This is a genomic window from Dictyobacter arantiisoli (genome assembly GCF_008326305.1).
GTDB classification, from domain to species: Bacteria; Chloroflexota; Ktedonobacteria; order Ktedonobacterales; family Ktedonobacteraceae; genus Dictyobacter; species Dictyobacter arantiisoli.
Genome location: NZ_BIXY01000020.1, coordinates 1 through 57671 on the forward strand (window position 1 = coordinate 1; position 57671 = coordinate 57671).

46 protein-coding genes and 2 tRNA genes (1 of these 48 running past the window's edge) are annotated in these 57671 nt (G+C 47.4%); 17 read left to right on the plus strand and 31 right to left on the minus strand.

Annotation, left to right across the window (positions count from 1 at the left end; all coding sequences use genetic code 11):
- Positions 1-107 precede the first annotated feature (107 nt).
- Together F1593_RS08840 and F1593_RS08845 are read right to left on the minus strand one after the other, a co-directional pair.
- Positions 108-473 carry a hypothetical protein gene (locus F1593_RS08840; RefSeq protein ID WP_149401196.1) on the minus strand — a complete coding sequence of 122 codons (366 nt, stop codon included), beginning with the start codon at positions 471-473 and terminating at the stop codon, positions 108-110.
- 386 nt (positions 474-859) lie between these two features.
- On the minus strand, positions 860-1990 hold the full coding sequence (locus F1593_RS08845) for a sodium:solute symporter family transporter (RefSeq protein ID WP_149401197.1): 1131 nt from the start codon (positions 1988-1990) through the stop codon (positions 860-862).
- Positions 1991-2314: 324 nt separating this feature from the next.
- On the opposite strand from F1593_RS08845, the gene F1593_RS08850 reads away from it, so the two are divergent.
- From F1593_RS08850 to F1593_RS08865, 4 genes are all read left to right on the plus strand, one after another.
- On the plus strand, positions 2315-3811 hold the full coding sequence (locus tag F1593_RS08850; RefSeq protein ID WP_149401198.1) for a thioredoxin-like domain-containing protein: 1497 nt from the start codon (positions 2315-2317) through the stop codon (positions 3809-3811).
- Positions 3812-3874: 63 nt separating this feature from the next.
- A complete protein-coding gene (locus F1593_RS08855) occupies positions 3875-4339 on the plus strand; it encodes an NUDIX domain-containing protein (RefSeq protein ID WP_235932527.1) in 465 nt (154 codons plus the stop codon).
- Between the two features lie 163 nt (positions 4340-4502).
- Positions 4503-6080, plus strand: coding sequence for an L-glutamate gamma-semialdehyde dehydrogenase (gene pruA, locus F1593_RS08860; RefSeq protein ID WP_149401200.1), 1578 nt, complete (start codon positions 4503-4505; stop codon positions 6078-6080).
- A 16-nt stretch (positions 6081-6096) separates the two neighbouring features.
- Positions 6097-7032 (plus strand): MBL fold metallo-hydrolase, encoded by a 936-nt coding sequence (locus F1593_RS08865; protein ID WP_172631972.1) that lies wholly within the window; start codon positions 6097-6099, stop codon positions 7030-7032.
- Between the two features lie 294 nt (positions 7033-7326).
- Here F1593_RS08865 and F1593_RS08870 read toward each other — a convergent pair whose 3' ends face one another.
- The 9 genes from F1593_RS08870 to F1593_RS08910 all read right to left on the minus strand — a co-directional run bounded on the left by F1593_RS08870 (position 7327) and on the right by F1593_RS08910 (position 18181).
- The gene (locus tag F1593_RS08870; protein ID WP_149401202.1) at positions 7327-7920 is read right to left on the minus strand and encodes an acyltransferase; all 594 of its coding nucleotides are present in this window, start codon (positions 7918-7920) and stop codon (positions 7327-7329) included.
- The gene (locus tag F1593_RS08875) at positions 7920-8996 is read right to left on the minus strand and encodes a polysaccharide deacetylase family protein (RefSeq protein ID WP_149401203.1); all 1077 of its coding nucleotides are present in this window, start codon (positions 8994-8996) and stop codon (positions 7920-7922) included. The genes F1593_RS08870 and F1593_RS08875 overlap by 1 nt, the downstream gene beginning before the upstream one ends.
- Positions 8997-9236: 240 nt before the next feature.
- Complete coding sequence (locus F1593_RS08880) at positions 9237-10463, minus strand: FAD-dependent oxidoreductase (protein WP_149401204.1); 1227 nt, start codon at positions 10461-10463, stop codon at positions 9237-9239.
- On the minus strand, positions 10460-11782 hold the full coding sequence (locus tag F1593_RS08885) for a carboxylate--amine ligase (protein WP_149401205.1): 1323 nt from the start codon (positions 11780-11782) through the stop codon (positions 10460-10462). The genes F1593_RS08880 and F1593_RS08885 overlap by 4 nt, the downstream gene beginning before the upstream one ends.
- Complete coding sequence (locus F1593_RS08890; RefSeq protein WP_149401206.1) at positions 11760-12800, minus strand: polysaccharide deacetylase family protein; 1041 nt, start codon at positions 12798-12800, stop codon at positions 11760-11762. Before F1593_RS08890 ends, F1593_RS08885 begins: the two co-directional genes overlap by 23 nt.
- 58 nt (positions 12801-12858) lie before the next feature.
- Positions 12859-14091, minus strand: a complete 1233-nt coding sequence (locus F1593_RS08895; protein WP_172631973.1) for an NAD(P)-binding domain-containing protein — start codon at positions 14089-14091, stop codon at positions 12859-12861.
- Entirely contained in the window at positions 14091-15404 is a 1314-nt protein-coding gene (locus F1593_RS08900) for a carboxylate--amine ligase (RefSeq protein WP_149401208.1), read from the minus strand. The genes F1593_RS08895 and F1593_RS08900 overlap by 1 nt, the downstream gene beginning before the upstream one ends.
- A 38-nt stretch (positions 15405-15442) precedes the next feature.
- Complete coding sequence (locus F1593_RS08905; RefSeq protein ID WP_149401209.1) at positions 15443-16486, minus strand: polysaccharide deacetylase family protein; 1044 nt, start codon at positions 16484-16486, stop codon at positions 15443-15445.
- Positions 16487-16525: 39 nt separating this feature from the next.
- On the minus strand, positions 16526-18181 hold the full coding sequence (locus F1593_RS08910) for a N,N-dimethylformamidase beta subunit family domain-containing protein (protein WP_149401210.1): 1656 nt from the start codon (positions 18179-18181) through the stop codon (positions 16526-16528).
- 661 nt (positions 18182-18842) lie between these two features.
- Here F1593_RS08910 and F1593_RS08915 point away from each other — a divergent pair.
- The 10 genes from F1593_RS08915 to F1593_RS08960 all read left to right on the plus strand — a co-directional run bounded on the left by F1593_RS08915 (position 18843) and on the right by F1593_RS08960 (position 34853).
- Complete coding sequence (locus F1593_RS08915) at positions 18843-20279, plus strand: tyrosine-protein kinase domain-containing protein (RefSeq protein WP_149401211.1); 1437 nt, start codon at positions 18843-18845, stop codon at positions 20277-20279.
- 104 nt (positions 20280-20383) lie between these two features.
- The gene (locus F1593_RS08920) at positions 20384-21685 is read left to right on the plus strand and encodes a nucleotide sugar dehydrogenase (RefSeq protein WP_149401212.1); all 1302 of its coding nucleotides are present in this window, start codon (positions 20384-20386) and stop codon (positions 21683-21685) included.
- Between the two features lie 119 nt (positions 21686-21804).
- A complete protein-coding gene (locus tag F1593_RS08925) occupies positions 21805-24705 on the plus strand; it encodes a lipid II flippase MurJ (protein ID WP_216368819.1) in 2901 nt (966 codons plus the stop codon).
- 52 nt (positions 24706-24757) lie between these two features.
- Entirely contained in the window at positions 24758-26080 is a 1323-nt protein-coding gene (locus tag F1593_RS08930) for a glycosyltransferase family 4 protein (protein ID WP_172631975.1), read from the plus strand.
- A gap of 1 nt (position 26081) precedes the next feature.
- Complete coding sequence (locus F1593_RS08935) at positions 26082-27413, plus strand: glycosyltransferase family 4 protein (protein WP_149401215.1); 1332 nt, start codon at positions 26082-26084, stop codon at positions 27411-27413.
- A gap of 15 nt (positions 27414-27428) precedes the next feature.
- Positions 27429-29375 carry an asparagine synthase (glutamine-hydrolyzing) gene (gene asnB / locus F1593_RS08940; protein ID WP_149401216.1) on the plus strand — a complete coding sequence of 649 codons (1947 nt, stop codon included), beginning with the start codon at positions 27429-27431 and terminating at the stop codon, positions 29373-29375.
- 38 nt (positions 29376-29413) lie between these two features.
- Entirely contained in the window at positions 29414-31354 is a 1941-nt protein-coding gene (gene asnB / locus F1593_RS08945) for an asparagine synthase (glutamine-hydrolyzing) (protein ID WP_149401217.1), read from the plus strand.
- A 24-nt stretch (positions 31355-31378) separates the two neighbouring features.
- Positions 31379-32452 (plus strand): glycosyltransferase, encoded by a 1074-nt coding sequence (locus F1593_RS08950; RefSeq protein ID WP_172631976.1) that lies wholly within the window; start codon positions 31379-31381, stop codon positions 32450-32452.
- The gene (locus F1593_RS08955) at positions 32439-33815 is read left to right on the plus strand and encodes a glycosyltransferase family 4 protein (RefSeq protein ID WP_149401219.1); all 1377 of its coding nucleotides are present in this window, start codon (positions 32439-32441) and stop codon (positions 33813-33815) included. The genes F1593_RS08950 and F1593_RS08955 overlap by 14 nt, the downstream gene beginning before the upstream one ends.
- Before the next feature lie 72 nt (positions 33816-33887).
- Positions 33888-34853 carry an SDR family oxidoreductase gene (locus F1593_RS08960; RefSeq protein ID WP_216368820.1) on the plus strand — a complete coding sequence of 322 codons (966 nt, stop codon included), beginning with the start codon at positions 33888-33890 and terminating at the stop codon, positions 34851-34853.
- Between the two features lie 104 nt (positions 34854-34957).
- Here the strand turns inward: F1593_RS08960 and F1593_RS08965 are convergent, their stop codons facing one another.
- Positions 34958-35962: a Gfo/Idh/MocA family protein gene (locus F1593_RS08965; protein ID WP_149401220.1), complete on the minus strand. Its 1005-nt coding sequence runs from the start codon at positions 35960-35962 to the stop codon at positions 34958-34960.
- Positions 35963-36027: 65 nt separating this feature from the next.
- Positions 36028-37158 (minus strand): DegT/DnrJ/EryC1/StrS family aminotransferase, encoded by a 1131-nt coding sequence (locus F1593_RS08970; protein WP_216368821.1) that lies wholly within the window; start codon positions 37156-37158, stop codon positions 36028-36030.
- A 450-nt stretch (positions 37159-37608) separates the two neighbouring features.
- Between F1593_RS08970 and F1593_RS08975 the strand changes: the two genes are divergently transcribed.
- A complete protein-coding gene (locus F1593_RS08975; RefSeq protein WP_149401221.1) occupies positions 37609-38283 on the plus strand; it encodes a sugar transferase in 675 nt (224 codons plus the stop codon).
- 190 nt (positions 38284-38473) lie between these two features.
- Here F1593_RS08975 and F1593_RS08980 read toward each other — a convergent pair whose 3' ends face one another.
- The 11 genes from F1593_RS08980 to F1593_RS28930 form a co-directional block, all read right to left on the minus strand.
- Complete coding sequence (locus F1593_RS08980; protein WP_149401222.1) at positions 38474-38881, minus strand: GspE/PulE/PilB domain-containing protein; 408 nt, start codon at positions 38879-38881, stop codon at positions 38474-38476.
- A 247-nt stretch (positions 38882-39128) separates the two neighbouring features.
- Positions 39129-39857, minus strand: coding sequence for a response regulator transcription factor (locus tag F1593_RS08985; RefSeq protein WP_149401223.1), 729 nt, complete (start codon positions 39855-39857; stop codon positions 39129-39131).
- Positions 39858-40740: 883 nt separating this feature from the next.
- On the minus strand, positions 40741-41184 hold the full coding sequence (locus F1593_RS08990; protein ID WP_149401224.1) for a divergent PAP2 family protein: 444 nt from the start codon (positions 41182-41184) through the stop codon (positions 40741-40743).
- Positions 41185-41206: 22 nt separating this feature from the next.
- A complete protein-coding gene (xseB, locus tag F1593_RS08995) occupies positions 41207-41431 on the minus strand; it encodes an exodeoxyribonuclease VII small subunit (protein WP_149401225.1) in 225 nt (74 codons plus the stop codon).
- Between the two features lie 15 nt (positions 41432-41446).
- Positions 41447-42670 carry an exodeoxyribonuclease VII large subunit gene (gene xseA / locus F1593_RS09000; protein WP_149401226.1) on the minus strand — a complete coding sequence of 408 codons (1224 nt, stop codon included), beginning with the start codon at positions 42668-42670 and terminating at the stop codon, positions 41447-41449.
- A 5-nt stretch (positions 42671-42675) separates the two neighbouring features.
- Positions 42676-43215 (minus strand): acetyl-CoA carboxylase biotin carboxyl carrier protein, encoded by a 540-nt coding sequence (locus tag F1593_RS09005; protein WP_149401227.1) that lies wholly within the window; start codon positions 43213-43215, stop codon positions 42676-42678.
- Between the two features lie 98 nt (positions 43216-43313).
- Positions 43314-43871, minus strand: coding sequence for an elongation factor P (gene efp, locus F1593_RS09010; RefSeq protein ID WP_149401228.1), 558 nt, complete (start codon positions 43869-43871; stop codon positions 43314-43316).
- Positions 43872-43885: 14 nt separating this feature from the next.
- On the minus strand, positions 43886-44986 hold the full coding sequence (locus F1593_RS09015; protein WP_149401229.1) for a M24 family metallopeptidase: 1101 nt from the start codon (positions 44984-44986) through the stop codon (positions 43886-43888).
- Positions 44987-44998: 12 nt separating this feature from the next.
- A complete protein-coding gene (aroQ, locus tag F1593_RS09020; protein ID WP_149401230.1) occupies positions 44999-45442 on the minus strand; it encodes a type II 3-dehydroquinate dehydratase in 444 nt (147 codons plus the stop codon).
- Between the two features lie 6 nt (positions 45443-45448).
- Positions 45449-47107: a 3-dehydroquinate synthase gene (gene aroB, locus F1593_RS09025; RefSeq protein WP_149401231.1), complete on the minus strand. Its 1659-nt coding sequence runs from the start codon at positions 47105-47107 to the stop codon at positions 45449-45451.
- 27 nt (positions 47108-47134) lie between these two features.
- Positions 47135-49693, minus strand: coding sequence for a CHAP domain-containing protein (locus tag F1593_RS28930; protein WP_216368822.1), 2559 nt, complete (start codon positions 49691-49693; stop codon positions 47135-47137).
- A 617-nt stretch (positions 49694-50310) separates the two neighbouring features.
- Here F1593_RS28930 and F1593_RS09035 point away from each other — a divergent pair.
- Together F1593_RS09035 and F1593_RS09040 are read left to right on the plus strand one after the other, a co-directional pair.
- Positions 50311-50384, plus strand: a tRNA-Val gene (locus tag F1593_RS09035).
- Positions 50385-50432: 48 nt separating this feature from the next.
- Positions 50433-50506: transfer RNA gene (locus tag F1593_RS09040), tRNA-Val, on the plus strand.
- A gap of 193 nt (positions 50507-50699) precedes the next feature.
- On the opposite strand, the gene ispG is transcribed toward F1593_RS09040, so the two are convergent.
- From ispG to pyrH, 7 genes are all read right to left on the minus strand, one after another.
- Positions 50700-51938, minus strand: a complete 1239-nt coding sequence (gene ispG / locus F1593_RS09045) for a flavodoxin-dependent (E)-4-hydroxy-3-methylbut-2-enyl-diphosphate synthase (protein WP_149401233.1) — start codon at positions 51936-51938, stop codon at positions 50700-50702.
- Positions 51939-51957: 19 nt separating this feature from the next.
- Positions 51958-53163, minus strand: a complete 1206-nt coding sequence (locus tag F1593_RS09050; RefSeq protein ID WP_149401234.1) for a M50 family metallopeptidase — start codon at positions 53161-53163, stop codon at positions 51958-51960.
- A gap of 73 nt (positions 53164-53236) precedes the next feature.
- Positions 53237-54412 carry a 1-deoxy-D-xylulose-5-phosphate reductoisomerase gene (locus F1593_RS09055; RefSeq protein WP_149401235.1) on the minus strand — a complete coding sequence of 392 codons (1176 nt, stop codon included), beginning with the start codon at positions 54410-54412 and terminating at the stop codon, positions 53237-53239.
- A gap of 161 nt (positions 54413-54573) precedes the next feature.
- Positions 54574-55479, minus strand: a complete 906-nt coding sequence (locus F1593_RS09060) for a phosphatidate cytidylyltransferase (RefSeq protein ID WP_149401236.1) — start codon at positions 55477-55479, stop codon at positions 54574-54576.
- A gap of 285 nt (positions 55480-55764) precedes the next feature.
- Positions 55765-56544 carry a polyprenyl diphosphate synthase gene (uppS, locus tag F1593_RS09065; RefSeq protein WP_149401259.1) on the minus strand — a complete coding sequence of 260 codons (780 nt, stop codon included), beginning with the start codon at positions 56542-56544 and terminating at the stop codon, positions 55765-55767.
- A gap of 11 nt (positions 56545-56555) precedes the next feature.
- Positions 56556-57113: a ribosome recycling factor gene (gene frr / locus F1593_RS09070; protein ID WP_149401237.1), complete on the minus strand. Its 558-nt coding sequence runs from the start codon at positions 57111-57113 to the stop codon at positions 56556-56558.
- An 83-nt stretch (positions 57114-57196) separates the two neighbouring features.
- Positions 57197-57671, minus strand: partial view of a UMP kinase gene (gene pyrH / locus F1593_RS09075; RefSeq protein ID WP_149401238.1) — the 3' portion only. It continues 260 nt past the right edge of the window; only the last 475 of its 735 coding nucleotides appear in the window; its start codon lies off the right edge, out of view; the stop codon is at positions 57197-57199.

A 57671-nucleotide genomic window follows, 5' to 3' on the forward strand; every position in this document is an offset into this window, starting at 1 on the left:
TTTTTGCCTTTAAATCTGAGCTGTATCGTTTCCGTGGTCCTGCCATCATCTTTCTCCTTTTGCACTCGTTCTGATACAGCTATTTTATCTTATTGACCTGTCCAGGATTACGGGACCATTATATAGATATGGTTAGCTGTTGATGGCTTGGGAAGATAATAAGAGTATGGAATACCCAATTGAGATAAACCACGTCTGCTTAACCATACATAGCTAGAATGCTCTTTTAATACTTTCCTGGGTGTCTCGATCAACGCAAGTTGTAACCAGCGGTCAATTGCATTACGAGTTGCTGAGATACTTAACGTTCCTTCTGTCTTCGTTGCTTGTTTCGCGTTTCTACCTAATAATTTTTGAAGTTGATCAAAAGATATACAAAATTGCTCTGATATCCACGTTAAGGTAAAAATATCACGCTCGGTGATTTGCAGTACTCCGGCGTCCCTACGGCGCTTTTTCTCCGTCACCTCCATGTATAACTCCTGCATGTATAAATGTTTGTTAATGGCTTAAATTATTGTATAACAAATAGGGCTGTGGGTTCAATATGAAAGGGTAGCATAAAGGGTAGTATAAAGGGTGATAGCTTAAAATAAATACGTTTGCATCTCCCGGTCTTCATGTGAGTAATAATTTAATACTAACCTGGGCCTTCTCTTGTTTGCTAGTTGAGAGTGACTAGAACTATCAAATAGGCTCTATTGCGTGGTGTTGATGTGATTGGGCTAAAAGCAGTGGTATTATGTTGGTCTGTATATTTGATGGTGGCAAAAAAAGTAGTTGAGAGGTAGTTAAGATAGTCTGAGGGCACAAAATAAGGCCGTTTAGAGGTAGAAATTGTGTTCTGAATTACTACCCTTTATACGGCCTTGTTGCTGGCTTTTTGTACTAGTAAATCCATTCCAAAAATGCTACATTGTGTCCTACCTCTGATAAACGAAGCTAACAAAGCTGTGAGACCCAGACCCAGGAGGCCGTTCGGGAAGTAATGGGCCATCGCAAAAGGAATAGCCATGTTATAAGAGTTCTCGAAACCACCACCGTGTCCCAGGCCAGGCATGACAGAGATGAAGACCAGGCCAGGAATAATCGCAAGGAAAGGGAAGAACAACTTCGGAAAGGCTGCAATCAGCGGCGTGCGCTCTGCCGCAGCCTCATCTTCAGCTGCCAGCGCTCGTTGCACTACCAGAAAGTCAGTACACCAGTATCCAAAGCTCAGCACAAATCCAAGCCCCAGAATAATACCAATAAAGTTTACTCCGAAAGGGTTATTATTGGTGGCCGTATTAGCCCAGAGATGGAAAAATTGGGGATTGGCAATTCTTGCCTTCAAGCCATCCCAACCACCGACACTGGTCAAGCCAATAATCGTGAGCGGTAAGAGACCAGCCACAATCAAGAAAAACTGCAACGTTTCATTGATGATAGAAGAAGTCAAACCACCAAGCAGGATGTAGACCATAATGAACAGGGCCGCTAACCAGATACAGGTATTGAGGGACCAACCCAACAATACATTGAAGACCAGTGCAGCGGCATACATATTGATACCACTCGTCAACAGCGTCAACACGGCAAATGAAAGGGCATTGAAGCCTCGCGTGGCCTCGTTATACCGCATTTTCAAGAAGCCGGGCACTGAATGAGCCTTACTGCCATAATAGAAGGGCATCATAAAAATTGCCACAAAAATCATGGCTGGAATGGCACCAATCCAATAAAAATGCGCCTGCATGAATCCGTATTGAGCAGCATTTGCGCCCATACCAAGAATCTCAAGCGCACCCAGATTAGCACCCACAAACGCCAACCCAGTTACCCAACTGGGAAGCGAACGGCCAGAAAGCAAGAAGTCCGATGAGGATTTCATACGCCGTCTGAGTGTAAATCCAATCCCCAGTGTTACTACAAAATAGATGCCAATGATCAAGTAGTCTATCCAGTTCGCATTAGCTGTCACGCGAACTGCAGCAGCGGCATCGATAATCATAAACACATCTCCCTTGACATGGATACAATAGGTAAGAGAGCAGCACACTAATAGTAAAACCTATTAAAAACGTGAGGACAATTACCTATGTAGAGAAAGAATAAGTAAAGAAGATAGAGATAAAATAATTATCTCAAATGGTAATAAAACTACTCTCTAATCACGAAGTAAGGAAGAATTTAGCTTCACTTGTAGAGCTCAATAGAGTGGGAGAATTGGGGAACAAACCGGGCATAAAGCCTTGTTTAGGAAAGCAGAGTGATCATTACAATCCCCAGCATCGGGCAGTAGAGCTTAATCAACGAGAAGAAAGAGAAAAAATTTATGGCAAAGCCTCAGTTTCGAGGTGAAGTACGTGCGCCAGATTTTCCAGTTGGGCTGGATTGGCTCAACAGCGATCATCCTTTGCATATCAAGGAATTGCGCGGACAACTGGTTATCCTACATTTTTGGACCTTCTGCTGTATTAATTGCATGCACGCTCTGGCTCAACTACGTGTCATCGCAGAGGCTTTTCCAGATACATTGACCATTATTAGCGTACACTCACCTAAATTTCCTCGTGAACAATTTACCAATAGTATCCGCGATGCTGTCCTGCGCTATGGCATTGATCATCCAGTTGTTAATGATCGGAACATGCATCTCTGGCAGCAATATGCTGTACGCGCATGGCCGACACTCATGTTTATCGATCCAGAAAATCGCGTCATTGGACGACATGAGGGAGAGATTGTACCAGAGGCGGCGATCGAACAAATTCGTCCCATGCTTGAAGAATTTGAAGAGCGCGGATTATTGACGCATCAACCGCTGTACTTCACTCATGAGGTTGCCTCACAATCCTATCTGGCCTTTCCTGGTAAACTCTGCCTGGATGAATCAGCAGATCGTCTGATTATCAGTGATAGTGGTCATCATCGCCTCATTGAAACCAGCCTCAGTGGTCAGGTGCGTCGAGTGATTGGCACAGGATTAGAGGGCCACGCCGATGGAGCCATTGATGCTGCGAGCTTTCGCCGTCCGCAAGGAGTAACGCTGGCGGATAACGTACTCTACGTGGCAGATACTGAAAATCATTTGATCCGTCGTGTGGATCTCGATACAGAAAGAGTTGATACAATCGCTGGTACAGGTGATCAGGCTGGCCTTGTTGAGACGCCGACCAGCGGTCCCGCACACGCTGTAGCCCTGGATTCTCCCTGGGATGTACAATATAGAGATAAGGCGCTGTACATCGCCATGGCGGGCACTCATCAAATCATGCGCTTCCACCTGGAACGCGAGGAGATCGAGATATTCGCCGGCAAAGGACCTGAAGGCATTGGAGATGGTCCTTCTAAGGAGGCTTTTTTCGCCCAGCCAAATGGTCTGGCCTTAAGCACACAAAACCTTTATGTCGCTGATAGCGAAACCAGTGCGATCCGCAGCGTCAATCTGGATGCAACGCGACAGGTACAGACCCTTGTTGGTGAGGGACTCTTTGTATTTGGTGATCAGGATGGTACTGGTGAACAAGTACGCTTACAACATGTGCAGGGTATCTGTTTTTCTGCTGGCAAGCTTTATCTTACTGATACCTATAATAATCGCATTAAAGTACTCGATCCACATACCCGTCAGGTGACAACCTTAGCTGGTACGGGCGAAGCAGGTCTCAGCGATGGGACATTTCAAGGCGCACTCTTTAATGAACCCGCTGGTATTGCCAGTGCCGCTGGAAAACTCTACGTTGCGGATACCAATAATAATGTGGTACGTATACTAGATCTGCGCACCAGTATGGTAACAACACTAAATATAGAAGCACCTCTTAAGTAAACAAAACACGGAAATGTTCGCTGTGGAAGGTTTTAACAATATAATATGAGGAGGGTAGATAGCGTGAAGATTCTTCAAGGAGAGCGCATTGGAGCACAAGGAGTACTCAGTGTAAGCAGTTCAGCTGTCATCTATGATCCCAGTGGACAAAAAGTGCTCTTAACACGCCGGAGCGATAATGGCCGCTGGTGCCTACCGGGAGGACAGATGGAAGTTGGCGAAAGTATCGAGGAATGCTGTGTACGTGAGATTAAAGAGGAGACAGGCCTCGATATTGTCATCACCAGGCTGGTGGGTATCTACAGTTCCCCGCATATGTTGCTCGTCTATGCGGATGGCAATCGCTATCAGATTGTTAACCTTTGTTTTGAAGCGACAGCCCTCAATCAAACCCTGAGCTTAAGCGATGAGACGACTGAGGTTGGCTATTTCAGTCGTTCCGAAATGGCTAATCTAGACATTATGCCACACCATCTACAACGCATGCTAGACGCATTTGCTCAACAAATACTACCGAGACTCCAGTGATATAATTGATAGTAGAAATGCCTCACAAGCATAGTGTGGTTCCAAGATGTCTGACTCAGACAATGCTTTCATCCAACTCGCTTTATGAGATACAATGGATGGTATGATCATTTACTCACCCGAGTACACTTACTTTGAACACAGTTAGCGAAGGAGCTTTTATATGACTATAACTTTTGAAGATGCCCTATCGCATGCACAAAAACCATTTATAAATGAAGCATTGACTGATTTTTCAAAGGAAGAACTAAGATATGCCCAGGCAATGGCGCTTGAGCAGGTGAAAAATGAACTTGGTCAAACCTATCCACTGATTATTGGTGGCAAAAAAATTGTGAATGAACGGACCTTTACGTCCTTCAATCCAGGTCAACCTGATCAGGTCATTGGAAAGTTCTCATCTGCAAACAGCGCCCAGACTCAAGAGGCTATCCAGTCCGCTAAAACAGCCTTTGAAACATGGAAACGCGTACCAGCTACGGAGCGCGCAGGATATCTCTTCGCGGCAGCAGCCCTGATGCGTCAACGCCGCTTCACAATGAATGCCTGGATGATTTATGAGGTTGGCAAAAGCTGGCCGGAAGCTGATGGAGATACCGCCGAGGCCATTGACTTTCTTGAGTTCTATGGCCGTGAAATCTTACGTCTGGCGGATGAACAGCCAATCACCCATATTGATAGTGAAGACAACGAACTTGTCTATATTCCATTGGGTGTCGCGGCTGTCATTCCTCCCTGGAACTTTCCCTGTGCCATCATGGCAGGTATGACCAGTGCCGCCTTTGGAGCTGGCAATACTGTTGTGCTCAAACCAGCCAGTACTGCACCGACTATCGCCTATCAATTTATACGCATCCTGGAAGAGGTTGGCTTACCTGCAGGAGTTGTCAACTATATCACGGGATCAGGTGCCGCAATTGGTGATACTCTGGTAGACAGCCCAGATGTACGGTTCATCTCATTTACAGGATCGCGGGAAGTCGGTTTGCATATCTATGCGCACGCCGCACACACCCAAGCAGGACAGCGCTGGCTCAAACGTACAATCCTTGAAATGGGTGGCAAAGACGCAATCATCGTGGACGACACCGCTGATGTAGAAGCGGCAACCGCAAGCATCGTCTCATCAGCCTTTGGTTTCCAGGGACAAAAATGCTCAGCAGGGTCACGAGCCATTATCCTCGCCTCCGTTTACGATGAGGTAGTAAAAAGAGTAGTTGAAAAAACACGTAAACTCACTATAGGGGATGTCACGCAACCAGAGACCTATCTGGGAGCAGTAATTGACCAGCAGGCACATAAAAAGATTATGGAATACATTGAGATTGGCAAAGGCGAAGGAAAACTCGTTCTCGGTGGGCAATCTCATGGTCCAGGCTATTTTATTGAGCCAACCATTTTTATAGATGTTGATTCCCATGCTCGCATTGCGCAAGAAGAGATCTTTGGACCTGTACTCACCATCATTAAAGCAAAAGATTTTGATGATGCTCTCACGATTGCCAATGACACTGAATTTGGCCTGACTGGCTCACTTTACTCGACTGACGCACAACATATTGACCGTGCGAAAGAAGAGTATCATGTTGGCAATCTCTACTTCAATCGTAAGTGTACAGGAGCACTGGTAGGTGTCCATCCGTTTGGAGGTTTCAATATGTCTGGCACTGATTCTAAAGCTGGTGGACACGACTATCTTCTCCTCTTCACCCAGGCCAAAGCCATATCTGCGAGCAAATAAAGTGAAGGAGCAACTCTTGGCGACCATTACCAAACTGAGCCCGGGTCTCTGGCATATTTCATTGCCATTTCAAGGAGAACATGATGTCATTGGAGCATACGTACTGGCAGGCAAAGATGAGGTTGCACTCATTGATCCTGGTCCAGCCACGACAATTGATGCCCTGATCGCCTCATTAGAAGAGATCGAGATTAATCCACAGAAAGTAACTCATATTCTGCTGACACATATCCATCTGGATCATGCGGGTGGAGTGGGAAGCCTACTCCATCATATGCCAGATGCACGGGTTCTTGTTCATAGCAAGGGAGCCCCTCACATTGAAGATCCAGCGAAACTGATCACAAGCGCAACACGCATCTATAAGGATCAGATGGAAGAGCTCTGGGGAAAAATCGAGCCGGTTCCTGTAGAGCATATTCAGATACTCGAAGGTGGTGATACACTCAATATCGCTGGTCGTCGCCTGGAAGTTCACTATACGCCAGGGCATGCCAGCCACCATATCGTCTTCTTTGATGTTCATTCAGGAGAATTATTCGCAGGCGATGTCGCAGGGGTACGTTTGCCGCAGGTTGATTATGTACGTCCACCGACGCCACCACCAGATTTGGATATTGAAGCCTGGTCAAGTAGTATTGATCTGCTTAAAAAACTTCATCCAGACGTTTTGTATCTGGCCCACTTTGGACCAATTCACGGCGTCATTCCCTATCTGGAAAGGTTACGAGCTCAAATTTTTGCCTGGGGAGATATCGTCCTGCAAGCTTTACAGGAGAAAAAGACGGAATCTGAAATAGTCCAGCTCTTGATTACAAAAACAAAACCAGAACTACAGCGTAAAGGTGCCAAGGCGGATCTTATGAAACGCTATGATCTGGCCACAAACTATGAGATGACGGCTCAAGGTTACATCCGCTACTGGAAAAAAGTACATCCAGATCAAGTTTAAAGCGTACTAACTTGCGATGCCAGTTATCTATCATTTTGCCCGTTACATAAGGCATTTAATTTCCATGCCTTTTGCGGTCTTTGCTCATAAGTTTTCGCACCTGCGGTGCTCAAAACAGTTTTTAGTGTGTGGTGCAGGACAAGGTGCTGTGCACCTTGTCCTGCACCACACACTAAAAAGGAGTGGGTGCTGACGCGCCCACCTGTGGGTGAACCACCAAAGACCGATGATGGGAATCAAACACTTTGATAAAAGATTTTTTTACGCATAATATAATAACGTTTGTTGTAACTGCTACCTTTCAAAGGTGCAATATGTCTGACAGGTTTCGCACCAACCAGTATGCTGCCCATCTTGCTCCTGCACGGCCGTTAAACGTCGCGCACATCGACAGATATATCCATGAAAACGCGCGGGATTCCCAAATACCAGCGCATGAGAGGGAACATCATGTGTCACGACAGAACCAGCCCCAATCAAGGCAAATGAGCCAATGGTTACACCACAGACAATCACCGAAGCAGCCCCAATCGACGCTCCATAGCAAACGATGGTAGGCGTAACCTCCCAATCAGTAGCGCCCTTCAATTGTCCAGCAGGTGTAATAGCCCGAGGGAACATATCATTGGTGAAACAGACATGAGGACCAATAAATACACCATCCTCCACGGTTACTCCCTCAAAGATCGAGGCATGATTCTGGATTTTTACCCGCGATCCAATTGAAACATGAGATTCGATATAGACACCTTTGCCAATATTGCATTGCTCACCAATAGTAGCAAAGGTGCGTACATGTGCCTGACGCCAGATGCGTGTTCCAGATCCGACATGTGCGCCAGCTTCAACCTCGGCCTGAGGGTGAACATAAAACAATTGCTCTTGCATTATAAACCTTTTTTATAGCTAGCATTAGTGAAATTCTTACGAATAAAAGGGAACCAACGCATGTGCGCGATAAATCCCCATAGTCCTGCTGATGCCACCGCAACAATCAACCAGTGTTGATCTACATCGGCTTCAATACGCTTCAAACGATAGGGATCAGTTGCTGGTGTATTGAAGCCATAAGTCGTCGTGAGAGCCCAATCATAACCGGCCTCCTGAACAGCCTGCACAACGGCAGTTCCAATATGCTGCTCCTGACCAACAGGGTAGGCAAAAGAACGGATTGGGTGACCGAGTTTCTGTTCAAGCACCTGCCGACACTCGGTTACTTCACGCTTGATCTCAGAGGCATCCGAGAGATAGGACAAAATGGGATGGTGCATGGTATGTGCCCCAAAGGAGATCCAACCACTTTGCTCCATCGCTCGTGCCTGGTCCCAATTGATTGGCAAATGTTCCCGATCCTGTTCACTTTGGGTAGAGGATGACGATAATTTAAGCAATTCGCGAGCAGTTGTAAGAAATGTTTCACGCTCAGCAACCGACGTTGCATGGCGGGTCCGCTCATCAATAAATTGGGCCATTGCTACACGTCCATCCTCATGCTGTAGCTGAAAGGTTTGCTTCTCCAATAACACCTCAGGCACCGCTGTATGACGTGCCATATACTTACCTTCAAACCACCAGAAACGTTGACCTGAATTGATATAACCGGGGATCAAGTAAATTGACAGAGGCACACAATAATCGTGTGCTAATTGCATTCCATAGCTAAAATTATCAGTATATCCATCATCCAGCGTCACAACGAGAGGGGTACGCCGATCTTTTTTGCCCTGACACATAGATAACATAACAGATCCACTATAAAGTTCAGCAAGGGCTGCCTCGACTGGCATTATCCGATAATGTTTACGTAAGTACAGCAGATGTTGTAAAAAAGCGCCACCAGTAGCAGTATGATAGTTCACAATGATTACACGTTTCCCGGCATGTCTTGTCCACCAGCGAGCCAGAGCGACCAGGCCACTATAATAGAAACAACCAGCGAGATAAATCAATAACCGTCTACGCATTCAATCATGCCCCCCATTACTCCAAACACTGCATCCCATAGCCAGCGTTCCAGATAATCCTTATCTCAAGCTACATATTGTATGATCTATCATTTGAAAAATGAGAATCTAGACGACATTCATCGTTCCACACTCGACCAGCATTGATCATCCACCTCCCATATTGCTGGAATGGATGATCAAGCGGAAGCACGAAAAAACTGTGCATTTCATGTAAGGCATATTTGATACGCCAGCAGCCTAAAAGGAACGAACAACCTGTTTTGCAATAGCATTGGCTGCGCGTCGTGCTGCCGCCCCGGCGCCAACCACGAAACGATAGAATGGACCAAAGCTACGTGCGGAGGAAAAACCCAGGAAGTAGAGACCTGGAATATTGGTTTCAAACCAGTTGCTCAAGACAGGCGAGCCTCGATGTGTGCGCAAGGCATCTTTCAAATCCTGATCGAGCATAGGAAGTTCCTTCACATCAGGACGATAACCAGTACCAAGAATGACATGATCAAACGACAGAATCTCGCCAGTTGTGAGTGTAATCCGGGCCTGTTCATCGACTGCTGCTATTTTTTCAATCCGGGCATTTTCTTTGATGGTTACCTTATCAATGAGGCGTGTTTTCAACCAGACTGATCCAGCAGGTCCATGTGTGGTATCCAATACATGATCGCGACGGCTACGTGGCGCATGCTGGAACACATAAGGATATTTTTCAAGCAGGAAATTCATCCAACCATTCCCCATACCTGCCTGGGGTGCACGTGCCGCTCGAATCAAAGCAGGAATTTTCATATTCTCAACTGGTAACCAGCGTATAGAGCGACGGCATAAGACAGTCACATCAGCCCCTTGCTCATGGAGCAGGGCCGCAGATTCTAATGCTCCTTGTCCAGCGCCAATCACGGCTACTTTTTTCTGCTTAAAGGCCGTAAAACTGGCGTAATCAGATGAATGTGAAACCAGTGCTTTCGGCATATGCGCATATTCTGCCGGTGAATAGAGATAATAATGCAAGCCAGGAGCCATCACAACAGACTTACTCAAGACAACGCGCCCATCTGCTAATGTCACCCGAAACTGTTCATTGGTGCGTTCGATATTGCTAATATAGGTTTCGTCGAGATCAGGGACAGCATGTTCCTGAAACCAGAGCCCATAATCAATAAATGTTTCCCGTGGCAAAGGATTGGATGGCTGAATGCTTTTCTCGGTGAAATAGCGTGCCATAGTGTATTTGTTTTGCGGATCAGACAAATTAGTTGCCCACCAATAAGAGCGTAAGAGCATTCCATCAGGCATATGATTACGCCAGAAATAGATTGGCTTCCCAAATGTCGCAACTTTTAAGCCATGGCCCAATAAATGTGCTGATACCGAAAGCCCATATGGCCCCGCCCCTAATACAACGACATCATATTGCGCCGAGGGAGTGGATTCTTGAGACTTTTTTGCATTTAAAGAGACATTCATTCTTTCGTCCTCCTAAAAGATCGTTGCCCAACCTGTTTTTTGGCGCGCGAGAGGAAATCCTTCGAGGCGATCCAGGCGGGGGAAAGATCCTGCCAATCAACATAATCATAGCCAGTTGGAATAAAAAAACTGGTGCCAAAATTGAGGAGCGTCTGTACTGGAGAAGTAACACCCGGTCGTCCACGCGCCTCTAGCGCCTCTACAGTAGAGACAATATCTCCTCCAAGGTAGCGCATCCAACGTCCTATTTGATATCCTTTAATGGGCTGCAAACGTTCGCCGCTAGCCCATTGATAGAGGAGATAAGGAAAATCAATGCCCGCTCGTACTGCAACCTCAACAGAGGCAGACAGACGAGGATTGATTTCCATCAGATAAGGCTTACCCCTCGCATCACGACGGAACTCAACTTCAGAATATCCTTCCAGATCGATTTCACGTACCAACAATTCCGCTTGAGATCCAATATCTTCTGGCATTGCAATGCTCTGCCGCAGCACAGAAGTACCTCCAAGGGGGGGTTGCGTTCGTTTAGCCCATTGAGCAAAGCGAGCAGCGATATCCCCACGGGCATACAGAAGACTCACTGCTTCACGTCGACCCGCCAAAAATTGTTGAAACAAGGTCGTGCCACCAGAACAGGTTAATTTTTCAACTGCCCGACGAGCTTCATCCGGGGTCGTCACAAGTTCACACAGTAAACGTAGCCCTTGTTGTTCTCCCCACAGCCAGGTCTCAATAGGCTTGATAACAGCTGGCAAACCAATCTCATGGATTGCCTCGCTTACCTCATCAATTCCAGATACGACAACACCCTCTGGCACGCCAATGCCCAGTCGGCGTGCGACCTCAAGCGTCTGGCCCTTATTCGTTGCCGCCTCCAGGGCGGATTCTTTGGCCAGAGCCAGCCGTGTATGGCGCTCAATAGCAGTGCGGTACTCGCGTAGTACAGCCAGAGTGCCATCGGAAGAGGCGAAAACGACACCTGCACCAGTATGCGTCAGTAACTGCTGCAGATAGGTTGTATAAGCTTCAGTATGCCGATCATAAACCGGAGCTCGATATGAGTGCGCGCACCATCGTGAAGCAAAAGTTGGGACATACTTTGCATCACGTGTTTCCAGAGCGGCAACATGCAGACCACGCCGCCCCAGCGAACGGATCGTCACCAGAGATTGCCGCAAATTCGCATCCAGAATCAAAGCATCATAGGTAGCTGGATGTTCTTGCCGAGCCATATCAGTAATCTCTGAGGAGGCAACGACAGGTTCAATGGACTTCTCCAGATCAGAAGTATTACTTTTTAAAGAATCTTGCATACTTTTTCCTCACCCGAGATACCACACCCAGTAAACCAACGAGTTCGGCAGCCATGACTATCCAATGCACATCGATATTTCCTGGCATTCGAGCCAACCACAAAGGATCGGCCTGGCTTGCATTTATATCTTCAATCGTTGTCACTGCCCAGCGATAGCCTGCGGTCTGCACTGCCAGCAGACCCTGTTTCCCGATATGTTGAAATTTCCCTATGGGATATGCGAAGGAACGGACAGGATGCCCCAGTTGCTCTTCCAGCATTGCGCGCGAAGCCTGGACTTCATACAACACCTCTGCTGGATCAGACAGATAACTAAGAATGGGATGATTGACCGTATGAGCCCCGAATGAAATCCATCCCGTCGCTTCCATCTCACGAATTTGAGCCCAGGTAAGTGGAAGCAATGGATCAACAGCCTGACCCGCAATATCAGCCTCACGCACAGGCAACTTCACACCGAGTTGCAACTGTATATCAACGAGTAGCGCTTCCCTTTCTGCGACAGAAGTTGTGTGGCGGATGCGTTTATCAATCATCTCACTCAAGGCCAGGCGCTGCGTGGGAAGCTGATATGTTTTATTTTCAAAGGAGATATCTTTATCTGGCAGTTGCTGTACCAATTGCGCGCTGGCCAACCACCAGAAATACTGTCCACTGGTGATATAGCCAGGAATCACAAAAATGGTTACCGGAATGCGATAGCGCTGTGCTAATCGAAATCCCTCAGTATAGTTATCCTGATAGCCATCATCGAATGTCAGTACCAGCGGCAAACGTCGATGTTCATGTTCCCGTACAGGCTCTTGAGAATACAATTCTGTCAGAGCCTCTTCGAGATGCATGATGCGATAATGCCGCTTAAGATACCTCAACTGGGAAGCTAGATTGCCTCCGGCATTATGATAGTTGAGGATTAAAAGCCTGGGATCAGAGCGCTCTTTGAACCAGAGCGCGAGTCTGGTAATACCCGTACAGTAAAAAAAGAGTGCAGCTATTATACGCAAACGTTCGTACATAAATCCCCCCCCATAAAATCCCCCATCTATTCCTCACAATCAAAAAGCATAGCTACCACTACTTTCGACGCGCAGCAAAGCGTGCTGTTGCACTGGCAACCCGTCGGCCAGAAGCATGCGCACCAACCACAAAACGATACAAGGGGCCAAAAGAACGAACGGCACTTAAACCCACAAAGTATAAACCCGGCACACTACTTTCGAACCAGGGATTTAAGATTGGAATATCCTGATCGGATTTGATCTGTTTGGATAGCGCGGGACTAAGCATGGAGAGCTGAGACAGATGCACCTCATAGCCAGTTCCAAGTAAAACGTGATCCACATGAAGTTTCTGGCCGTCGGAGAGAGTTACATCGATACCATCGTCCTGCGTTTTCATCTCAGTAATCGAGGTTTTCTCATGTATGTTCACTTTCCCAATAACCCGATCACGCAACCAGGCGGCAGCAGCAGCCTGATAATTGGAGCGGATATAGCGATCTTTCCTGACCTGAGGGAAACGGTGAAACAGATAGGGCAAATATTCCAATGCCCAGTTGGTCCATCCAGGAGCAATGCCAGCATTTGGCTCAGCAATCTTCTCGCGCCACGAACGCTCTGCTGAACGATCTCGCTCCAACCAATTGATTTTATGTCGTGCCACCAGATGCACATCCTCAACCCCACCATCTTCTAACAACAAGGCCGCATATTCAACCGCGCTTTGCCCTCCACCTACGACCAGTAGATGCTTCCCCTGGAACTGGCTATAATCGCTATGATCAAAGGCATGCGAGACCAGTTCCTTGGGAAAGAGGCGAAATTCCTCTGGGCGACGCGTATAATAGTAAACGCCGATAGCCATGACCACAGCCGTCGCCTGGACAATGCGACCATCTTCTAATGTCAGCACAAATTGACCATCTTGCCGATCAACTGAGGCAACATATGTTTCATCCACCTCGGGTACGGCATTTTTTTGAAACCACATGGCGTAATCCAGGAAAACGCTCATCGGAACAGGATAGGGCTTTTCCAACTTATTCAGTTGAAAATAGCGCTCAAAACTATATTTTTTCCGAGGATCTGAAAGATTGGTTGCCCACCAATGCGAGCGCAGGTACATACCAACAGGCATATGGTTGCGCCATAGTTCCATGGGCTTGCCGAAAACCCCGACCTTTAATCCTTTCCCGATCAAATGAGCGGCGGTAGTCAGGCCATAAGGGCCAGCCCCCACAACAACTACATCATATTTTGTTACCAAAGGAGATTGTTGAGATGTTTGTAGATCAGATACGATGCTCACTATAGGCTCCTTTTTGCATGAGATAATCTCTTGCGAACGGCTCCTTCTACCCACTTACGCGTAAATTCCGCAGTCGCTTTTATAGCAGGAGCAAGATCATGCCAGTCAATATAGTCATAACTCATGGGTTGAAAAAATGAGAGGGTAAAACCAAGCACAGCTTGTACTGGCGGCGTTACACCAGGGCGACCACGTCGTTGTAGAGCTTCAATAGTCGTCATAATGTCACCGCTCAAATAGCGCATCCATGTGCCAGTACGGTAAGATGAGATTTTATTGATAGATGTGCCAGTAGACCACTGGTAGAGCAAATACGGGAAATCCACGCCCGCACGAACCGCGATCTCGACTGACGCTGAGAGACGTGGATTAATCTCCATCAGATAAGGAACACCAACATGATCACGCCGGAATTCCACTTCAGAATACCCTTCCAGATCGATTTCGCGGATCAATCGCTCGGCCTGATTGTTAGTATCCAGTGGGAGAGCAATACTCTGTCGTAAGACTGAGGTGCCTCCTAACTGAGGCTCGGTACGCTTGGCCCATTGGGCGAAACGTGCATATATTTCATGGTTGGCGTAAAACAAACTGATCGCTTCACGCCGACCGGTCAGGAATTGTTGAAAGAGCGTTGTACCACCCAGACGAGTTAAATCCTCGACGGCAATGCGGGCCTCCTCATGAGTGGTAACCAGACGAGATGCGAAGCGCGCTCCCTCTATCTGGCCTTCACTCCATAACCAGGATTCAACAGGTTTCACTACGGCTGGTAAGCCGATTTCCTTAAGAGCCGCAGCTACATCATTAACCGCACTGACCGTGACACTACGAGGAATACTCAAACCCAATTGTCTGGCAACCTGCAAGGTCAATTCTTTATTGATAGCTATTTCCAGGGCCGGGTCCTGCGCCAGGGCAATGGTAGCGTGTTTGCTTAGACGTGTACGGTACTGCCGTAACAAGGCAACGGTACTATCAGAAGATGCCAACAAGACACGGGCACCAGTACGTTCTAACCATTGCTCAAGCACCTCAAGATAAGCGGGAGTACCGGAGGGGGCTGAGCAGATAATGCCCTGATGGCACCAGTGTGAAGAGAAAGCAGGAACTGCTTGCCCGGCCTCAAATGCTGCGACCGAGAGCCCCTGTCTCCCCAGTGAACGAATTGATACCAGAGATTGGCGTAATCCCGCATCCAATACCAATACATCATATCTAGAAGCCTTTTTTTCTGAATTTCCAGGTATTCGTTTAGAAACCTCTATTTGGACTTTCTCAGGCAAAATGATATAGGATGAACTATTTACCACACGACACCTCAACAAACGATGTATTCACATTTACACTTTTATATATCTGCACCCTCATTGATAAATGGTTTCCAGAGAGGAGCCAGTAAACTCCAGATGCCCGAGGTCTCCGCCGCAATTAAAAGCCAGTGACGCCGTACATCGACCAGCACACGCTCAAGGCGATAGGGATCGCTTTGAGGTGTTGCTATCCCTTTCGTAGTTGTCACAGCCCAGGTATACATTGCCTCCCGCACAGCTTTCAAGGCTTCCTCACCAATATGTTCAGTACGCCCAATTGGATATGCAAATGTGCGAATAGTATTACCCAGACGTGCTTCCAATATTTCACGTGACCGGGCCACTTCATAATGAACCTCTGAGGGATCAGATAGGTAGGATAATACAGGATGATGCATCGTGTGTGCTCCAAAACAAACCAAACCACTCTGCTGCATTTTCAACACCTCACACCACGTCAATGGAATATTATCATCTTTTAAATCTGATCTGCAATAGTCTTGCTCAGATATGGCTAGTGCCTGCCTGATTTGCGACAAAAACTGGTCACGCCCTGCCACAGAACTGGCTGTTCGTAAACGCATATCAATCAAAGCTGATAATTGCTGTTGCGCTTCGACTGTTCGCAGATGATAGATATGTCCTTCAAAAAGAATTTCTTCTACCGTTGTTTGCGCGACTAAACGTTTCCCTTCCCCCCACCAAAAAAAATCGCCGCTATCAAGATAGCCTGGAATCAGAAAAATGGTAATCGGAACCTGCAACTCAACCGCCGCTTTAAATGCATGGGTATAATTATCGTGGTATCCATCATCAAAAGTTAGTACCAGTGGCGTACGCAGCAACGATTTTTTATTGCCCTGGGAAACATGATAGAGTTCCTCCAATGCCTCATCTAAATGCAAGATACGATAATGGCGCTGGAGATAACGCATATGCTGAAGTATAGAGCCCGCGCTGGCGCGATGATAATTAAGAATAAGCAAATGTGGTCCCTGACGGCGCATTCGCCAGCGACAAAAAGCAACCAATCCACTATAGTAGAAACATGAGGCTAAAATAAGCCTTGCAACCCTGCGCATAAAATCCTTTCTTCCACAAATAATTGGATTAGCCTTCGATCAAAAACCATTCGGATTATGCTTGACGACCAACGCACCCATAACGTTCTTCATTAATGCTTGCATACCAGGGATAGCAGTATCTTTAAAACCACAATTGATATCCGGGTGTAATCGATATTTATCCAACGATACTTCCCAGTAGAGAGAGCCTGTCGCGAAGACCATTGCTCCAGATGGGGCAATATAATAAGCGGAATTACTTACATCTGCCAGTTTTGTTTCACTGCTTACAGTCGCAGAAGCGCTGATAATCTGTAAATTCTTAGGTGTGGTGCTACTATACGAAGGATTGCCTGGTGTGCCATTAGGATTCAGTTGCGCTCGATCCCACTCATATCCCACCAGACCACAGCCATATGCCTGCCCTGGCTGCAAATTTGTGCCTTTCAATAAAGGCAAATTTCCCGCCTGAGGCGCAACAGTCCAGGAAAATCCGTTCTGATCATGGTTGAGGTTTGAAAACATGATACCCACAAGCGCGTTTTCGGGGCGTCCCACCACGGGATCGCGCCAGAAACTCGTGACGACCGAATTGTCCACGTTATACATGGGATCACGCCCCAGATCATTGTTTGCAGTCTCCACTTTATAACAAACAACCGTGCGGTTTGGTACACCGGCACTATCAGGTTCAAAGCGCATCTGCCAGTAGAGCGCATTCGCTCCCATAAAGGCCAGTCCCACTCCCTTATTACGTGCGTCCTCCACCTCACTACGCATCGTCTTAGTCCAATACTCATCATGTCCTAGAGAAATATAAGCTTTATGTGTATTCAGAAGATGTGGAGTTACCTGCACGTCAATATCACTCGCATAAGAGACATCATAACCCTGTCGCTCCATCCAACGTACCGTCTGTGCAATAAAGACGAGAACCTGGCTGGAACCATTTTCGATAGCATAGGGCTTATCGAAAGACACCTTGGTAGCCATTTTCGCGACAGCAGTGCCTTGAAAAAGCTGATCAGCATCATAGAGACTGGAGCCTCCCCAATTATTATAGGACTCATATGTCGTATCAGGAGTAACCGCAAGGTAAGCAGAATGGAGAGAACCAAGCACATCAAAGGGCACATAGGACTGCTTTGCATTGATATCTGTGAACTTCGCCAGATAAACGCCAGAAGTCCAGCCCAGGGGAATTTTTAATGTATACGAAGCTTTCCAATGGGTTTCAATCAAGCCAGTATCTTTAGCAATAGTGCAAGAAGAACAATTCACCAATTGATTTGAGGCAGCATCAAAATACCCCTGGGCCTGCCCGGGCAGATCCAGCACAGAATCCATCAAACGACCACCTAGCCCGTTGTACCATCCCATACGAAATATATCTATTCGATAACGCATCTGAGGCACTTGAGTGCTGACATATAATACGATAGATTTTCCGGGGCGCACAGAGGTTGCCCCTGCATAGGCTTGAATCTGCGTGGTTGATTCATCTCCCGCAGGAATTTGCCATGATGTTGTCCCATTGTGCGCATTCTCACGAACAATCTCGTTACCGGTTACAGAGCTGCTCGCATTATCCTGAAACACGGATAATTGATCATTCGATCGAGCTAACAGAGATGGTGCGAGGAAATAAAAGCAGATCAATGCCCCTGCAATGATAAAAATTGTCACAATAGTAACAACTGACTTCCCTCTCATGCAGAGACCTCCACAGCTTGTTTACTCACAATACCCATATTTCTTCATAGTATTCAGCACAGACAATAGAACATATTCGAACAGAATAGATGACCAATCTGGTAAATAGCAACCTGAAGAATCTTATCCCTACAAAAATACCATAGCTGCTATGTTGAAGAGATGCTCACATTGGTTGAGAATGGGTGATCAAATACCATAACTGTAGAGAAATTTATGTATAAGAAATGCTTAATATTCTTTGCTAGCGATAAAGATACTTATGTTTCTAGGAATGTTTTCTTCTTCTTGACAGTATTTCATCTTTATAAGCTATATTACACAAAGAATGCATAGCGAGCAATGAAGGGAGATTTAGTAGACCTGGGACTCTCAAAAAACCACAAGGGTTACTATCTCAACAAAGGGGTACACATCTAAACAGTATCTCAACATCTCCGGCAACCAGATTACTAATGCGTTGACAGTACCTTCTAGAAGAGAAGAAAAATAGGTATTGGCGCTGTTACTATAATTCAGGGGAACTTATGGTTATTGTTTTACAACAGCACGTTATAACAGTTTGATTGTTTGTCCAGCGATTTATGCAAATACAACATTTTATAGAAGGCAGGCATTGCCAATGTTAACAGTGGAAAAACCTGGTAAGGATGGTATCTAAATGCAGAGTACGCTCAGTCGCTATATACTACTCATAAAACGTTGGGCATGGGTGCTAATACTTGGCATTGTGGTGTGCGGTGGTACAACCTATCTGGTTACCAAACTGCTGATGCAACCGGTTTATGAAGCACAAACACAAATTTTAATTACGCTCGCCGGCAGCTCACAAAATGATAGCACCACAGCGGCGATTGCTCAGCAACCTACGTATAACCAACTCATCACCAACCCCAATGTCCTTGCCCCGGTTGCCGCCAGGCATGGAATGACCCAAGCACAACTGAGCGCAATGGTAAAAACAGCGTCCGGAACAAATACGCCTATCATTGGAGTGCTGGTAGATAACAGTGATCCACAGGTTGCCGCACAACTCTCACATGAGATCGCTCAAAGCTTTACAAACTATGCCAATACCAACCTCGGCAGTCAGGCCAACTTCAACATCATTGATCCAGTTGTTCCCAAAACGCCAGCGCAGCCACGTCCAACCCAGGATGCCCTTATTGGTGCCATGATTGGGCTGGGCTTAGGGCTGGCAATCATCATCATATTTGAATGGATCGACGATCGCCTGACGGCTCCTGAGGAAGTAAATAAGCTCCTTGGTATTGATGCTCTCACGATCATTCCAGAGCTATCACGCAAACAGCGGTCAAAAAATGCTGAAGATACCCCCGAGCTGGCTGAAGGCTGCCGTATTCTGTGTGCAAATCTCAGTATGGCTCAGATGATTCGTCCATTTAAATTAGTCATGATAACAAGTGCATTAGCAGGCGAAGGGAAAAGCACGATTGCAGCAAACATGGCATCCTTCCTCGCCATGTCTGGGAAACGCGTGCTGCTGGTTGATGCTGATTTGCGTCATCCTGTACTGGATCAACACTTCCAGGTCAAAAATCAAAAAGGTCTCTCCAATGCCTTCCTGGAGATGTGGTCACAGGTTGAAGGTGAATTAGATGGTCAACCAACTGAAATTCCCACCCTGCGTATATTAACAGCAGGTGTACTCCCATCTAATCCATCAGAGCTATTACAATCTCAATTGGCCAGCCAACTCTTCAATCATTTCCGTAACATATCCAGGTTTGATTATGTCATTTTCGACTCGCCTCCTTTATTGCCAATTGCAGATGCACAAATCTTAGCGGCATATATGCAGGTTACCATTCTTGTAGTGGATGCCTCCAAAACAGCGCGGAAAGCCATCATTCGTGCGAAGCAGGCACTCAACCGTACAGGCACGCGTATCCTTGGGGTCGCGCTGAATAAGAGTCACTGGCCAGAATTTGGCGAGGTCCACGATTATCTGAATAATATCCAGACGCGTCCCCGAGCAGATTTAACCATGGGTATACCACCAAATACCCCATCGATTAATCACTCAATAGACGCAACGAATACCGCCATTCTCCCTTCAACCAAGGCGAAACACTGACCGGCCAACACATCATGGTCACGCTTTTCGCTGTGGGTACAAGGAGGAGATTTCGTGTTGCATGCATACATTGCTGGTAGCAAGCATACAGAAAGCAAGGATGAATGAAAAACCAACTGCTAGAGAAGATTTCTTCTCGTTCATTGCGTGTTGCAATTATTGGGCTGGGGTATGTGGGACTGCCGTTAGCGACCACCTTTGCTGAGGCGGGCTTTCCTGTCACGGGCATTGATATTGACAAGACAAAAGTGGATCTTGCTAATGAAGGACAGAGCTATATTGCCGATATTGAAAGCAGTACATTACAACGCTTGCGAGCAACCGAGAAGCTAACCTGTACGACCGATTTCACGGTATTAGATGAGATTGATGCCGTTAGTATATGTGTGCCCACACCTTTACGAAAAACACGTGAACCAGATGTCTCTTATATTCTTTCTGCCACACAATATGTACGTGAGCATCTTCATGCAGGGCAGCTGATCATACTTGAAAGTACCACCTATCCAGGGACAACTGATGAAGTGTTACTCCCTGAGCTGGAATCCACAGGCTTAAAAGCGGGGGTTGACTTTTTTCTGGCCTTCTCCCCCGAACGCATTGATCCAGGCAATCCACATTTTGGTACCCAGAATACCCCCAAGATCGTTGGTGGCATTACGCCCCTCTGCACCGAACTGGCACAGGCATATTATGGAGCAGCCATCGAGACAATTGTCCCGGTGTCTTCGGCACGCGTGGCGGAAATGACCAAGTTATTAGAAAATACTTTCCGCGCAGTCAACATCGGCATGGTCAATGAAATCGCCATCATGTGTGAAAAACTCGGCGTGAGCTCCTGGGAAGTTATCGATGCCGCTGCCACTAAGCCCTTTGGCTTTATGCGCTTCCAACCGGGCCCCGGGCTGGGAGGACATTGTATTCCTGTTGATCCGCACTATCTCTCGTGGAAATTGAAAACCCTCGATTACACAGCGCGTTTTATTGAACTGGCTGCCGAAGTGAACAGCAGTATGCCTCATTATGTCGTTGATAAGATTACACATGCGCTCAATGAGCAACGGCGCAGCCTGAATGGTGCAACCATCCTTGTACTGGGCATCACCTATAAACGGGACATCAATGATGTGCGTGAATCGCCCGCGCTCGATATTATTCAAGATTTGCTCAACCGTAAAGCGGTTGTTCTCTATAATGATGATCATGTGCCTACATTAAAACTAAAAGAGCGCACACTCCATTCACAACCTCTCAGCAATGGCCTGCTACAGGCCGCCGATTGTACCGTACTGGTCACCGACCATAGTTATTATGATATTCCTTTTATCGTCCAGGAAGCACGTGCTATCGTGGATACCCGCAATATGACCAGGGGATTTACAGACAGCAAGATATCTAAGTTATAGCTCTGCACTTTTTACGCGCATGTTCGATTATACCGCTGATCTCATATAAATGCGATAGAACGATTGGTAAATAAAACATGTCTCAATCTTTGGATAACGGCAGAAGTGACAGCCGACCATTGACTACAACAAGCGCCCGGCTCATTGCCGTTAAAATAAAATCAGCCAATAAAAATATCTTTCGGGCTTTACTCAGCCTTGCCTCGGCCAATTTACTGATTCGCGTGATCGGCCTTTTGAATCAAATCATAGTAAGTGCACGGTTTGGACAAGATATGCATATGGATGCTTACTATGTTGCATCACTGATTCCAACCACGGTCGCGCCCATGCTAGCCAGCGCAATGGAGGCTTCAGTCATACCAGTCTATGCACATCTTCGGCAAAAAGGAACAAACGAGCAAGCCTCCAGACTCTTCAGCACTCTCCTCAATCTTCTGATCATTCTCAGTATATTGCTCACGGCGGCGATGCTGCTCTTTCAGGTTCCACTACTAAGCATCCTGGCGCCGGGAATCCGCGTATCAGCACCAGCAACCTTTACGATTGCTCGGAGCCTTGCTCCTTTTATCTTCCCCATCCTGGGTTTAATGGTACTGAACAGTTTCATGGAATGCCTGCTTAATGCCGACGGAAAATTTGGCTGGCCAGCTTATGCGGGTATGTTAGTTCCCCTGACGACTGCTACCTGTGTACTGGTCGGGGGGAATTCCATCGGTGTGCTGATGCTCTGTATTGGTTCAGTGATTGGACAACTCCTGCAATTGGGTGTCATTATTTATCGCGCACATAAAGCCCACATTGTCTACCACCCGGTCATGGATTTGCACATTCCCGAATTGAAACCAATTCTGGCTGCAGCCTGGCCAGCATTCTTCGCCGGGCTAATCAGTATGATGAGTCCGCTGGTAGATACATTCTTTGGTTCCTATCAACATGAAGGGACTATAGCCGCTTTAAACAATGCATTGAAATTGAATAGTGTCCCAACTGGCGTAATCTTCTCCGCTGTAGGACGCGCAGCTTTACCATATTTATCAAATCAGGCCGCAATCAAAGATATGAAAGCCTTCAAGGGAACCCTCCGTCTCTACCTCTGGATTGTGGGTCTGGCAACCCTGGCCCTGACCTTCATGATGACGTTCGGTGCCTGGATTATTGTTGCTCTTATCTTTGAACATGGACGCTTTAATGCTCAAGATACCAATCAAACTGCCTGGATTCTGGCTGGGCTCTCAATTGGTATGTTCCCAACAGCCATTGGTTTTATTGTCTCAAGAGCCTTTAGCGCTTTGGGTCGCACCCGCATCTTGATGGGGGTGAGTCTGTTCAGCATGATTGCCAATGCAGCTTTTGATGCAATCTTTGGTCGTTTATGGGGCGGGTTTGGTATTGCTTTTGCAACCTCACTGTATTACTTCTGCACCATGATAATACTGATCGTCACACTCCGTATCATGATTGGGAAGCTTCAGCTATTAACACCTCCCAAAGAATTACGAGAGATAGTACGAAAAATAAGTAGAGGACAGTATCATAGGCAATGGGGAAAGTGGAAGAATACAGTGGGGACAAATATGGGAATAACCTATGCATTACGCAAACAGATGCTACGCGTAGGTTTTGCGGTATCTGTCTTTGCGCTGGGTACCGCCGGTGCCATCTCAAATGCGACATTAACAGTACGCATCGCATTTGGATCAATTCTTGTACTGTCTCTCTTTCGCTATCAATACCTGTTATTAATTGCCTGGGCCTGCATCAATGTTTTTATTGGCTCCTCGCTTCCTCTGTTTAATGGGAATAATTTGCTGTCTGGATTGACGCTACCAACACTGTTACTACTCTTCTATGTACCGACAAAAGAAGCGTTTAAACGCATGCCTTCCTTACCTTTCTGGCTCGCCTACTTTATCTGGATACTGCTCAGCCTGAATATCTCACCGGTCCCTCTCCAACAATTTATGACCCTATGGACCACGCAGTTGGACTTTTTTGCAGTCAGCGTACTGGTGATTATTCTGATCGATAATCGACAGAAACTCCTGCTCTTTATCGACGCCATGATTGCGCCAGCCATCTTCATAGCACTTTATGGCCTCTGGGGCTTCACGACCCATCAACACGGTGTAGTGGATACCACGACAGGCTATTTCCGAATCAGTTCTATCTTTATGGATACACCACCGACCTTAGGGCTTTATCTCTCGGTACTAATTCCAATTGTCATTTATCGACTCTTTACCCTGCGCGGGCTCATCAAAATCTGTGCTGGCATTGCCGTTCTGCTTTTGTTACTGCTCGCCCTGGGTCTCACCTTTAATCGCGGTACATTGCTTGCGGTAGCTGTGGGCCTGGTGATTACGGTTCTCTTCCTACCTTCAAACAAAATCAAAGGACTTGCCATCGGAGGAGGTACTGCGATCATCGGACTCATTTTTCTGGCAACAACCCTTGCCAATATTCCATTACTCAGTCGCTTTGCCAATAGCGATATCAGCTCATTAAATGGCCGTACCTATCTGTGGCAAGCCATCATCGACCACTTCGATCCAGCTCAATTGATGGGCAATGGTATGGAGTCTTCAAACGTATTGCTCACAAACTTAAAAGTTGGCTTTGGAGGCGGCATCATTGCCACTGCGGCCCACAATATTTATCTAGAGTCAATGTATGAGCATGGCATCATTGGTCTGACACTGATGCTGCTTGGCTTTGCCAGCATTGGCTATCTACTGCTCCGCAAATATAAAGGGGCTGGCTACGAACAAAAAATGCTGATCGCTGGTGCTTTTGGAACCTTTATCAGTATCGTTATCCAGGGCTACGAATCAAACGATATCTGGAACCAGGCCGTTGGCATCTACTTCTTCATTTTTGTCGCGCTCCCTTTCTGCCGCTACTGGGATAAAGAGAAACCATTTGTCACTACCGATGCATTGGGGAACGCGGCAGACGCTAGCTCGCTGCGTAATACAGACACACCAGCAAATGAACAAGAAGCGTTGGCGACGGTATGAGGCACGATTGCCTTGTTGCCCCATACGGATTTGCCAATCAAGGAGAACGATTGTGGACAAGCAATTACGCATCTGTATGGTCGCATTTCTCTATGCTCCTATTATTGGAGGAGCCGAGACACGGGCAGCCAATCAGGCGCACCAACTCCAGGAATTTGGGCATCAGGTGATGATTATTACCCTTCAACGCTATAAGGACTGGAAAAAGGCGGAAAACATCGATGGGATTCCCGTTATTCGCATTGGAGGTTCATTTAACCAGCATGGACGTTTACGAATTGGTCGTGTGGGTCATATTCCCATTGATATCGTGATGTTCTTCCAACTCTGGCGCATGCGTCATAGCTATGACATCTTACATACCATTCAACTTTCACCGCTCTCAGGGGTGGCAGCCCTGGTTGGAAAATTAACAGGCAAACCTGTCATTATCAGCATTCCAAGCACCGGACCCGGGAAAAAACCGCGCCCTCAGGATGCGGTCATGATGGCAGATACATTGGTAGATCAATCTATTGATACCAGCTTTCTCAAGGTGGCCTACGAGGATACAGTGGTTGGCGATATGACACATATGAAAAAAACGGCGGTTGGAGGAGATGTTATTCTTCGCTATCTAAAAAAATCTGATGCATTTTATCATGTATTAAGCAATCGTAGTCGTACCTATATGATTTCAAATGGTTTTCGCGCTGCAAAGATCACCCATATTCCCAATGGTATTGATATTGAAAAATTCGCCCCTGTAGCCGAGTTGCGGCCAGATCCCACTCAGCCTGAGCGCGATATTCTATGCGTAGCGCGTCTGCAATATCCCAAGGGTGTGGATGTCCTTTTACATGCCTGGAAGCGTTTGATGAGCGCTCCCGCTGAGTGGCGCACCCAGCTCAAACCACGTTTGCTGATCGCCGGAACAGGACAATCCGAGGCACAATTGAAACAATTAACACATGCTCTGGCTCTGGATGAAAGCGTGGTCTTTCTTGGATCGTGCAATGATGTCATTCCCCTATTGCAGCGAGCATGGGGCTTCGTACTGCCCTCACGCTGGGAAGGCATGCCCAACGCGCTGCTGGAAGCGATGAGTTGTGGTCTTCCCTGTATTGCCACCAGAGTCAGCGGTAGCGAGGATATTGTAAACGATGGGGATAATGCGCTCCTGGTTGAACCTGAAGATCCAGTTGCATTGGCACTGGCTCTGCAACGCCTTATCGCTGATACAGAACTTACCCGGCAGCTGGCACTGGCAGGTCGCGCCACTGTTATCAAGGATTATCAATTAACAACTACTGCAGAACAATTAATTCTTTTCTATCAGCAAACGCTCGGGCAAGCGACACAATCTCCAATACTAGAAAGCGTGGAGAAGAAATAAGATGGAACAAAAACCACGTATTTGCGTCGCTATCAGCACTTTTTATCCTCTTGTCGGTGGCGCAGAAACGCAAACACTTGCTCAATGTCAAAAACTCATTGTAGCTGGCTATCAAATCACGGTCATTACCTTTCACCACCAAGATTTCTCGCCTGTCCATGATAACGTAGCTGGCGTGCCCGTCTATCGTGTAGCGGGACGCCTGATTGGGAAACGAGGGAAGTATCCTCGTTTGATCCAGCGGATACTCTATTTCATGGCAATGATTGTCATGACAATCACCATCTGGCGTGAACGTAAAAGTTTTGATCTATTACAGGTTTGTCAATTCAGCTTACTTGTCTTACCATTATCCTTTGTATGTTACCTCGCAAAAAAGCCGATGACCATTGTGGCAATCAGCGCTGGCGGTGAAAAACCTGCGAAAACGCACGAACCGGCCAGACTTATCGCTGGCCCCCTTGATCCAGATACCCCCTGGCTATGCGTCGATGGGAAGACATGGATAGATGGCGATCTTTATGGATTACAAGCAGCTGGCAACCTGGTCGTCAACACCACACGCATACTGCTCAAACGCATTGACGCGGTCGTCATTGTGCTGAGTACACGTATGAAACGGTACCTCGCCGCCAATGATTTTGATCTCCCAGGAACCGTGATTATTCCCAACGGGGTTGATACCTCACGCTTTTATCCCATCCCAACGGAAGGGAATCTTGCCCAACAGGCCAGAACGGTTGTCTGCGTTTCTAAAGCACGCTACGAAAAAGGACTGGATGTTCTCTTGCAAGCCTGGCATATCGTGCAAAAGCAAGCGCCAGACGCTCGGCTGGTAATTGTAGGAAGTGGACCAGTTCAACCTCAGTTAGAACAAATGGCAACGGCCTTACAAATCACGGCAAGCGTCGAATTCGCAGGCCTGCAAAACAATGTGCCAGGACAACTTCATCGTGGGCTCATCGGTATCTTGCCTTCGCGCTGGGAGGGCATGCCAAATGCGCTACTTGAGGCTATGGCCTGCGGCCTCGCCTGTATTGCGACCCGCGTGAGCGGTAGCGAAGATGTCATTCAAACAGGCATCAATGGCCTGCTGGTTGAACCTGAAGATTATCAGGGGATGGCTCAGGCGCTGCTCACATTATTAGAAGCTCCAGATTTAGCCCAAAGCTACGGAAAAGCAGCGGCAGCTCTGATCATACAATCCTATACGCTTGAACATGTGTTAAGCCAGTATACAACCTTATATCAAAAGCTAACACATACCTATATACAGCACATCAGCAATCTTACCTATTCAGACGACTGTTCTGTTACGTCTGAGCGCTCTTGAAAGGATACATATTCCATGTGTGGAATAGCAGGATTTGTCAATTTACATGGTGGATATACGAATGCTGAACAGCTCATCGATACCATGTGTCAGATCATCCGCCATCGTGGACCCGATGATCAAGGGACATGGATCGGAGAACATCAAGCAAACAGCACAAATGTTGCTCTTGGCATGCGCCGACTGGCAATTATCGACCTTGTGGGAAGTCATCAACCCATTTTCAACGAAGATAAAAGTAAATTAATCGTCTTTAATGGCGAGATTTATAATTATCGTGAATTACAACAGGAGTTGCGTGAACGTGGTCACCAATTTCAAACCGATGGTGATACAGAGACCATTCTCCATGCCTATGAAGAATATGGCGATGATTGTGTAAATTTACTGCGTGGTATGTTCACATTCGCAATCTGGGACATCAAGCGACAACGTCTATTTGCCGCACGGGATCGCTTCGGAAAAAAACCGCTAAACTACTATTGGGATGGACAACGCCTGATCTTTGGCTCTGAAATCAAATCAATCCTGACCGCTGATATCCCACGGGAAATCAATCCGCTGGCTCTTGATGAATATCTGGTCTATCGCTATGTACCATCTCCTCTGACACTCTTTAAAAATGTCATGAAGGTGCCACCAGCCCACGTGCTGGTCTATGAAAATGGGGAAGTCAGTACCAAACGTTACTGGGATATCTCCTTCGCGCATATCTGTCATGATGATGAGGAGACGGCAATCGCCCGCGCCAGAGCCCTGCTCGAAGAGGCTATCCGTATTCGCCTGATGAGTGAGGTTCCTTTGGGGGCTTTTTTGAGCGGGGGGCTGGATTCTAGTATCGTTGTGGGAATGATGAGCAGGATCATGACACAGCCGGTCAAAACCTTTTCCATCGGTTTTGAGGATGATAAATATAATGAGTTACCTCATGCTCGTAAGGTTGCTCAATACTTCGGGACCGACCATCATGAGTTCTTCGTCAAATATGATCTCGTTTCGATACTGCCACAACTTGTCTGGGCATACGATGAGCCATTCGCGGATTCTTCAATGCTGCCGACTTACTATGTCTCCAAACTGGCACGTGAACATGTGACAGTGGCGTTATCAGGAGATGGTGGGGACGAGATTTTTGGTGGCTATGAGCAATATCGCCGTGAATATCAGATTTATCATGTTCCGCAGTTACTACGGGAAACACTGGCACATAGTTCTTCCTTGCTACCTGATGGCATACGTGGCAAGAAACGTCTGCAAACCTGGCTTAAGGATTTTGGCACACGCAATATTGAAGCAATGATGCTCTTCCCAGGATATTCTCGTGCCGCTATCTATAGCAAGGAATTCTTCCAGCAGGTGAAATATCATCAACCCTATGAACGCCATCTGGAGATTTATCGCAGGGTAGCGCAGCTTGATCCAACAGCCAGAATCCAATACGCCGACACCCTGACCTATCTACCAGATGATATTCTCGTGAAGGTTGATAAAGCCAGCATGTTTAATTCCCTCGAAACCCGCGCCCCTTTATTGGATCATAAATTGGCTGAATATGTAGCTTCGCTCGATCCACAGTTACGGGTCAACAATGGCAACATTCATAATGGAAGCGGCAAATATCTTTTACAGAAGGTTGCCCAGGATTTATTGCCCTCCGAAATTATTAAACGTCCTAAACGTGGCTTCGCCGTACCGATTGAGGAATGGTTCCGCAAAGATATGCATAGCTATGCCCACGATATTCTGGGATCAGAAAAAGCGCGTAATCGCGGCATCTTCAATCAGAAACTGCTGGAGGAACTGCTCAGGACCGACGGCAGAAGTACCATCACAAACCATAGCCAGGTACTCTGGACCCTGCTCTGCCTTGAATTGTGGTTTCAGACCTATATGGATGACGCCACCACACAGGCACCACTTGTGGATCACCTTCCACAGCAAGATCCTCTGAGTCGCCGCTGAGCCAGAACCAACGCTAAAGCAAAGAAAAGGGGAAGTTTATGTGCGGCATTTGTGGAATCTACAACGCACGCAGTGGCGAACCAGTCTCCACAGCCACAATTGACACGATGATCCGCTTGATTGCCCATCGTGGACCAGATGATCGTGGAGTACACCTTGCTGGCCCGCTGGGGCTGGGATTCGCTCGTCTGAGCATCATTGATCTGAGCGGCGGTCATCAGCCAATGTGTAACGAAACTGGCGATGTCTGGATTGTCTTTAATGGCGAAATTTGGAACTATAAAGAACTCCGCAAAGAGCTCCAGGAGCGAGGGCACATCTTCCAGACAAATAGCGATACAGAAACCATTGTCCATGCTTACGAAGAGTATGGAGTCGACTGTATTGCACGCCTGCATGGGATGTTCGGTCTGGCACTCTGGGATGGACCGCGCCACCGTCTCTTATTAGCCCGCGATAAAGCTGGCAAAAAACCACTTTACTATACCAATCTCAATGGCAATATCATCTTTGGCTCAGAGATCAAAGCGGTTCTGGGTCATCCACAGGTCAAACGCGAGGTGGATGTGCAGGCCATGGCAGATTTTCTCAGTGTGCGCTATGTGCCCGCTCCAGCTACACTGTTTAAAAATATTGCCAAGATCAAGCCCGGTCATTGGATTCTCTTTGAAAATGGGCAGATGCGCGAGGAGTGCTACTGGGATTTCAGCTTTAAAGCTACTGAGCAACGTCCCATGGCTGACTATGTGGCAGGCATCAAGCAACATGTGCAGCGCGCCGTTGAAGAACGCATGATGGCCGATGTGCCGGTAGGTGCGATGCTCAGTGGCGGCGTTGATTCCAGCATTATAGCTGGCATTATGAGTCGCTGCACTAATCAGAAGGTCAAAACGTTCTCAGTTGGTTTTGATCAGCCCGAATATAGCGAATTACCATACGCCCGTATGGTTGCCAATCATTTTGGCACCGATCACCACGAACTGGTCGTCAGTTCAGCAGATCTCACACAATACTGGCCCCTGCTCACCTGGCATCGTGATGAACCAGTCAGTGAGCCCTCAGATCTGGGAGTCTATTTGATTTCCAAACTGGCGCGCCAGCATGTCAAAGTCGTCCTCTCAGGAGAAGGAGCCGATGAACTCTTCGCTGGTTATCCCAAATATGTAGTTGATTGGATGGCAAGATACTATCATATTCTGCCCGCCGCGCTCCGCGATCAGGCCATTCAACCCCTGCTGGAACGTCTGCCATATAGCATGCGTAAGCTTAAAATAGCGGCCCGCAATCTCTCTCAACCGGCCCCACAACGCTGGATGAACTGGTTTGGCATCTTCAACGGTCCACTCAAAGAACAATTATTGACGCCAGCTACAAAAGCAATGATTGATCTGGATGCCAGCCGCGAATTCCAACACTGGCTTCTCCATAATCCACAACGCGATGCTCTCTCATCAATGCTCTATCTGGATACCAAAATCTGGCTGCCAGACAATCTACTCATGAAGGGAGACAAGATGACAATGGCGGCTTCATTAGAATCGCGTATTCCCATGTTAGATTATAAGCTCATCGAATATGCCGCCAGTATTCCATCCCAGGCTAAGATCAAAGGTCTCAAAACCAAATATCTTTTGAAACAGGCCTTTGCGGATTTCTTACCCACAGAGATTTTGACGCGCAAAAAGATGGGTTTTAATGTGCCAACCGGCATCTGGTTTCGCGAGGGCCAACGCGATCTGATCAGTAACCTGCTCCTCTCGGAGCGTACACACAGCCGAGGATTTTTCCAGCGCGACTATATACAAAAGATCATGCAGGATCATCTTGCTGGCAAGACAAATTATCAGGCTCAGATCTTCACGCTGGCCAGCCTGGAGTTGTGGTTCCGCGTTTTTATCGATACCCCTACCCTGGAAATGCCACAGGGATCAATGGAGACATTTCTGGCTGAAGAACAGGCCATTGTTTCTGCTCACTAGCACTCAGAAAGGATGAGATGTATTATGTCGGAGGCAACAACCTCTACACCGTTTCGCGTCCTGATGGTGACAGGCATTTATCCAACCAAAGAACGACCGCACGCGGGCACATTTGTCAAAACACAGGTTGACTCGCTTTGCGATGCTGGCCTACAGGTGGATGTACTCCATCCCAGCATCGGTCGCCCTTCGCCCATCCGCTACGCCGATGCACTTTTACAAATCTGGCGTATGGCCGGGTGCTACGATGTGATCAATGGACAATATGGACTCTGGTGCGTAATTTGTCGACTTCAATGGAAAACCCCAGTTGTCGCCGCCTATCTGGGCGACGATATTCTGGGCACAATTACAGAAGAGGGTGGCTATAGCACCAAAGGCAACTTTGTCGTCATGCTCAGTCGCTGGCTTTGTTACTGGGTCGAAGCCGTCACGGTTAAATCCCAACAGATGAAAAGAGTTGCCCGTGGGCCGCAGCACAAGATCTATGTCATTCCCGATGGGGTAAACTTCGAACAGTTCCATCCAGTGCCACGCGAAGAGATACGCGCCGAACTCGGCTGGGATCAAAAGAAATATTATGTACTTTTCAGCAATAATCCACGCATTCCAGTTAAAAACTATCCTCTGGCCCGGGCAGCAGTAGAAAAAGTGCGTGCCAGAGGCATAGATATTGAACTCGTCGTGGCTAATGGTTTGCCACATGAGACGGTTGTGAAGTATATGAATGCCAGCAATGCACTGATCCTCTCTTCGCATGCTGAAGGCTCACCGAATGTGGTCAGAGAAGCCATGGCCTGCAACGTGCCGGTTGTGGGAACCGATGTAGGCGACGTACGCGATGTTATTGGACGCACCGCTGGCTGTACTGTTTGTACACCAAATAATGTTGACGAAATGGCAGCGGGCATCGAGGTGGCCCTGGCGCATACCGAACGCACCACAGGGCGGCGCGATACCCAGCATCTCTCCAGTAGTAATATCGCCCAACAAATTATCAATCTTTATGAAAAAGTGACCCACAAAAAAATCCAGCGCAAACTAAAACCAACAGAGAACATTTCAGCACAGGAGGAAACTGCATATGCGCAGGAATAACAAAGTCTTACTCCTGGTAGAAAATCTGTCTGTCCCGGCTGATCCCCGTGTCTGGCGTGAAGCCCAAACACTCCGTCAGCACGGTTATCAGGTCAGTATTATCTGTCCGCGCGGCGAGACACGCGATACTGAGCCTTACGTTTGCCTGGATGATATTCACATCTATCGTTACTATCTGAATACTGAGATAAAAAAATCCAGAGATTATATAAAAGAATATGCCATGGCGATGCTAAAGACATTAAGATTAAGCTTTACCGTCTGGAGGCGTCATGGCTTCGATATCATTCATGCAGCTAACCCACCAGATACTTTTTTCACGATTGGCTGGTTTTATCGCCTACTTGGTAAAAAATATATCTTTGACCAGCATGACCTGGCTGCAGAGATGTTTGCCATTAAATTCAAAGGGAGTATGCGTTGGTTATATGCGTTATTGCAGCTCTGTGAAAGGCTCTCCTATCGCACAGCAAATCTAGTACTCACTACCAATGAGTCCCAAAAACGTCATGCTATCGTAGAAGGCCATTGTCCCCCAGAAAAAGTAGTCGTCGTACGCAATGGTCCTGACGATACCCGTTTTACCATCCTTACTCCTGAGCCGGCACTCAAAAGGGGTTACACGTATCTCCTTGTCTACATCGGTGTTATGGGGATGCAGGATGGCGTTGATTATGTGCTATATGCGCTCAATGAACTGGTCAACAAGCGCAATCGGCAAGATGTAGGACTGGTGCTCATGGGGAATGGTGACCAACTCCCCCTCCTCAAAAACCTGACGCAAGATCTCCTGCTAGATCAGTATGTCCATTTTACCGGCTGGCTTGGCAAGCATGATCTCCTACGCTATTTAAGTGTGGCCGATATAGGTATCTCACCCGATCCCAGCAATCAGCTCAACGACTATAGCACCATGCTCAAAACCATGGAATATATGGCGATGGGACTTCCGGTAGTGGCCTTTGATCTGCCAGAAACGCGTTACTCGGCTCAAGAAGCAGCTCTTTATGCCACGCCTAATGAGGTAATAGATTTTGCTAATAAGATAGAAATATTACTGGAAGACGCCACACTACGTCAAACGCTGGGCACCTATGGTCGACAACGTATTGAGAATGAATTGAGCTGGCGACAAACACAAAAACATCTGCTATTCGCTTACCAAAAACTCCTGGATACTCCATTCCAGAGCATACAACCAACAGATGGCGAAAGCATGGAAAGCGAACAGGTAGAAAAGATTACAGTACCAAATTCAATCACACATGTAGGCACTGATGAAGATAAGCAACCTGAAGTTTTCCAAACAGCAAAGCAAACAGACAATTCAAATTCTTATGAACTTTTTAACGAGCATGTATAAGTGAGTATTCGTAAAGAAAGGGGAATGACACCTGCATGCTCAGGCTGAGCAGAGAGTGGTGTCAGATATTACATGATGAGGAATTCACGCTATCTGGTTACAGGTGGGGCAGGCTTTATTGGCTCTCACATTGCTGCTACGCTCCTCAAACAGGGAGAGGCGGTACGTATCATAGATGATTATGCGACAGGCCGTGTGAACAATCAGAACGCTTTTGAGACCATGCCTGGACAATTCGAGATAATCAATGGTGATATTCGTGATCTGGAAACACTTAAGCAAGCGGCCCAGGGAGTAGAAGTAATCTTCCATCAGGCGGCGCTCGCCTCGGTACCGCGCTCGATTGCTGATCCCATCAGTTCGCTAGAGGTCAATATCAATGGAACGCAGAATGTATTGATTGCTGCGCGAGATTCAAAAGTACGCCGCGTCGTCTTCGCAAGCTCGTCATCAGTATACGGAAATACACCAACCCTCCCCAAACATGAAGAAATGCCTACCGCTCCGATGTCTCCTTACGCGGTCCACAAGCTCACAGGCGAACATCTTTGTAGTGTCTTCACACGCATCTATGGTCTGGAGACGGTCGCGCTACGCTACTTTAACGTCTTCGGACCACGCCAGGACCCAAAATCAGAATATGCTGCTGTAATCCCTCGTTTTCTCACAGCCTTGATCAATAAAACACAACCGATTGTCTTCGGGGATGGAGAGCAAACACGCGACTTCACCTACGTCGATAATGTCGTGCAGGCCAACCTGAAAGCCGCCACAGCGCCCCATGCCAGCGGTCAGGCCATGAATATCGGTTGTGGCGAACGCATCTCACTTAACGAGGTGCTTAAGATAGCAGGGGAATTATTGGAAACAACTATCCACGCCGACTATCGAGATGCGCGGCCGGGCGATGTGAGAGATAGCCTTGCCGATATCAGCAAAGCACAACGCCTGCTCGGATTTGATCCTACAGTCAAATTTGCCACAGGACTGGCTCTCACGCTGGAAGCCCTACGCGCAGGCACCAGCGAAACAAAATAGTCATCAGAGCCATAAAAGATAGTCATCAATGTAGTGCGCATTACATTGATGACTATCTTTTATGGCTCTGATTGAAAGTATTGGATAAAAAAGAGATCTCGTTCTTACAGACCTGCCAGGCTTGTTGCAACCTCTTGACGGGACAAAGCGGTCTGAGCAGCTTCCAGGACACGTACAACTGCCAGACCGGCATCTCCACTGGCACGTGGCTGCTCACCAGTGCGAATCGCATGTGCGAAATCTTCGCACTCCAGGCGAAGCGGCTCTATCCAATCAATATGAGGAATAGTGATCGCGCCATAGCGATAGGAAACGACTGGATCAGCATGCACATCAGCGCCCTTGTTGTAGACTTTGATCATCTCGGAAGGATTGGTGTCATCGTAAACCACCATGCGCGCATCGCCAATCACCGTTACGCGACGAATCTTACAAGGGTGCAGCCAGCTTACATGAATATGAGCGGTCATCTCATCAGCAAATTCCAGATCAAGATGGGCGATATCACAAATATGAGATTGTAGATGAGCATGTGCCTGTACCTTCACCTGCACGGGCACCTTACCAAACAAATATAACAAGATCGACACGTCGTGCGGCGCAAGATCCCAGATCACATTGGTATCACTACGAAAAAGTCCCAGATTGACACGCTCAGCCTCAACACAATAGATTCTTCCAAGATCCCCACTCTGTACCAGCTTGCGCAGCTCATTCACAGCGGGACTATATTCAAAAGTATGTCCAACCATCAGAGTCAGCTTCCGCTCCTGTGCCAGAGCAATCAATTCTTCAGCTTCAACCACACTCGCCGTCAACGGCTTCTCCACCAGGACATGCTTTCCATGTAACAGTGCTTCTTTCGCTAACCGATAATGAGTGCGGACAGGTGCGGCAATTACCACACCATCTACATCAGATTGCCACACATCATTCACATCTGAGGTAGTTTTAGTCCATGGTTGGCTGACGACCAGGGAAGCCAGACGCTTCTGATCCAGATCAGCTACCATTGTCACCGACGCTTGCGAGAGACCATCAAGATTGCGAGCGATCTTAGGTCCCCAATAGCCCCAACCAATCACACCAAAACGAAGATCTTTTCTCATACTTCAATCCTCTAAAGTCTTACACAGCATATTATTACATTTATGAGCTCTATAGAGAGGGGTTGTTAATGATTTGGAGCCAGGGTGCCAGTTGCATATTTTTGAACCGCTTGAATAACACGCTGAAGTTGATGGGAAGTAAGCTCTGGATACATTGGCAGAGAAACAATACGTGAAGCAACAGCTTCAGTGACCGGTAGCATACCCCGCTTATATCCATATTGAGCACAGGCAGGCTGTAAATGAATTGGTGTTGGATAGTGAATATTAGTACCAATGCCCTCATCGGCCAGGACGGCACGAAAACGCTCGCGGTCATCCACCTGCACCACATAATAACAATATACATGGGTTGACCAGGAACGGACAACGGGCACAGCCTCGACCAACCCACGTAAATGTTCATTATATGTTTGTGCATGGGCCTGTCGCGCAGCATTCCAGTTTGTCAAATGAGGCAGCTTGACCAGTAAAACAGCCGCCTGTAGCTCATCCATGCGCGCATTGTTACCCATTACCTCATGCAGATAACGAACCCGTGAACCATGATCACGTACCATCCACATCTTTTCAGCTAAAGCAAGATCGTTTGTTGTACAGATGCCAGCTTCGCCAAAAGCACCCAGATTTTTACTAAAATAGAGACTGAAACAGGCGATATCCCCAAATGAGCCAACACGTTGTCCTTCATAGGTTGCACCATGAGCTTGAGAAGCATCCTCAATCACCCGCAATCCATGAGTATGTGCAAATTCCAACACTGGCTTCATCTCGACAGTATGTCCATAGAGATGGACTGGTAGAATCGCCCGCGTACGGGCAGTCAACACCAGTTCCAACTGACGCCAATCCATGACATACGTTTCAGGATCAATATCTACGAAAACTGGAATTGCTCCCACTGCTGCGATAGCTTCCACAGTCGCAATAAAAGTATTGGATACTGTAATAACTTCATCGCCAGGACCAATATCACAGGCTCGTAACGCTAATTCCAGAGCCGTAGTCCCCGAAGACGTGCCTACACCATAGTTACAACCGCAATATGCTGCAAATTCCTGCTCAAACGCGCGCTGCCGTGGTCCCAGGAACAATTGCATACTTTCTAATACTTCTTCAAAAGCCAGCATAATTTCTGGCTTTAACGCAAGATATTGAGCGCGCAAATCAACCAGAGGTACCTGTTCAGATGACACCGGATGCTTACTCCTTCAACATTTTAAAAGGCAATCATAGTGTTATATCTCGCCGATAAAAACAGTAGATCTACCATAGAACAATATTTCGCTGTATTTCAATGAAATGCACATTTTTATTCATATACATCTGCTACTGACCATTCATCTGCAATCACGGCCATATAGTCTCATCTCTACAATCATAGCCAGAAAAAGTGGTGATAAGATGCCTGCAAAGGTGTCAGATAGGTTGATCTAGAACGAAACAGTGAAGAATACACAACCATAGATGCATCTATAGATAAAGAATGCCTTACGCTTTTACTACTTATTTTGGAACTCTTCACCACATCTCTATAGAAATACTCACCAATTATACACCTGAGTTACCTAGTATTGTAATCAGAATGAATAGAACAGGGAGAACATTGGAAGTTTTTCCGCAGCATTGCAATTGGGGAGGATACAATGGTTGTTCAATCGGCGCCCGTCAGAACGATCAGCTTTAATACGAGCTACTTACGTGCCAAACGAGCGCTTGACATTACTTTTACGCTCCTTATCGCACCCTTTGTTATCCTGGTTGGTATTGTGGTGGCAATTTGCATTAAAATTGATTCAAGAGGACCCATCTTTTTTCGTCAGAAACGCATCGGACAAGATGGGCTTGAATTCGAAATGCTTAAATTTCGTTCTATGTATGTAAATAGTAATCAGCTTGCACATCGTGAAAAAATTCTTCATTACATGAATGGAAAAAAATTGAATGAAGAGAACAGCAGCAATATGTCATACAAAGATGTTCATGATCCACGGATCACAAAAGTGGGACGTTTTATCCGAAAGACCAGCCTGGATGAAATACCACAATTCTGGAACGTCTTGAAAGGTCAGATGGCTCTGGTCGGACCTCGTCCCCCTTTGACGTATGAGGTAGATCTTTATTCATCCCATGAATGGCTGCGCATGGTTGGCAAGCCAGGGCTTACCGGCACCTGGCAGGTATATGGCCGCTCCAGGGTGACCTTTCAAAGTATGGTGGAAATGGATATCGAATATCTTGAACACCAATCGATATGGACCGATATCAAACTCATCGTGTTGACCGTTCCAGTGATGCTTTTCTCTCGCGGTGGCGCATAAAAAAATCAGCATATGCACCTTTAACTATGGTCTTTTTCTTTATCTATGCGTCTCACTACTCTTACATCCATGCCACTTTCCCATATAGGGCAGAATACAGTGAAGTTGAGGGTAGAGGCAGGTACGAACTGCCTCTACCCTCAACTTCACAAAAAACTTGTCGCACAAGGGGAGGGCAACCTGAATTCTGTTACGTCACGATTCCAGACATGAAGAGGTGCTGTAGCAGAGTATGCACTGGAGGAAAACGAAAAGGGGCAGGTAAAAAACGGGCTCGCTCATAACGCTTTCGTATGCGTTCAGCGCGTTCCATACGTTGCAAAGCAAAGGATATCTGCTTTGGATCGACTAATACGGGGAAGAGTTGACAGCATGTCAGTCGGCTTAGAGCCGAAAAAATGCAGATACTTTTTTGATCAGCAATTGCAATGGTCAAAGCGCCACGTGTTTTTCCAATCACAATGCATTGATACCGTTGCATCACACTGAGAGGCAATATAGAGCAATGCTGCAGTGAAACACGGCGCATTGTAAACAAGCGGGGGATAGGAATAAATTCATCCTCATAAACGCCACAACCCCTTTGATATTGCTGCATCTCATCTCCTGATTGTATAACGCCTTCTTAATAGAATATAGAGGGTCTCTGTAGAAATGAGATGCAGAAAGTATCCAGGATAAGGTACTTAAAGAGCAACAGAGTAGAGGATTCGACACTTCCTTACGGCTTCTGCCTACCAAATGGAACATACTCGATCCTCTTCACTGGGGATACACATTGTCTAGCCAGGATCGAGCATATCCATGTCTATGAAAAAAACGTGGGGATATTCTTCAGGATACCGCTAGACAGAAACAACACGCAAAGCACGTGTAGCATCCTCTTCAAGGGAGCGGCGAATCAACGTATAACCGACACCAGGTACGGTCAAAATGTAATGAGGATTGCCTGGCTCTGGCTCGATCTTCTGGCGGAGATGTCGAATATGCGCTTTAATTAAACAGGCATCGCCATCACCATCGTATCCCCAGACATGAGCCACAATTTGTCCCGCAGTACAGACATCGTTCGCGTTGATCGCGAGCAAATGAAGCATTTTACTTTCGGTCGGTGTTAAACGTGCCGTCTTCCCGTTGATCGTCGCTTCATTGTGTAATGAGTCGACACAAAGAGGACCGACATGAATAAGGGAAGAAGGGCGGCTCTCAAGCGTATTGCGAGACCGACGACTTACAGCATGAATACGTGCGATCAACTGCGATGGATAAAAAGGCTTACGCAAATAATCATCTGCACCCGACTCAAGACAGCGTACTTCATCATGAACGTCTTTGTCATCCGTAACCACAAGCACCAAAGCATCGTGCTTCATGCGCAAATCACGGCAGAGAGCCAGCATATCAACATCTTTCAATGCGATATCCATAATAACGAGATCTGGTCGTTGCTCCAACCACTCTGATTTCGCTCGTTCAGCCGTATAGGCGCGGCATACTTCATATCCTAACGTCTTTAACCAGCTTGTGAGCATCTCGACCAAATCACGGTCACTGTCAATGACCAGCAATTTCATCTTGTCTCCTCCCAACTTTTTACCGTCTGTTTACTCGCAAATATCTCTAATAAAAAGCGCTTACATTCAACGCGAACGCAACTTTGCATTCCCGCACGATAAAAGTAATTCCACCTTCTACATGCCACACGACAATATTCGAATACATTGGGTATTATACAGCAAATACAATACCCTGATACAACAATGGGGTAAATCGCCTCCCTCTGATAGATGCACATTTGCTATCAAAGCACTATACGTCATTCTTCCATGCTATCCAATAAACGTCATAGAAATAAGTAATTGTAACCTGGATCTGCTCATTTTCCACCTCACTGCATATAAACGGTAGTACAGGAGAAAAGTGAACTATTCATAAACACTTGTTTACTCATAGTTGTCTACACAGAATAGGCTGAAGTTGCTGAAACTTATTTATTATTATCAGGGAGAATAATGAACAGAATTAGTAATAAATAGACAATTAAATTCAATATAGTGCAGTAAAAAACTGTTCATTGGACTCAAGCTTTGCTTATCATCTGATAAATACTATACAGTATACACTTTTAAATTGCAATGAATCTCTATGGTAATTCCTCACAATTTGTAGAGTTTGTGCCCATTTCCACGCCTTTATTGACATTTGCTTAAATAGCCTTTTTTACACAACTATGTCCATCTAAAGCACCTCAAAAAATGGATATTGAATGTCTTCACATCAAAACTTGAGCAGATACAGTGATAGTACAGACAAAGTTTCTTACGCTCTCTTTAGCAGAAAAATTTGCCTGTACTATTCAATAGAAGGAGAACGGAATAAAGTGCATGAGGAGATAAAATAAGCCACAAAAAAGAGAGAAAGATTTACAAACAATCTTTATTTATGCTCTATGTACCATCAAATAGTCATGATAAAACCAACACAAACACCCAGGAGAGCGCCCACAAACACCTGAATAGGTGTATGCCCAATCAATTCCCGTAACCGTTTTTCGGCCATAGGACTTCCTTGAAAAGCCTCTTCTAACATCTGGTTCAAGATGCGTGCCTGAATACTTACAGCGCGGCGGACGCCAGCGGCATCATACATAACAATGCTTGCCAGGACGAGTGCGATAGCAAACTCAGGTGATGTAACACCAAGGTTGCGACCCACGGCTGTAGCTAATCCTGTCACCAGGGCAGAATGAGAACTGGGCATCCCTCCCGAAGAAACAAGCCGACTGGGCGTCAATTTGCGTTGCTTAAACAATTCCAGAATAGTTTTGCTTACTTGAGCAATCGCCCAGGCCAAAAAAGCCGCGATTAAAACGCGATTGTCAAAAATTGATCCATTACTCATATATTTTGCAGCCAGGCTCCCACTACAGATCAAGGGGTAAAACAGAAAGTGTATCAGCACTCTCATCCACATGTAATTGTTGCACCACAAGCTCTGCGTGCTGCAAAAGTTCGTTGCAATACTGTGCTAATTGCATTCCATCTTGATATTGCTTCAGCGCTTCGTCCAGGGGCATTTTCCCATCTTGCAGGGCTATGATAGCAGCCTCCAGACGCTCGAAAGACTCTTCAAATGTCAATGGTTCCATCTTCGCCTCCAGAAATCAGGGACGGACAACCTCTACCGGTATCAGCCCATCCTGTACTTGAATAGTTAAAACATCTCCTGCCTGGACCTGCTGGACGCTGGTAACAACCGTTTGATCCGAATGTTGCCGTACGACAGCATAGCCACGAGCAATAGTTAAAAGAGGACTTAAAGAGTGTAGTTGAAGGCTTGCACTCCGCAAGCGTTCAGCACGCAAGGAAAGCAAATGCTGCATATAAGTGTGCAACCGATCAGTATATTCATCCACTTGCTGTTTATGTTTTATGACGGTATTTTGCGGGCTGACATGCTCCAGGTCTCGCAAGGCATAGGCAACTTGATCCTGAAGATCTTCAATCCGGGCAGTCATCAAATCAGTTAATACTTGCTGCTTCTGCAGAAGGGTACTCTGCCAGTCAGCAATATCGGGCACAGCAGCCGTTGCGGCAGCGGTTGGGGTCGAGGCACGGTGATCAGCGACAAAATCAGCAATCGTAAAATCTGTCTCATGACCGACACCGCTGATAACCGGGATGCGTGAGCGTGCAATCGCACGTGCGACAACCTCTTCGTTAAAAGCCCATAGCTCTTCAATCGATCCCCCGCCCCGACCAACAATCACAACATCTGCTTCACCATGTTCATTTAAAAGATCAAGGGCCGCAGCGATAGAAGCCGGAGCCTCAACTCCTTGTACCAGCGCAGGCGCTAAAATCACCTGAACCAGGGGATAACGATTACGCAATGTACGTAGCATATCCCGCAAAGCTGCAGCCTGCAGCGACGTGACAATACCGATAACCGCAGGCTGGACAGGTAATGGACGTTTCCGCTCACTGGCGAAGAGCCCTTCCGCCTCCAACTGCGCCTTCAAGAGTTCGTAGCGCTGAAAAAGAGCCCCCTCACCCAGCGGTATTACTTCATCAACATAGATCTGTAGCTTGCCATCGCGCTCATAAAAAGCAACGCGGCCATTGACAGCCAGTGCCATACCATCGCGTAGAGTGGGTGCCGATGTACGCAAGCGGGCAGATTTGAAGAATACACACGGTAATTGAGAGTCGCCCTCCTTCAACGTAAAATAGCAATGGCCAGAGGGATACGTTTTACAGTTCGAGACCTCGCCGTGGACCCAGATATTTTGCAAGATGTCGTTGATCTCTAGCATCTCTTTCAAATATAAGGATAATGCGGAGACACTGATTGCGGAATGGGCGCCGAGAGAGTCTAGAAGATGCATTACGTTTATGCCTCCTCTGAACTATCGATAACCACCAGTGGTTGCCCATATTCCACAGGCTGTCCATCTTGTACCAGAATTTCGGCTACGCGGCCTGCAATAGAGCTTTCAACCTCGCTGATGACATTCAAAGATTGAATTGAACCGACCAATTGTCCAACTTTGACACGATCCCCAACGGCGACCAACGCTTTTCCCTTGGGTTTGCCCCAGGTATGGAAGCTGCCGACCAATGGTGCGGTGATACTATGCCTGGCATCAACAGCACCTGTTTCATGTTTTGTTGCGGCGCTATCTGCCACAGGAGGGACATTCTGCACAGCATAAGTACCTGTCTCCGTGCTGCTTTGTGCTTTGGCTTTGCGCAACACCAGATGCATGCCTTCCTCAACGCGTTTGACTTCAATTTCCGAAACGTCGCTCTCGTCCAACAAACGTACCAGGCGTTGTAATTGTCCTACACTTACCTGTTGAGTTTGAGCTGAAGAACCATCCCCATCGACATGATACTCCAGATCATTGGGATATGGTTTATTGTAATCCATGTGACGACTCCATATCTGTTACATAATCTTACACAGAGCCATGCAGGTCTGCGAGAAAAGAGGGAAAGGAGCACTTGCGTGCCCCTATGCACATTCCACTATGCGCGCTCAACATAGCTTCCAGTGGTTGTATTTACGCGAATGAGATCATCAGTTGAGATGAACAGAGGCACCTGAACGACCAGACCAGTCTCAGTTGTCGCGGGCTTGGAACCGCCTGTGGCTGTATCGCCTTTATAGCCAGGCTCAGTATATGTCACGCGCAAGACAAGTTTTTCCGGCAGCTCAACGGACAGTGGCTCTCCATCATAGCTCACAATGTCCAGTTCCAGGTTATCGATCAGATAGTTGTTGGCATCGCCGAGTTGAGCAGAGGTCAACACCACGTCATCGTAGGTGCTGGTATCCATAAAATGGTATTGATCGCCCTCCTGATATTGATAGGTCACGGTTGCGCGATCCAGATAAATGCGCTTGAACTTATCGCCTGCATCACAGGTACGATCAATCGTGGCACCTGTGCGCAAATTGCGCAGCTTTAAACGGACAATGGCACCACCACGGCCAATCTTGACATGCTGCCACTCCAAAATCGTAGCCAGCTGGCCCTCAAACTCAATCGTCACACCTTTTTTCAAATCGCCAGTTGAAATCATTAACCTTTTCTCCTTTAGCGTGGAAGTACTAACGTCGTCGGTGACTTCGTCAAAACTTCAGCGCCATTTTCTGTAATTAGCACACAATCCTCTACACGCGTCCCGGTCCATCCAGGAATATAAACGCCTGGCTCAACCGTGACAATACAGCCCACTGGCAACTTGAAATCCTCAGGGGCACGTTGTGAAAGGGAAGGATTCTCATGAATCTCAAGACCAACACCATGTCCAGTTGAATGAATAAAGTAGTCCGCCAGGCCAGCTTCAGCCAGCACGTTGCGCGCCAGCGCATCAGCTTCACGGCCAGTAACGTGTGAACTTAATCCCTGCTCACAAATGTTCATAGCATGCAGCACTTTATCATAGACTTCTTGCATGCGTGGCTCAGCCGGCTCACCCAGGCAAATTGTACGCGTCATATCCGCACAATAGCCGTGATAACGCGCACCCATATCAATAGTAATTAATTCGCCACGCTGGATACAGCGCTCACCGGGAATGGCATGAGGCATAGAACCATTGGGACCCGAAGCCACAATCGACGGAAACGAGAGTCCTTCAGCACCCAATTCAATTGTTTTGCGCTGTATTTCCCAGGCTACTTCTTTTTCAGTCATCCCTGGCTGAATCCATTGGCAGATATGAGCAAAAGTCTCGTCGGTAATTGCAATGGCTCGACGCAACAACTCCAATTCGTGAGCATCCTTCACGTAGCGCAAGCGCTCAACAATATTTTGCTCAAAAGGCTGGAGCGTGAAGATATCAGCACCGGCCTGGCGCAATTGCTCATAATTGGAATAACGCATTACAGGAGCCTCGAAGCCAATCTTTTTCCAACCATGCTCTTGAGCCAGAGAAGCTATTGTCTTCGCATAATCGCGTCCTGAAGGAAGCATCACCTTCCATCCCGGAGCCGAGCGCTCAGCGACCTCCGAGAATAAAGCATTGGTCAACAGAATCTGTTGTTGAGCGCTCACCAATACAGCAATCGCACCTTCTTCATCGTTCAACCAGCCACTCAGATAGGAAGCACTTTGTGGTAGTGTCACATAAAAAGCATCCAATCCTTGTTCAGCAATCCATGTACGAAATTTTTGTATGCTCTCTTGACTCATAGCGATCTCTTTCTACTTATTCTGTGCCAGAGTTGTCAATGCCTCAAGCGCCAGGATATAGCCCTGCCAACCCAGACCGGCTATCTGTCCACGGCAAACGGGGGCAATCACCGAGTGGTGTCGAAACTCTTCGCGAGCATAAACATTGCTCAGGTGAACCTCGATTGTGGGTAGCTTCGCATCCGCTACGGCATCCCGTATGGCATAGGAATAATGCGTAAAGGCACCAGGATTAATCACAATACCCGCCACGCTATCGCGTTGCTGCTGTATATGATCAATTAAAGCGCCCTCATGATTTGATTGAAAACACTCAACGCTCACTCCCAATGCTGCCGCGCGTTGGCGTATTGCATCGTGAATTTGCGCTAGCGTCATCGTACCATAAATAGCAGCTTCTCGCGTAGTACCCAGCATATTCAAGTTCGGGCCACTTAGAATGAGAAATTTGAGCATCTATTCTTACTTCTCTCCCATAAATGTCAGGATCACGCGCTCGACCAACTCATCCGGCAAAGGCATACTGATGACCTCGCCAATCTGCCGTGGCAAGATCCAGCGTACCCGCTTGCCAACCACTTTTTTATCCAACTGCATCGCCGCGAGAATGTCCTGCGCATGTACTGTACCGGCATACTCAATCGGTAATCCCAATGCGGCGAGCAAATGATTCTGCCGCTCCACAGCACTGGCAGCAAACAAACCGGACTCCTGTGCCAGCGTGGCCGCTACGACCATACCAATTGAAACTGCTTCACCGTGCAACCATTCTCCATAACCAGACACATTCTCCAGCGCATGACCAAAGGTATGTCCATAATTCAGGATAGCACGCCGTCCCTGTTCTCGTTCATCCTCCTCAATTACAACCACCTTCAAATCAATACAACGTGCAATAATCTGACAGAGTAGCGCAACGGGAGGAGGGGAAAATGCTCGCAATGCGCCTGCATTTGCCTCTAATAAGGCAAACAACTCAGCGTCAAGTATGATACCATACTTTACAATTTCTGCCCATCCCTCGGTTCGGGAACGCTCTGGCAAGGATAGCAAGGTAGAGGGATCGGCCAATACCAGCCGTGGATGATAAAATGAGCCAATCAGATTTTTTCCACGTGGATGGTTGATGCCTGTTTTTCCACCAATAGCCGAATCAACTTGCGCCAGGAGAGAGGTAGGAATCTGGATGAGCGGCACACCGCGGAGATAGGTGGCAGCAACAAAACCAACCAGATCACCGACAACTCCTCCACCCAATGCAATCAGGGCTTCACGTCGTTCCGCATGCAGTTCAAGGAGCCAATCATACAATGCAAAGAGTTGTTGTTGTGATTTGCTTCCCTCGCCAGCAGGAAGAATGTAGATATGAGGCTCAAAGCCAGCCGCAATCAGGTTTTTAGTAATTGAAGGAATATAGATGTCATGAATGTTGCTATCGGTCACAATAAAGACGCGTGAGGGAAGTTGTAATTGCTGAAGATAACCTGGAAGACGCTCAAGCCCTCCCCAATCAACAATAGCATCGTAGCCAGCATCCACATGAACATGACGAACAAGCGGTGCGCCTGCTTCGGATTGATGAGGATCGGTAAGCATTGTGATAATCTCCTTGACTATCTGCTCTATACTTTTATCCTGTGTAGGGCAGATGAATTCTGCTTCTTTATACCATAGCTCACGGAGAGAAAGCATCTCTTGCAAACGAACCAGCGGGTCGGGACCTGACAAGAGGGGACGAATCTCAGGGGTGTGCCCTTGTTGCCGCTCAGCAGTCAGTTGAGCCTGCAAACGGGCCAGCGAAATATGAGGTTCTACCTGCAAGAAGACACGCACACCGTGCCGAGCCATCAAGGCACGATTCTCAGCATGAACAACGATGCCACCACCGGTAACAATGATGGCATCATCCTGGTGTTGAGCTGCCTGCGCCAGAATCTGACTCTCAAGAGTGCGAAAATAATCCTCTCCATGTCGGGCAAAGATTGCCGGAATGCGCTCCCCATACTCCTGTTCAATGAGCGCGTCGACATCAAATAAAGGACGCCCTAAACGTTGGGCGAGTAACCGCCCCACGCTGCTCTTTCCACTTCCTGATAGCCCTATCAAAAATACATGTCGCATAGCCGCTATTGTATCACGATTCTAACCTTAATAGAGCTCTTCATTCCTGATATTGGTACTCAGCGAATTGACCAGACTGAATTGTGTTGTATCAACTGATTTGACCTGCTGTTGCACCGGAATCCCTACCCGTAAAAAGGATTGAATGCGGTTATCATAGACGGTGAACTCGCGACCAAAAGAGAAGATGTACTGTGCCAGGTGCCCGCTCTGTCGATTGAGCACCAGGATAGTATCAGACTTTGTACAATCGATGTTCTGGATACAATGAGCCTGATTAATAAAAGATCCTACTAAAATCTGCCACTTCTGATCCCAGCTCTGCACCAGATACTGATGCGAGACGTTTAACTTCTGATCAAAGGCAATAAAGGTACTTTGTGCTGCCTGGGCATCATAGAGCATGATCCCTAACGACGACATACCGAAATGCCCAACATACAAAACCTGATGCGCACCCATATTGGACACAAGCTTTTGCCTGCTCAACGCGAGATGCTGGTCAAATTGCAAAAATTGCATATCACCATTTCCTGGATCATAGAGCAAAAGCTGCGCACGACCAGTATTGACAAAGTCACCACTATAGACAACCCAGTTGCCGGCCAGATTATGCTGCTCGTGGTAATCTTGCACCATCAAGTTCTGATCAAAATCCATAGTCCGACCTTCCCCTTCGGTCCGGTCATAAAGAAAAATTCCATCCTGTTGCGCGTTGACAAAACGTCCAACATACACCTCCCAGTTGGCATGCCAGAGCGTATAGGTCTGACGGTGGCGAATGCTAAAATCTGGATTGAAATCGAGCAGTTGAATATTGGACGAACGTCCCTGCTTTTCCCACGTCGCCAGTGGCATTCCACTGAGATCACTGCTCTGATTGGGGGGTGTATCTCCATTTACAGCAGCTGGCAATTGATAACTGTTTTCAATAGTTTTCATTGTGGTTGCCATAGTAGTGGGTGGCATGGTGGCTGTCGACTTCGGTGTCGCCATCTGAGCAGGTGCTGGCGAAACCGTTGGGGCCGCTGCCGGAGCAGTTGGAGGTACAGGAGTCGGCGCCTGCGTTGGAACGACAATTGGAGATGGAACAGGGGTCGCCGTAGTAGGTGGCACCGATGTCGTAGTCGGCGTAGGTGTTGGACTGACCGTGGGGGCAGGGGTTGCCGTTGGGGTCACGGTCGGTTTAGGGGTCGCCGTTGCCGTTGGGGTCACGGTCGCCGTTGGCCTGGGCTTTGGAGTAGCTGTTGCAGTTACCACCGGCTTAGCCGTCGCGGTTGGCGAAGAATGATGGGTGAATGAGGGAGTGTTTGGCGTCCCAGCAGGGGTAACTGTCACAGAAGGATTGCCTTGCACATTCACGGTGCCTGTATTGGTATCCGAACTTGTGCCTGGAGCAGGATCATTGCTGGTCGCAAAAGCATAGCGTTTATACATAAATAGACCACTGCTCTTGCCATTAAAGCGTCCAACAGACAATTCCCAACCAGTACCAATATCAGGATGCGTGACATGTTTCTTGATCTGTAAATCTGATGTTAAGCTGAGAATTTGAATGGTACCTGCGGCACGGTCATAGAGCAAAATCTCTGATGTCTTACCACCAGAGAAATTACCAACATGAATATCTAATGCTGATCCCCAGCTATTGGCAGGCGTGATAGCGTCTCCAAGATCTACCAGAGGAGACGAGGTGGGCGGAACACGCAACAATACGCCATCCCCATCATCCCCGGCCTGAGGGCGTACTTTCTGCGCGCTGACACGCTGCTGATTCAATTTGTAGATCTGGATGCTCCCTTTTTGACGGTTATAGAGCAATAGATTGCTGGACCCTGTGCCAGTAAAATCAGCATTGAACTCCTGATCCGAGGAGGCTGGTGCTAAACCCAGTGCGATACGATCACTGGTATATGTGTTCTGATGCTGTTGCTGAGTCGTAGTGGTGATGTCAGTGTTACTTGTGGTAGCATTTATGTTCGTTGTGCTTGTGCTACCAGCATTCTGGTCGCTATTCGCCTGCGCCACGGCTGCAGTAGGATCTCCAAAGCTAGCAATGTCGGGAAGCCTGGAGAAAAGCGTTACATCCACCTGCTGTGGGAAATAAATAAAACGCAACTGCCCATTCTGATAACGTGGCTCATTGATCACCGACACATTGTATCCCTTATCGGCATACATCGGTGTAGAGTCGCCATAATTCTGATAGGTCACATCGAAGGTTGAATGATCTGCACTCACCGAAGTGACAAAAGCAACGTGACCCGCCGGCCCTGACGCCCAGGTACCATCCCCAATGGGGAAAACAGCAATCGAGGCCACACGCGGCGTCGTCCCTACTGAAAAGCCCGCCTGCGTCGCATCAATCGCCCACTCCGCGGCATTGCCCCAATTCGTTGGCAAATCATAATTAAGCAGGTGCCATTGCTCCCATGCCCACCAGACACAATTTCCACCGCCAGGATAGGGACCGGGGCAGAGCGCATAAGGATTGCCATCCGAGGTAAAAGTAAACTGGCTACATCCATAAGAGGCATGCTGGACGTGAGCCGGCTGTGTACTCCGTGCAAAGACAGATGGTGTCACGAAAGGTGAAAATTCTACAGCGATAATACTACAGAGAAGTACTAATCCTAGGACTTTTACGAACATGTGCTTGTGCAAGTGTATGCACATACTACTTTGACCTTTCAGCATCCTTCCCTGGGCTGAAAAAAACATGGAGGTCACCTTCCTAAAAGCAAGCGAAATATGGCTATCAATAGATCAAAATATCTTAAAAGATGAATGAAAATGCACCAGTAACCCTTCCAGTGTTTTTATACACGGCTGGTTTCACTTCATCTGATTGTATGGAAACAGCGCTCTATGCCGGCACGGGAAACATACAAAAGCGAACGTGCGCTTATATGTATGGGCATATATAGATAAAAAGGTGGCAACAATTTCATTGCGTTCAGGCAGCTAATGATTCTCAGCACATAAAAAAGTATAACATTGTATCCCTCTAGATTCAAGAGACGAGCACTATTTTATAGTACTCAGGGCATTACTATAGTACTTCGAGCACTATCATAAGGACATCAATACGAGATGCAAAGCAGGGAGAATGGAAAAAGGGCGCGGAAATTGGCTGGAACAAAAAAAGATCGCGAAAGTGATTGACAAATAACATGCAGGCATGCTATTATTACCTCCGTTGAGGGCGATTAGCTCAGTTGGTTAGAGCGCTACGTTGACATCGTAGAGGTCACAGATTCGAGTTCTGTATCGCCCACCCAGGTTGGAGTTTCAATTCCACTTGCAACGCCAATTTCTCAATTCAGGGCGATTAGCTCAGTTGGTTAGAGCGCTACGTTGACATCGTAGAGGTCACAGATTCGAGTTCTGTATCGCCCACCCCAAAAGACCATCCAGTCGATGGTCTTTTTTTTGTGTCCTTCAGTATAAGTAATCCAACTAACCTGATGACAAAGCGCTCTTGCTACAGAACAATCTTTTTTCATTACTATGAAGCGTGGTGTCAGGTAATGCCTGACACCACGCTTCATAGTAACTTTTGCGCTTTGTAAAATAGACAGAGTAGAAATGTCTACGCACGAGGTAAAATGGGAAGGTTCATGCCCTCGTCACGGGTGCGGTGTGTACCAGCCACCTCTTTAATACCACCCTCAGGATAGACAACGCTGGCCTCAGCTGCCGGTAACAGGCTGGCAACCTCTTTCAGAACAGCATCCAAAAACTGATCTTCAGGGACCGTTTTTACAACCTGCCCTTTACGGAAAATCACACCCTTACCTTTACCACCGGCCAGACCAACATCAGCATCGCGCGACTCACCAGGGCCATTTACGACACATCCCATGACAGCCACCTGAATCGGTGTTTGAACCTTAGATAGACGCTTTTCAACCTCATTTGCCACACTGATCACGTCAATTTCAACGCGACCACAGGAAGGGCAGGAGACAAACGTCACGCCACGATTACGCAATTCCAGCGAACGTAAAATCTCGAAGGCCACTGGAATTTCTTCCTCTGGCTCCGCACTCAGACTGACGCGCAATGTATCGCCAATACCTTCAGCCAGCAACAGACCTAATCCCAGAGCGGATTTCACAGAACCAGTAACCAGCGTACCAGCCTCGGTAATACCCAGATGAATGGGATAATCTGAACGCTGTGAGAAACGTCGATATGCCTCGACCGCGGTTAACACAGTCGAGGATTTCAACGAAACATCAATCTCGTGATAATCCAATTCTTCGCACCAGCTAATATACTCTAACGCACGTGTAACCATACGCTCGGCGAGGTTCTCACGCTCAATACGACGCGCCTCAGCGGGATCTGAGCGCTCCAGGGTACCATCATCACGCAAGCGCACCTGTACACGCTGCATCTGCGCTACTTTATCCAGAGCATCAATAGAACCCGAATTCACACCGATACGCATCGCCACGCCGCGCTCTTTAGCGGCCAGCACAATCTTCTCCATCGACTTGCGACCCAGAAGCAGATTGCCAGGATTAATACGCACTTTATCAACACCCTGACGAATCGCTTCCAATCCCAATTCTGGATTATAGTGAATATCAGCAACCAGAGGAATGCTAATACGTTTCTTGATTTCGCCGATCACCAGAGCATCTTCCATCTCAGGGACAGCCACGCGCACGATCTCACAGCCAACATCTTGTAAACGATGAATCTGGGCCACCGTCGATTCTACATCACGTGTATAGGTAGTAGTCATCGATTGAACCGCAATTGGCGCATCACCACCAATCGCAACATTTCCTACATGAATTTGTCGTGTTTTTCTTCGCATAATAGAAAATATACTCCGTTTAGCTTCCCCAATGCTGAAGATCACTTACCGTGACAACAACCATGAGGACTAGCAATAAAGCAAACCCAATGAGATTTATGAGACCTTCGCGCTCTGGTTTTAGACGCTTGCCACCACGCAATATCTCTACCAATATAAGGAAGACGCGTCCGCCATCAAGAGCGGGGAATGGTAGTATGTTAAAAATCGCTAAATTGAGACTTAAAGCGGCTGTCAGGCTTAAGATAGGCCACCAACCAATCGTCGGTGTCTCCATCGCCACCGTTTGTGTAACCTGTGCAATACCTACCGGACCAGAAAACTGCGGTTGTATGGCACCAATCAACATTTTACCGATCAACGACAGGTATTGATGAATAAAATCAAAGGTATGGGCAATACCTCTAAATGGCGCCTGCCATAAAGGATAATGAACCGTTACTATTTGATTGCCAACCCCCATTGAACCTTCACCGGCAGCTGGATGCACCCGGGCATTGACCGTCACAGCTACCGGCGTCTGCTCACCCTTATGACGAATCATCAAATGGATTGGCAGCCTGTCAGCACCATTGGCAGTTTTCAGGGCAGCCGTCACTGCCGTTTGCATGGAAGAAAAGTCGGTAATTGCCTTCCCATTCACAGACACCACGGTATCATCTGCCCGCAACCCTGCCGCAGCGGCCGGTGAATTAGGCTGAACAGAACCAATCACAGCATTTGTCGTCGGCACCGGCTCACCCAGTCCATAGGCAATGGTAAACAACACGATACCTAACAAGAAATTCATGAATACGCCAGCACACAGTACCACGAGACGTTTATGGGCCGGCTTAGCGGCAAAACTACCGGCATCATAGTGGCCCTTTTCATCATACGCATCCCCGGTCTCACCAGGCATGCGTACAAAACCACCAATCGGCAAGAGGTTAAGCGAATAAATCGTATGTGCTGGACGATCAGCTTCAGATGAGTCAGGACCACCACTCGTGTTATTGAAGGGATTTTGCACGTTACTAGTATCTACCGTACTTCCCCGTCCCAACCACATCACTTCCCAACCACCACGATCACGCTTGCGCAAACTCACGATGGTAGGAGGAATCCCAATACCAAATTCTTCAACACGAATACCAGCCCATTTCGCCGTAAGAAAATGTCCTAGCTCGTGTACAAACACAAGCACAGCAAAGACTGGAATAACAGCAAGTATATACCAGCTCATCCCTTTTTTCCTTTACTCCGCAGAATCTCGTTAAGCATGGATTGTTTGAACTCCTCATCACCTATGGATATAGCTAAGCGCGTTTCTTCCAAAGCTCGCGTACCGTGCGCCTGCCCCAGGCACAGGCTTCGAGCGTTGTTGCTACATCCGGCTGCTCAACGGATTGATGACGTTCCAGTACCGCTTCAATCAACTGGGCAATCTCTAAATAACCAATCTTCCCGGCCAGAAACAGCTCAACCGCCTCTTCATCCGCGCCCACCAGAGCACAAGAATACGTCCCACCACGTTTACCCGCTTCAATAGCGAGGCGGAAACAAGGGAAACGAGACAAATCGAGATCTTCAAAATGGAGAGAAGCCACATCGGCCCAGCGCAGTTCACGAATAAAATCTGTCTCAGATGCATCCAGACGGTGAGGATATCCCAGAGCATTCATAATTGGTAGATGCATGCTCGGCAAACTTGCCTGCATCTTGATCGAACCATCAATAAACTCAACCATTGAATGAATAATACTTTCGGGATGCACCACCACATCCATTTTCTCATAGGGAATCCCAAAGAGCCAGTGAGATTCAATGATCTCCAAGCCTTTATTCATCAAGGTTGCGCTGTCAATCGTGATCTTCGGCCCCATCTGCCAGGTTGGGTGTGCCAGGGCCTGCTTTACCGAGACAGCCTGTAACTCATCAAGCGGCGTCGTACGGAAAGGACCACCGGAAGCGGTCAGCAATAAACGCTGAATATCATGCTTTTCTTCGCCCCGCAAACATTGCCAGATCGCACTGTGTTCACTATCAATAGGGTAGATAGGAACTCCGGCGCGTTGGGCAGCCTGGGTGACAAGGTGACCAGCCATAACCAGTGTCTCTTTATTTGCCAGAGCAATCGTCTTGCCAGCACCAATAGCAGCCAGTGTCGGCACCATGCCAACCAGTCCCGAAGTAGCTGCAACCAGGATATCCGCATCTGCATGCGTAGCCACAGCCAGTAGACCTTGCTCTCCCAGGAGTGCCTGGGGCAGGAGCTGTCTGGCCCGCGCCTCTACTTCTGGCGCGTCAGCGAAGCAGGTCACCAGATCAGGCCGAAACTCCTGCACCTGCTGTGCCAGTAAATCAACATTACTGCGAGCGGCCAGCGCGACAATGCGAAAATGTTCGGGGAAGCGTCGCACCACATCAAGAGTTTGTCTTCCAATGGAGCCTGTACTTCCGAGTAAAGCAATCCGTTTAGGGAACGTTGTCATGAGAATTCAACCCGTTTAATACATATTTATACGTGCTTACATTACATAAGCGACGATTTAATTTAACCATTCATCCTGATTATAACATGTACCTATCAGGATGAACCAAAGGAAAGCCATGGCGATGGATGTGACCCATCTGGCAAGCGAAGCTCTGATACTTAGTGAAAAAACAATGAAAACAGATATACCACAATCACGGCAAACAGCAAACTATCAATACGATCCAGCATTCCACCATGGCCCGGCATAATCTGACCACTATCCTTCACATGCATCTGGCGCTTAATCAATGATTCACCCAGATCTCCTAACGTCGCCGCTACCCCAATTAAAATACCTAAGACAAGTGCCAGATACCAGGGAACCCCCAGAGGTACTACTGTGGTGAGTAAACTGGCAAGGATCGAAACGACCAATCCACCAGCTACCCCTTCCCAGGTCTTCGCTGGGCTGATATGGGGAGCCATTTTATGTCGTCCCAGATAGCGTCCGGCAAAAAATGCCGCGCCATCAAATCCCCAGACGCCCAGGAGCGTCGCCAGCAGCCACCAGACCCCATGTGGCAACGTTACCCAGAAACCATTCATGGTATGAAGAAGACTAATCTCAGAGCCACGTAAAAGAACAAAATAGCTCATGGACCAACCAAGGTATATGGGAACCGCCAGCGAGAGCGCCCAATCCACCAGAGAGCCTTCCAGCGTTTGGCGTCTGAACAGCCAGCAGAAAGAGAGAATCACAAAAGCGCCCAGCCCAATCTGGAGAAACAGGATGCGCTGGGCAGGAAACATAGCAGAGATGAGAAACAAGCCACTCAGACCAAAGCTCAGCCAGATCAGAGGGCGAAAGCCAGCCTTGAATAGCATAGAATGAAGTTCAAGTGTCCCCAACACGGTAACCAGCAGGCATGCCGCACACGAAACCCAGCCACCAAACCACACAAAGAGGAGCACTACCGGTATCATCACGCCAGCGGTCAACCAGCGTTGTCCCACTGATGATGAACCTTTTTTTTCGGGCCCATTGGTACCCATTGTTACATTTTGCTTACTTGTGCCTTGCAAACAATTCACATCCTCATAGAGCTACAGACATTTTATCATACATACAGTAATGCTATCCCACCATCGTCAAATACGCAACACATCAGCATCCCGCATCAGGGCTGTTCATTTCTCTTTTTTTTTATCCCGCCCTGCGGGCTGGGATGTGTGGAGTGCAGAGGCTCTCCCACTGCACTCCTGCATATGAATACGACTGGCTCCAGGGAAGGCAAAGCACCAAAAAAAAGAATACGTAGAGAGTGATTTTGAGTATCCCTACGTATTCCATTCAATCAGTCACATCCCTTACTTTGAAGTGGGGACATCCACGCGCCCGAAACGCCGTGTACGCTGATAATAATTTTCAAGGGCTGCCATTAAATCTTCATGTCCAAAATCAGGCCACAAGGTTGTAGTGGAATAGTATTCGCTATATGCTGATTGCCAGAGTAAGAAATTACTCACCCGCATCTCACCAGCCGTACGAATCACCAGATCGGGATCAGGAAGGTCGCGCGTATACAAATAAGAACTAATCAACTCCTCGTTGATTGACTCTGGATCGCGCCCATCGGCAATAATTTGCCGGACCGCATCCACAAGCTCTGCACGTCCCCCGTAATTAAAACAGACATTCACATTGATGCGCGTATTATTCTTCGTCAATTCAACTGAATCGTGCATGGCTTTTTGAATATCGGGCGAGAGATCATATAATCGACCAAGATGGCGCAAACGAACTCCGTCACGGTGGAGCTGTTCCAATTCCGAGCGAACGGTTTCCCATAAGAGACGCATCAGACCGTCAACCTCATGCTGTGGTCGCCCCCAATTCTCGGTTGAAAAAGCATACACGCTGAGCATTTCAATATTTTCATCGGCAGCCAACTCCACTACGCGCTTCAGCGCCGTAACCCCGGCCTTATGTCCCGCGAGACGAGGCAAGTGTTTTTGTGTGGCCCAACGCCCATTGCCATCCATAATGATGGCAATGTGGCGAACTGGTTGCTGCTCAGATGCGACAAGGGACTTCTTCTGCGCTAAATTCTTCTCTTTACCTTTAAAAGATGGAAAGAGTTGTTGCATCTTGGCCAAGATTAGACCTCCAGGATCTCCAGTTCCTTTGCTTTACCGATCTTCTCCATCTCATCGATGTAGCGATCAGTGAGCTTTTGCAGTCGGTCAGTACTACGTTTAAGCTCATCTTCAGAAACTTCTTTTTTCTTTTCACGGTCGCGTAATTTATCCTGTACATCCCGACGGATATTGCGGATCGCAACCTTATGCTCATCAGCTTTTTTGTGAAGGCTTTTCACCAGGTCACGACGACGCTCTTCACTCATCGGCGGAATGACCAGACGAATAACCTGTCCATCATTATTCGGGTTAATACCAAGGTCCGATTTTTGAATCGCTTTCTCGATATCAACCAGTAATTTTTTATCCCAGGGTTGAATTACCAGTAAGCGAGCCTCAGGAACGGTCACCGAAGAGACCTGACTAATTGGAGTTGGCGCGCCGTAGTAATCCACAGTAATACGTTCAATCAGGGCCGAACTGGCACGGCCAGCGCGGATTGCATTGAGATCTTGCTTCAGGGCCTCAATGGCCTTTTGCATACGTCGTTCTGCATCCCCAAGTAAATCTGCTGTCATTGCATACTTCCTTTTTCTCTAGGCACCATATGCACCTCAAAAAACGGGACGTGAGGAAAGAAGGAGCGCAACAGTTTGCGCAACTACACAGTTTCTTCCACGTCAGTAGAGACAAGTGTACCACACTTTTCGCCACGGATAATGGCTTCTAGAGCGCCAGGCTGGTGGAGATTAAAAACCAGTATCGGCATTGCATTATCTTTACACAGCGAAATAGCTGTACTATCCATGACTTTCAACCCCATATTCAAAGCCTGCATATAGCTCAACTCATCGAAGCGATGAGCCTGAGGATTGCGCATAGGGTCATCATCGTAGATCCCATCCACTTTGGTCGCTTTGAGCAGCACATGTGCGTTGAGTTCGACCGCACGTAATGCAGCAGCAGTATCAGTTGTGAAGAATGGATTTCCACTTCCAGCCGCCAGAATTACCACGCGTCCCTTTTCAAGATGGCGCACGGCACGTCGACGGATAAAAGGCTCTGCCACAGGAGGCATTTCAATCGCGGTCTGTACGCGAGTCGCAATGCCAATCTTTTCCATAGCATCCTGCATG

Excerpts from the sequence above, each read along its gene's own strand:
- F1593_RS09050 (WP_149401234.1), bottom strand. The coding sequence starts at position 53,163 with ATGAGCTGGTATATACTTGCTGTTATTCCAGTCTTTGCTGTGCTTGTG.
- F1593_RS08870 (WP_149401202.1), bottom strand. The coding sequence starts at position 7,920 with ATGCAAGAGCAATTGTTTTATGTTCACCCTCAGGCCGAGGTTGAAGCT.
- frr (WP_149401237.1), bottom strand. The coding sequence starts at position 57,113 with ATGACAGCAGATTTACTTGGGGATGCAGAACGACGTATGCAAAAGGCC.
- F1593_RS08980 (WP_149401222.1), bottom strand. The coding sequence starts at position 38,881 with ATGCAGCAATATCAAAGGGGTTGTGGCGTTTATGAGGATGAATTTATT.
- F1593_RS08955 (WP_149401219.1), top strand. The coding sequence starts at position 32,439 with ATGCGCAGGAATAACAAAGTCTTACTCCTGGTAGAAAATCTGTCTGTC.
- aroB (WP_149401231.1), bottom strand. The coding sequence starts at position 47,107 with ATGCGACATGTATTTTTGATAGGGCTATCAGGAAGTGGAAAGAGCAGC.
- F1593_RS08850 (WP_149401198.1), top strand. The coding sequence starts at position 2,315 with ATGGCAAAGCCTCAGTTTCGAGGTGAAGTACGTGCGCCAGATTTTCCA.
- F1593_RS08910 (WP_149401210.1), bottom strand. The coding sequence starts at position 18,181 with ATGAGAGGGAAGTCAGTTGTTACTATTGTGACAATTTTTATCATTGCA.
- pruA (WP_149401200.1), top strand. The coding sequence starts at position 4,503 with ATGACTATAACTTTTGAAGATGCCCTATCGCATGCACAAAAACCATTT.
- ispG (WP_149401233.1), bottom strand. The coding sequence starts at position 51,938 with ATGCGAAGAAAAACACGACAAATTCATGTAGGAAATGTTGCGATTGGT.
- uppS (WP_149401259.1), bottom strand. The coding sequence starts at position 56,544 with ATGCAACAACTCTTTCCATCTTTTAAAGGTAAAGAGAAGAATTTAGCG.
- asnB (WP_149401216.1), top strand. The coding sequence starts at position 27,429 with ATGTGTGGAATAGCAGGATTTGTCAATTTACATGGTGGATATACGAAT.
- F1593_RS08920 (WP_149401212.1), top strand. The coding sequence starts at position 20,384 with ATGAAAAACCAACTGCTAGAGAAGATTTCTTCTCGTTCATTGCGTGTT.
- F1593_RS08965 (WP_149401220.1), bottom strand. The coding sequence starts at position 35,962 with ATGAGAAAAGATCTTCGTTTTGGTGTGATTGGTTGGGGCTATTGGGGA.
- F1593_RS08875 (WP_149401203.1), bottom strand. The coding sequence starts at position 8,996 with ATGCGTAGACGGTTATTGATTTATCTCGCTGGTTGTTTCTATTATAGT.
- F1593_RS08890 (WP_149401206.1), bottom strand. The coding sequence starts at position 12,800 with ATGTACGAACGTTTGCGTATAATAGCTGCACTCTTTTTTTACTGTACG.
- F1593_RS09005 (WP_149401227.1), bottom strand. The coding sequence starts at position 43,215 with ATGGATTACAATAAACCATATCCCAATGATCTGGAGTATCATGTCGAT.
- xseB (WP_149401225.1), bottom strand. The coding sequence starts at position 41,431 with ATGGAACCATTGACATTTGAAGAGTCTTTCGAGCGTCTGGAGGCTGCT.
- F1593_RS08950 (WP_172631976.1), top strand. The coding sequence starts at position 31,379 with ATGTCGGAGGCAACAACCTCTACACCGTTTCGCGTCCTGATGGTGACA.
- F1593_RS08985 (WP_149401223.1), bottom strand. The coding sequence starts at position 39,857 with ATGAAATTGCTGGTCATTGACAGTGACCGTGATTTGGTCGAGATGCTC.
- F1593_RS08845 (WP_149401197.1), bottom strand. The coding sequence starts at position 1,990 with ATGATTATCGATGCCGCTGCTGCAGTTCGCGTGACAGCTAATGCGAAC.
- F1593_RS08880 (WP_149401204.1), bottom strand. The coding sequence starts at position 10,463 with ATGAATGTCTCTTTAAATGCAAAAAAGTCTCAAGAATCCACTCCCTCG.
- xseA (WP_149401226.1), bottom strand. The coding sequence starts at position 42,670 with ATGCATCTTCTAGACTCTCTCGGCGCCCATTCCGCAATCAGTGTCTCC.
- F1593_RS08960 (WP_216368820.1), top strand. The coding sequence starts at position 33,888 with ATGATGAGGAATTCACGCTATCTGGTTACAGGTGGGGCAGGCTTTATT.
- F1593_RS09015 (WP_149401229.1), bottom strand. The coding sequence starts at position 44,986 with ATGAGTCAAGAGAGCATACAAAAATTTCGTACATGGATTGCTGAACAA.
- F1593_RS08935 (WP_149401215.1), top strand. The coding sequence starts at position 26,082 with ATGGAACAAAAACCACGTATTTGCGTCGCTATCAGCACTTTTTATCCT.
- F1593_RS08905 (WP_149401209.1), bottom strand. The coding sequence starts at position 16,486 with ATGCGCAGGGTTGCAAGGCTTATTTTAGCCTCATGTTTCTACTATAGT.
- F1593_RS08915 (WP_149401211.1), top strand. The coding sequence starts at position 18,843 with ATGCAGAGTACGCTCAGTCGCTATATACTACTCATAAAACGTTGGGCA.
- F1593_RS08885 (WP_149401205.1), bottom strand. The coding sequence starts at position 11,782 with ATGCAAGATTCTTTAAAAAGTAATACTTCTGATCTGGAGAAGTCCATT.
- F1593_RS08975 (WP_149401221.1), top strand. The coding sequence starts at position 37,609 with ATGGTTGTTCAATCGGCGCCCGTCAGAACGATCAGCTTTAATACGAGC.
- asnB (WP_149401217.1), top strand. The coding sequence starts at position 29,414 with ATGTGCGGCATTTGTGGAATCTACAACGCACGCAGTGGCGAACCAGTC.
- F1593_RS08840 (WP_149401196.1), bottom strand. The coding sequence starts at position 473 with ATGGAGGTGACGGAGAAAAAGCGCCGTAGGGACGCCGGAGTACTGCAA.
- efp (WP_149401228.1), bottom strand. The coding sequence starts at position 43,871 with ATGATTTCAACTGGCGATTTGAAAAAAGGTGTGACGATTGAGTTTGAG.
- F1593_RS09055 (WP_149401235.1), bottom strand. The coding sequence starts at position 54,412 with ATGACAACGTTCCCTAAACGGATTGCTTTACTCGGAAGTACAGGCTCC.
- F1593_RS08990 (WP_149401224.1), bottom strand. The coding sequence starts at position 41,184 with ATGAGTAATGGATCAATTTTTGACAATCGCGTTTTAATCGCGGCTTTT.
- aroQ (WP_149401230.1), bottom strand. The coding sequence starts at position 45,442 with ATGCTCAAATTTCTCATTCTAAGTGGCCCGAACTTGAATATGCTGGGT.